At 68.8% G+C, this 57228-nt stretch carries 47 protein-coding genes and 2 pseudogenes (2 of these 49 cut by a window edge); 10 read left to right on the forward strand and 39 right to left on the reverse strand.

What is annotated here, in order from left to right; all coding sequences use genetic code 11:
- The 3 genes from BLV01_RS00800 to BLV01_RS00810 all read right to left on the reverse strand — a co-directional run.
- Positions 1-301, reverse strand: partial view of a hypothetical protein gene (locus tag BLV01_RS00800; RefSeq protein WP_139178359.1) — the 5' portion only. It extends 272 nt beyond the left edge of the window; only the first 301 of its 573 coding nucleotides appear in the window; its start codon is at positions 299-301; the stop codon falls past the left edge of the window.
- 32 nt (positions 302-333) lie between these two features.
- Positions 334-1827 carry a T6SS phospholipase effector Tle1-like catalytic domain-containing protein gene (locus tag BLV01_RS00805; RefSeq protein ID WP_175485720.1) on the reverse strand — a complete coding sequence of 498 codons (1494 nt, stop codon included), beginning with the start codon at positions 1825-1827 and terminating at the stop codon, positions 334-336.
- Between the two features lie 137 nt (positions 1828-1964).
- Positions 1965-2495 (reverse strand): hypothetical protein, encoded by a 531-nt coding sequence (locus BLV01_RS00810; RefSeq protein WP_091793200.1) that lies wholly within the window; start codon positions 2493-2495, stop codon positions 1965-1967.
- A 635-nt stretch (positions 2496-3130) separates the two neighbouring features.
- On the opposite strand from BLV01_RS00810, the gene BLV01_RS00815 reads away from it, so the two are divergent.
- On the forward strand, positions 3131-3919 hold the full coding sequence (locus tag BLV01_RS00815) for a TetR/AcrR family transcriptional regulator (RefSeq protein WP_091793201.1): 789 nt from the start codon (positions 3131-3133) through the stop codon (positions 3917-3919).
- 66 nt (positions 3920-3985) lie between these two features.
- On the opposite strand, the gene ugpC is transcribed toward BLV01_RS00815, so the two are convergent.
- Positions 3986-5080 carry an ABC transporter ATP-binding protein gene (ugpC, locus tag BLV01_RS00820; protein ID WP_091793203.1) on the reverse strand — a complete coding sequence of 365 codons (1095 nt, stop codon included), beginning with the start codon at positions 5078-5080 and terminating at the stop codon, positions 3986-3988.
- Between the two features lie 562 nt (positions 5081-5642).
- Between ugpC and zwf the strand changes: the two genes are divergently transcribed.
- The 3 genes from zwf to pgl all read left to right on the forward strand — a co-directional run bounded on the left by zwf (position 5643) and on the right by pgl (position 9196).
- Entirely contained in the window at positions 5643-7082 is a 1440-nt protein-coding gene (gene zwf, locus BLV01_RS00825) for a glucose-6-phosphate dehydrogenase (RefSeq protein WP_091793205.1), read from the forward strand.
- Positions 7079-8068 carry a glucokinase gene (gene glk / locus BLV01_RS00830; protein ID WP_091793207.1) on the forward strand — a complete coding sequence of 330 codons (990 nt, stop codon included), beginning with the start codon at positions 7079-7081 and terminating at the stop codon, positions 8066-8068. The genes zwf and glk overlap by 4 nt, the downstream gene beginning before the upstream one ends.
- A 381-nt stretch (positions 8069-8449) precedes the next feature.
- A complete protein-coding gene (gene pgl / locus BLV01_RS00835; protein WP_091793209.1) occupies positions 8450-9196 on the forward strand; it encodes a 6-phosphogluconolactonase in 747 nt (248 codons plus the stop codon).
- Between the two features lie 232 nt (positions 9197-9428).
- Here pgl and BLV01_RS00840 read toward each other — a convergent pair whose 3' ends face one another.
- From BLV01_RS00840 to BLV01_RS25080, 11 genes and pseudogenes are all read right to left on the reverse strand, one after another.
- Positions 9429-12584 carry a discoidin domain-containing protein gene (locus BLV01_RS00840; RefSeq protein ID WP_091794565.1) on the reverse strand — a complete coding sequence of 1052 codons (3156 nt, stop codon included), beginning with the start codon at positions 12582-12584 and terminating at the stop codon, positions 9429-9431.
- A 246-nt stretch (positions 12585-12830) separates the two neighbouring features.
- Positions 12831-13667: a carbohydrate ABC transporter permease gene (locus tag BLV01_RS00845; RefSeq protein ID WP_091793211.1), complete on the reverse strand. Its 837-nt coding sequence runs from the start codon at positions 13665-13667 to the stop codon at positions 12831-12833.
- A complete protein-coding gene (locus BLV01_RS00850) occupies positions 13664-14542 on the reverse strand; it encodes a carbohydrate ABC transporter permease (protein ID WP_091793213.1) in 879 nt (292 codons plus the stop codon). The genes BLV01_RS00845 and BLV01_RS00850 overlap by 4 nt, the downstream gene beginning before the upstream one ends.
- On the reverse strand, positions 14539-15975 hold the full coding sequence (locus tag BLV01_RS00855) for a sugar ABC transporter substrate-binding protein (protein ID WP_254782466.1): 1437 nt from the start codon (positions 15973-15975) through the stop codon (positions 14539-14541). Before BLV01_RS00855 ends, BLV01_RS00850 begins: the two co-directional genes overlap by 4 nt.
- A 4-nt stretch (positions 15976-15979) precedes the next feature.
- Positions 15980-17638 carry a glucoamylase family protein gene (locus BLV01_RS00860; protein ID WP_091793215.1) on the reverse strand — a complete coding sequence of 553 codons (1659 nt, stop codon included), beginning with the start codon at positions 17636-17638 and terminating at the stop codon, positions 15980-15982.
- A 97-nt stretch (positions 17639-17735) separates the two neighbouring features.
- Positions 17736-20738 (reverse strand): TonB-dependent receptor, encoded by a 3003-nt coding sequence (locus tag BLV01_RS00865; RefSeq protein ID WP_254782467.1) that lies wholly within the window; start codon positions 20736-20738, stop codon positions 17736-17738.
- Positions 20739-21083: 345 nt separating this feature from the next.
- Positions 21084-22025: pseudogene (locus BLV01_RS00870) on the reverse strand (LacI family DNA-binding transcriptional regulator); the annotation flags it as partial.
- Positions 22026-22254: 229 nt separating this feature from the next.
- Positions 22255-22530: a BolA family protein gene (locus BLV01_RS00875; RefSeq protein WP_091794569.1), complete on the reverse strand. Its 276-nt coding sequence runs from the start codon at positions 22528-22530 to the stop codon at positions 22255-22257.
- A gap of 2 nt (positions 22531-22532) precedes the next feature.
- Positions 22533-22832, reverse strand: a complete 300-nt coding sequence (locus tag BLV01_RS00880) for a YciI family protein (RefSeq protein ID WP_091793221.1) — start codon at positions 22830-22832, stop codon at positions 22533-22535.
- A 221-nt stretch (positions 22833-23053) separates the two neighbouring features.
- Positions 23054-24400 carry a peptidoglycan-binding domain-containing protein gene (locus tag BLV01_RS00885; RefSeq protein ID WP_091793223.1) on the reverse strand — a complete coding sequence of 449 codons (1347 nt, stop codon included), beginning with the start codon at positions 24398-24400 and terminating at the stop codon, positions 23054-23056.
- 83 nt (positions 24401-24483) lie between these two features.
- Positions 24484-25005 (reverse strand): hypothetical protein, encoded by a 522-nt coding sequence (locus BLV01_RS25080; protein WP_175485721.1) that lies wholly within the window; start codon positions 25003-25005, stop codon positions 24484-24486.
- A gap of 654 nt (positions 25006-25659) precedes the next feature.
- On the opposite strand from BLV01_RS25080, the gene BLV01_RS00895 reads away from it, so the two are divergent.
- From BLV01_RS00895 to BLV01_RS00910, 4 genes and pseudogenes are all read left to right on the forward strand, one after another.
- Complete coding sequence (locus BLV01_RS00895) at positions 25660-26613, forward strand: segregation and condensation protein A (protein WP_091793226.1); 954 nt, start codon at positions 25660-25662, stop codon at positions 26611-26613.
- A gap of 130 nt (positions 26614-26743) precedes the next feature.
- Positions 26744-27704: pseudogene (gene scpB / locus BLV01_RS00900) on the forward strand (SMC-Scp complex subunit ScpB).
- Positions 27697-29343: a pseudouridine synthase gene (locus BLV01_RS00905; RefSeq protein WP_091793228.1), complete on the forward strand. Its 1647-nt coding sequence runs from the start codon at positions 27697-27699 to the stop codon at positions 29341-29343. Before scpB ends, BLV01_RS00905 begins: the two are co-directional and overlap by 8 nt.
- A 247-nt stretch (positions 29344-29590) precedes the next feature.
- The gene (locus BLV01_RS00910) at positions 29591-30778 is read left to right on the forward strand and encodes a serine hydrolase domain-containing protein (RefSeq protein WP_091793230.1); all 1188 of its coding nucleotides are present in this window, start codon (positions 29591-29593) and stop codon (positions 30776-30778) included.
- Positions 30779-31017: 239 nt separating this feature from the next.
- Here the strand turns inward: BLV01_RS00910 and BLV01_RS00915 are convergent, their stop codons facing one another.
- Positions 31018-31485, reverse strand: coding sequence for a nuclear transport factor 2 family protein (locus BLV01_RS00915; RefSeq protein ID WP_091793232.1), 468 nt, complete (start codon positions 31483-31485; stop codon positions 31018-31020).
- Positions 31486-31594: 109 nt separating this feature from the next.
- Between BLV01_RS00915 and BLV01_RS00920 the strand changes: the two genes are divergently transcribed.
- Entirely contained in the window at positions 31595-32191 is a 597-nt protein-coding gene (locus tag BLV01_RS00920) for a TetR/AcrR family transcriptional regulator (protein WP_091793234.1), read from the forward strand.
- A gap of 247 nt (positions 32192-32438) precedes the next feature.
- A complete protein-coding gene (locus tag BLV01_RS00925) occupies positions 32439-33593 on the forward strand; it encodes an NAD(P)/FAD-dependent oxidoreductase (protein ID WP_091793236.1) in 1155 nt (384 codons plus the stop codon).
- Positions 33594-33728: 135 nt separating this feature from the next.
- Here BLV01_RS00925 and BLV01_RS00930 read toward each other — a convergent pair whose 3' ends face one another.
- From BLV01_RS00930 to virB11, 23 genes are all read right to left on the reverse strand, one after another.
- Entirely contained in the window at positions 33729-34526 is a 798-nt protein-coding gene (locus BLV01_RS00930) for an amidohydrolase (RefSeq protein WP_091793238.1), read from the reverse strand.
- 93 nt (positions 34527-34619) lie between these two features.
- The gene (locus BLV01_RS00935; protein WP_091793240.1) at positions 34620-35207 is read right to left on the reverse strand and encodes a hypothetical protein; all 588 of its coding nucleotides are present in this window, start codon (positions 35205-35207) and stop codon (positions 34620-34622) included.
- 124 nt (positions 35208-35331) lie between these two features.
- The gene (locus BLV01_RS00940; protein ID WP_091793242.1) at positions 35332-36567 is read right to left on the reverse strand and encodes a cytochrome P450; all 1236 of its coding nucleotides are present in this window, start codon (positions 36565-36567) and stop codon (positions 35332-35334) included.
- A 478-nt stretch (positions 36568-37045) separates the two neighbouring features.
- Positions 37046-38707 carry a type IV secretory system conjugative DNA transfer family protein gene (locus tag BLV01_RS00945; protein ID WP_254782502.1) on the reverse strand — a complete coding sequence of 554 codons (1662 nt, stop codon included), beginning with the start codon at positions 38705-38707 and terminating at the stop codon, positions 37046-37048.
- Between the two features lie 52 nt (positions 38708-38759).
- Positions 38760-39050, reverse strand: coding sequence for a hypothetical protein (locus BLV01_RS00950; RefSeq protein ID WP_057947822.1), 291 nt, complete (start codon positions 39048-39050; stop codon positions 38760-38762).
- A gap of 34 nt (positions 39051-39084) precedes the next feature.
- Positions 39085-39624, reverse strand: a complete 540-nt coding sequence (locus tag BLV01_RS00955) for an XVIPCD domain-containing protein (protein ID WP_091793244.1) — start codon at positions 39622-39624, stop codon at positions 39085-39087.
- 420 nt (positions 39625-40044) lie between these two features.
- Positions 40045-41181, reverse strand: coding sequence for an XVIPCD domain-containing protein (locus BLV01_RS00960; RefSeq protein ID WP_091793246.1), 1137 nt, complete (start codon positions 41179-41181; stop codon positions 40045-40047).
- 95 nt (positions 41182-41276) lie between these two features.
- Entirely contained in the window at positions 41277-41777 is a 501-nt protein-coding gene (locus tag BLV01_RS00965; RefSeq protein ID WP_091793248.1) for a hypothetical protein, read from the reverse strand.
- Between the two features lie 578 nt (positions 41778-42355).
- Positions 42356-43528, reverse strand: a complete 1173-nt coding sequence (locus tag BLV01_RS00970; protein ID WP_091793250.1) for a glucosaminidase domain-containing protein — start codon at positions 43526-43528, stop codon at positions 42356-42358.
- Between the two features lie 71 nt (positions 43529-43599).
- Positions 43600-44310 (reverse strand): hypothetical protein, encoded by a 711-nt coding sequence (locus tag BLV01_RS00975; RefSeq protein ID WP_091793252.1) that lies wholly within the window; start codon positions 44308-44310, stop codon positions 43600-43602.
- Positions 44311-44707: 397 nt separating this feature from the next.
- Complete coding sequence (locus BLV01_RS00980; RefSeq protein ID WP_254782468.1) at positions 44708-46018, reverse strand: peptidoglycan-binding domain-containing protein; 1311 nt, start codon at positions 46016-46018, stop codon at positions 44708-44710.
- Positions 46019-46105: 87 nt separating this feature from the next.
- Positions 46106-46852: a hypothetical protein gene (locus tag BLV01_RS00985; RefSeq protein WP_139178365.1), complete on the reverse strand. Its 747-nt coding sequence runs from the start codon at positions 46850-46852 to the stop codon at positions 46106-46108.
- A 338-nt stretch (positions 46853-47190) separates the two neighbouring features.
- Positions 47191-47718 (reverse strand): DUF4189 domain-containing protein, encoded by a 528-nt coding sequence (locus BLV01_RS00990; RefSeq protein WP_175485722.1) that lies wholly within the window; start codon positions 47716-47718, stop codon positions 47191-47193.
- A gap of 347 nt (positions 47719-48065) precedes the next feature.
- The gene (locus BLV01_RS00995; RefSeq protein WP_091793258.1) at positions 48066-48581 is read right to left on the reverse strand and encodes a DUF4189 domain-containing protein; all 516 of its coding nucleotides are present in this window, start codon (positions 48579-48581) and stop codon (positions 48066-48068) included.
- Between the two features lie 211 nt (positions 48582-48792).
- On the reverse strand, positions 48793-49314 hold the full coding sequence (locus BLV01_RS01000; protein WP_175485723.1) for a DUF4189 domain-containing protein: 522 nt from the start codon (positions 49312-49314) through the stop codon (positions 48793-48795).
- A 177-nt stretch (positions 49315-49491) separates the two neighbouring features.
- Entirely contained in the window at positions 49492-50577 is a 1086-nt protein-coding gene (locus BLV01_RS01005; RefSeq protein ID WP_091793262.1) for a TrbL/VirB6 family protein, read from the reverse strand.
- A gap of 105 nt (positions 50578-50682) precedes the next feature.
- Positions 50683-51453 carry a hypothetical protein gene (locus tag BLV01_RS01010; protein ID WP_091793264.1) on the reverse strand — a complete coding sequence of 257 codons (771 nt, stop codon included), beginning with the start codon at positions 51451-51453 and terminating at the stop codon, positions 50683-50685.
- Between the two features lie 38 nt (positions 51454-51491).
- On the reverse strand, positions 51492-52259 hold the full coding sequence (locus BLV01_RS01015; protein ID WP_139178367.1) for a hypothetical protein: 768 nt from the start codon (positions 52257-52259) through the stop codon (positions 51492-51494).
- Between the two features lie 88 nt (positions 52260-52347).
- Entirely contained in the window at positions 52348-54801 is a 2454-nt protein-coding gene (locus BLV01_RS01020; protein ID WP_091793268.1) for a VirB4 family type IV secretion/conjugal transfer ATPase, read from the reverse strand.
- A gap of 120 nt (positions 54802-54921) precedes the next feature.
- On the reverse strand, positions 54922-55230 hold the full coding sequence (locus BLV01_RS01025; protein ID WP_091793270.1) for a VirB3 family type IV secretion system protein: 309 nt from the start codon (positions 55228-55230) through the stop codon (positions 54922-54924).
- Positions 55223-55588: a TrbC/VirB2 family protein gene (locus BLV01_RS01030; protein WP_091793271.1), complete on the reverse strand. Its 366-nt coding sequence runs from the start codon at positions 55586-55588 to the stop codon at positions 55223-55225. The genes BLV01_RS01025 and BLV01_RS01030 overlap by 8 nt, the downstream gene beginning before the upstream one ends.
- Positions 55589-55768: 180 nt before the next feature.
- On the reverse strand, positions 55769-56560 hold the full coding sequence (locus tag BLV01_RS01035) for a lytic transglycosylase domain-containing protein (protein ID WP_175485774.1): 792 nt from the start codon (positions 56558-56560) through the stop codon (positions 55769-55771).
- Positions 56561-56716: 156 nt separating this feature from the next.
- Positions 56717-57228, reverse strand: the 3' end of a protein-coding gene (virB11, locus tag BLV01_RS01040; RefSeq protein WP_091793276.1) for a P-type DNA transfer ATPase VirB11. It continues 529 nt past the right edge of the window; the window shows 512 of its 1041 coding nt (coding positions 530-1041); the start codon falls outside the window, past its right edge; it ends in the stop codon at positions 56717-56719.

The following is a 57228-nucleotide window of genomic DNA, read 5'->3' on the forward strand; positions in this document are numbered from 1 at the left end:
GGTCTTCCAGCGCCTTGGCCGCGCGCTGGGTCAGCTCGACGCTCTCGCGCAGCTGCGCGCCGGCGCTGCCGAAGGCCTGCTCGACGCCGCGGCCGATGGCCTCGTGGGCCTGGTTCTGGACCACGCCGATCAACTGCTGGGCCAGCTCCTGCGCGCCGGCGCCCATGCCGATCGCGGCGCGGTGCAGTTCGTCGGCGCTGCGGTCCACGTGCTGGACCGCGCGTTCGCTTTGTTCCTGCAGGTGCTGGGCGAACACCGCGAGATCCGCGGCCAGTCGTTTCAGGTCTTGCGCGTCCTGCACGGGAGTCTCCGCGTAATAGCCCTGCCCGCTCATCACAGGCCCGGTGCGCGCGGCGGCTGGGCCGGAGCCTCGGGCTGCGGCGGCGGCAGCCGCTGCGCGTCCGCCGGCTCCGCCTGCCGCACCTGCGCCTGCTGCGGCGCTTGCTGGGCCTGCTCGGCGTTGAGCTGCTGGTAGCGCTCGCGCCCGGCCTGCAGCCAGTTCTGGGTTTCCGGCGCCTGGGCGTGGTCGCGGGTGGCGTCGCGGAACGCGGCGGCGTCGCCGTTGCGCGCGGCGTCGATCATGCGCGCGAAGTTGCGCTCCAAGTCGTTGCCCTGGGCCATGCCGCCCTGGCCCAGCGCGGCCGGTCCCTGCGCCCCGAGCCCGCCCTGGACCAAGGCCGGCTCCTGGCCGCCCGGAGCCGGGCCGATCGGCACCGCGCGGCGCGCAAAGCGCGCGCTCATGTCCTCGTCGATGGCTTCCTTGCGGTTCGGATCGGCGACACTGTGGTCCTTGACCTGCTGCTTGCTCGCGACCGTCTCGATCCGGTCGCGCTCGCCGTCGCGGAAGCCGAAGGTGGTGTAGAAGAACTGGTGCTGGTCGGAGCGGTGCACCACGTTGAGCTTGGGATCGGTCGGCTCGGCGCGCTTTTGCAGGTACGGCTGGTCGCTGAGGCTGTTGAGGTAGTCCACCATCAGGTTGCCGCTGCGGATCGACAGGCCGTTGAGCTCGTAGCTGCCGCCGATGTTGCTGTGCGCGCCGCCGACGGTGACGTTGAGGAAGCGCTGGTTCTCGGTGTGGCCTTCGCGCAGGATGCTGGTCGACTTGAACTGGTCGCGGCGCTCGTCTTCGGCGGTGACCTGGAAGCCGGACATCACCGACGGCGGCAGGCGCCGGTCGTGCTTGCGCGGCTCGCCGGTGCCGACCGGGTCGAACAGGCCGACCGCCTGCGCCACCTGTCCCGGCGGCTCCAGCGGCGCGTTGCGGTAGGTCGGGGGCGCGGTGATGTTGCCGTCCTTGTCCTTGACGTAGACCGCGCCGGCCGGGTCCTGGATGCCGCGCTCGTGGACCAGGCGCGAGAACGCGGCCTCCTGCTCGGCGCCGCGGCTGTAGCCGATCCCGGCCAGGCTGATCTTCGCCTGCGGGTCCTCGGCCTTCCATTCCTTGGCCTGTTCGATGAACTGCGCGTACATCTTCTCCAGGCGCGGATCGAAGCTGCGGCCGGTGGCGCCGTCGACCGTGCGCTCGTACCAGCCGCTCTGGGTGCCCGGCCCTTCCACGTAGCCCACGCCGATGTTGGCGTGCAGCCCGTTCTGCAGCTGCTTGGCGACATCGGCCACGTTGGTGTGGTTCTTCGGGTCGGTGCCGTACATGCTGTTGCCGGTGCCGTCGAAGCAGGCCACGAACATGCGCGAATGCGGATCGGCCGAGTCCAGCAGCACCGGCGCCTGCAGCTGCGACAGCGCCTGGCTGGCCTGGACGTAGCTGTCCAGCTGGTGCTGGTTGGCCGGATCGGTCCTCACTCCATCGGGATTCTTGCCACCGCCCATCGCGAACTCTCCTTGATCCTGCATGCGGTGCCGCGCGGCGCCCGGCGGGCGGCCTGTCGCGGCGTGGTCGCGGCGCCGGTGCGCGCCGCGTACGACTGGTTACGTCATGGCTGCGAGCGCTGCGGCGCGCGCGGCGCTCAGTAGGTCTGCGAGAACACCCGCACCAGGTCGGCGCGGAAGTCGCTGTTGGGGTTGGCCGGATCGCGCGGCCGCTTCAACGGGATCATGCTGCGCATGTAGACGTTGATGGTGCGGTCGTTGACTTCCAGGATGATTTCCGGGTCGTTGAGGCTCACGCCCTCGGCCACGTCCTCGCGCGCGACCTCGTGCCGCACCAGCCCGTCGGCGAAGATCGCGGCGACGTCGATGCTGGCGCGGTGCTCGCTCTTGTCCTTGGCGCGCCAGGTCACCTCGGCCGGGCCGGGGAAGTTGGCGATGTCCAGGTGCGCGGCCTTCATGCGCTGCGGGTAGGCGGCGCCGAACGAGGCCACCGACGCGCTCTGGCGCTCGCGGTCGTCCTGGCCGTGCGGGAAACCGTTGTAGACGATGCTGCAGCCCCAGGTATCGAAGCAGAAGCCGCCGAAGCGGTGGCGCTGGAAGCGCAGCGGCCACTGCGCGGCGGTGGCCTGCGCGCCTGCGGACGGATCGGGTGCGGCGGTGCTGGACATGGCGGTTTGGCATCCTGTTGCGGCGAATAGGGCAAGCAGCGCGGCCACGGCGCGGACGCGGCGCGCCGCGGCCCGCGAGGGCGGCGACGGCGCCGGACGACGGCCGGGCGCGGACGGTTTGTCCATCGGGGTCCCTCCAAGGTTCCGGCCACCGGCGAGGCCGGGACGATGCGGCGGCGGCGCGGACAATTCCCCATTGCCTGCCGCGCGTGCCGCGCTCGAGCGTCGCCGGAACGCTCGCCGCCAGTTTGCACGCAATCGGCGACAAGACTCAACCAGGGTGCGGCGATCCGGGCGCCAGCGGATGCGATCGTGCGCGCATGCAGCGTGCGTTGCCGACCCACCGGCAACACGCGCCGGGCGCGGTCCTGGCGCCGGTGGGCGTCGCCGGCCCCGCGCCGCCGCGCTCGCGCCGCGCGTGTTTTCGCCCGCTCGGGCAAAGCCGCCGCGCGTGCCCGCGCTCACAGCCGCAATGTGATTGCGCCCGAACTCATGCGATATTGCGACGCAGCGTGATTCGCTGTCGCGCGTGTGCCAGAAAGCGCCGTGACAATCGTCGCGATCGTTGGATCGACCTGCGCAGCGGCCTTCGCCGAAGCGCGACCGCACTCGGAGGAGCCGGCGCAAGCCGTTGAATGAGCAAGCAAATCCTCAACGCGGGCCACACCAAGGCGCGTCTGCTCGAAGCCGCCGAGGCGCTGTTCGTCGAGCACGGCTTCGAGGCCATGTCGCTGCGCCAGATCACCACCCTGGCCGGCACCAACCTGGCCGCGGTCAACTACCACTTCGGCGGCAAGGAAGGGCTGATGCAGGCGCTGCTGCACTCGCGCCTGGACCGGCTCAACCAGGAACGCCTGCGCCTGCTGGCCGCGTGCGAGCGGCGCTACGGCAGCGACGGCATGGACGCCTCGGCCGTGCTCAGCGCGCTGTTCGTGCCGGCGCTGCGCATGAGCCGCGCCAGCGAGGACGGCAGCGGCTTCGTGCGCCTGCTCGGCCGGGTCTACAGCGATCCCTCGCCGTTCGTGCGCAACTACCTGCGCGAGCACTACCAGCCGATCTTCGGGCGCTTCTTCGAGGCGTTCGCGCGGGCCCTGCCGCAGGTCTCGCGCAACGAACTGGGCATGCGCCTGCACCTGTGCCTGAAGGCGCTGTCGGGGCTGCTGGCCGGGGAGCGCCTGGACGAGCTGATCGCGTCGCTGTGCATGGGCGAGAAAGTCAGCGACGCGCTGATGCTGGCGCGGCTGATCAGCCTGATCTCGCCGACCCTGACCGCGCCGTTCGGCGACCGCGAGCAGATCGCCCAGGTCGAGCGCGTGGTGCTGCTGGCCGACGACGCCGCGGCCGCGGCCGACGCCCAGGCGCTGGGCGCGGGCAAGCCGCCGGGGGGGCTGCCGCCGTGGGCGGTGGAGACGGTCGAAGCCTGAGCGCGTCGCCGGCCAAGCGCTCCATCGGAGCGCTTTTGCCGGAGGGCCTTCAGGCCCTGCCACCAATCACAGCCGCAGTTCGCTGTCGCGGTCGAAGAAGTGCATCCGCTCGGCCGCATACGACAAATGCACGGTCTCGCCCGCCTGCGGCAGGTGGAACGGCGGCAGCCGCACGACCAGGTCGCAACCGCCGCAGCCGAGGTTGAGGAAGGCCTCGTTGCCGACCGGCTCGACCACTTCGACCTTGGCCGGCACGGTGTCCGGCCCGGCCTCGGCCAGGTGCATGTCCTCCGGCCGCAGCCCGACCATCAGCTCGCGGCCGAGGTAGCCGCGCACCGTCTCCAGCAGTTCGCCCTGCGGGCGCAGGCGCAGTTGCACGCCCTCGCCGATCTGCAGGTGCAGGCCGTCGTCGCGCTCGACCACCGGGCCCCACAGGATGTTCATCTTCGGGCTGCCGAGGAAGGTCGCCACGAACAGGTTGACCGGCCGGTTGTAGAGTTCCATCGGCGTGTCGATCTGCTGGATCTTGCCTTCCTTCATCACCACGATGCGGTGGCCCAGGGTCATCGCTTCGACCTGGTCGTGGGTGACGTAGACCATGGTCGTGCCGAGCTGGCGGTGCAGGCGCGCGATCTCGACCCGCATGGTCATGCGCAGCTTGGCGTCGAGGTTGGACAGCGGCTCGTCGAGCAGGAACACCTGGGCCTTGCGCACCAACGCGCGGCCGAGCGCGACGCGCTGGCGCTGGCCGCCCGACAACGCGGCCGGCTTGCGCTCCAGCAACGGCTCCAGCTCCAGCATCGCCGCCGCCTCGCCGACCTGGCGGGCGATCTCGGCCTTGCCCAGGCCGCGCAGCTTCAGGCCGAAGCCGAGGTTCTCGGCCACGGTCATGTGCGGGTACAGCGCATAGCTCTGGAACACCATGGCGATGTCGCGGTCCTTCGGCGGCACCTGGTTGACCACGCGCTCGCCGATACGCAGCTCGCCGCCGCTGATGGTTTCCAGCCCGGCGATCATCCGCAGCAGGGTCGACTTGCCGCAGCCCGAAGGCCCGACCAGCACCAGCAGCTCGCCGTCGGCGATGTCGAAGCTGGCGTCGGCGACGCCGACGTAGCCGTTGGGATAGACCTTGCGCAGATGCTGCAGACTGACCTTCGCCATGAATTCTCCCGACTGAGCGAACCGCGCGGTGTGCAATCGGCCGCGCCGTGGGCTATTCTGCCCATGTAAACGTTTTCATGCACGCCCTGTCGCAGATCGCGTGCGGGGCCGGACCGCTACGGAGACCCGCCCGCGATGAACGACCTGCCCGCCGTCGCCGCGATGTCCGCACTGCGCGGCGGCGCCGTGGCGCGCCCGGGCCACGGCCGCAAGCGCTGCCGACGCGGTCGGCCCGGACAGCGCCGCAGCCGATGCGATTCGCACCCGCGCGGCCGCGTCGCATGCCGCGGGTGCGGCCAGGATGGCACGCCGCCCAGGCCCTCGTCGCCGCATGCGCATCGCCGCACTCGCCCGCTTCGGCGCGGCGCGCCGCCGCGCGCACGCGGGCCATGGCGAATCCCGCGCCCGACGCGTACGCCGCCGCGGCCGCCGCCCTGATTGCATGGGCAAGGTTCGCCCGCCGCCCAGGCAGCGACTATGCTTGGACGCCGGCCGCGAACGCCACTCGCGCCGCCCCGCGCGGCGTCCGGCCTCCCCCCTTTCCTCTTGGTCCGTCCGCTCCATGCACGACACTCTGCTGCTGTTCGGCGCCACCGGCGATCTCTCCCAGCGTTACCTGTTCCCGTCGCTGGTCCACCTGTGGCGCGACCGCCTGCTGCCGGCGTCGCTGCGCATCGTCGCGGTCGGCCGCCAGGAACACAGCGACGAGGAGTTCCGCGCCTGGCTGCGCGAACGCATGGCCGCCGAGGTCGCCGACGATCCGGGCATCGTCGAGGAACTGCTCGCGCGCATCGCCTATGTCTCGGTCGACCTGCGCGACGAGGCGGCCATCGCCGCGGCGCTGTCGGCCTATGCCGACCGCCCCAGCGTGAGTTACCTGGCCACCCCGCCCGACCTGTTCGTGCCTTGCGCCAAGGGCCTGAAGGCCGCCGGCCTGCTCGAAGGCGAGTCGCGGCTGGTGCTGGAAAAACCCATCGGCCGCGACCTGGCCTCGGCGCGCGGGATCAACGCCGCGCTGCGCGCCTGCCTGGATGAGTCGCGGATCTTCCGCATCGACCATTACCTGGGCAAGGCCGCGGTGCAGAACCTGCTCGCGCTGCGCTTCGGCAACACCTTGCTGGAAGCGGTGTGGCAGCACCGATGGATCGAGTCGGTCGACATCTTCGTCGGCGAGACCGCTGGCGTGGACGGCCGCGAAGGCTATTACGCCGGCTACGGCGCGCTGCGCGACATGGTCCAGAACCACATGCTGCAACTGCTGGCGCTGATCGCGATGGAGCCGCCGGCGGCGCTGGACGCCGATTCGATCCGCGACGAGAAGCGCAAGGTGCTGCGCACGCTGCGCCCGGTGACGGCCGCGGACGCCGCCGAGCGCACGGTGCGCGGGCGCTACGGCGCCGGCGTGGTCGAGGGCCGCGCGGTGAAAGGCTTCGTCCACGAATCGCCGGTGGAGACCTTCGTCGCGGTCGAGACCTTCATCGACAACTGGCGCTGGGCGGGCGTGCCTTTCCGGTTGGTCACCGGCAAGCGCCTGGCCGAGCGCGCCACCGAAGTGGTGGTGTCGTTCCGGCCGACCTCGCACTGGCTGTTCGAACGCCCGCGCCGCGGCCGCGAGCGCCCCAACCGCCTGCGCATGCGCCTGCAGCCCGACGAAACCATCGAACTGGGCCTGATGGGCAGCCTGGCCGCGCCGGAATGGGGCGCGCTGGAGCTCAAGCCGATGTCGCTGGACCTGTCGATGTCGGCCTCGCCGCAGCGGCGCATCGCCTACGAGCGGCTGATCGTCGACGCGCTGCGCGGCAACCAGACCCTGTTCGTGCGCGACGACGAAGTCGAGGCGGCGTGGCAGTGGATCGACAGCATCGAGAACGCGTGGAGCGAAACCGCGCAGCCGGCGCTGGACTACCCCGCCGGCTCCTGGGGCCCGGCCGAGGCCGAACGCTTCCTGCCGCCGACCAACGGCGGCACGCATTCCAACCGCACGGGCGGGGGCCAGGCATGACCGGCGCGTTGTTGGCCGACATCGGCGGCACCAACGCCCGCTTCGCCCTGGCCGCTTCCGACCCGTCCGCGCCGGCGCTGCTGCCCGACAGCGTGCAGGTCTACGCGGTCGCCGACTTTCCCTCGCTGGCCGACGCCGCTCGGCATTACCTCGACAAGGTCGGTGCCGCGCCGAGCCACGGCGTGTTCGCGGTGGCCGGACGGGTCGACGGCGACGAGGCGCGGATCACCAACCATCCGTGGGTGATCTCGGCCGAGCGCACGCGCATCGCGCTGGGGCTGACCCGGATCGACTTGGTCAACGACTTCGCCGCGCAGGCGATGGCGGTGTCGCTGCTCGGCGTCGGCGACGTGGTGCCGATCGGCGGCGTGCGCTGGAACGGCTGGAACGACAGCGGCGACCGCACCTACGCGATCATCGGCCCCGGCACCGGCCTGGGCGTGGGCGCGCTGCTGCGCCGCGACGGGCGCTTCTATCCGTTGCAGACCGAAGGCGGCCACGTCAGCTTCGCGCCGAACAATCCCGAGGAGATCGACGTCCTCAAGCGCCTGTCGGGCGAGTTCGGGCGGGTGTCGAACGAACGCCTGATCAGCGGCAGCGGCCTGGTCAACCTGCACCGCGCGCTGAGCCAGATCGCCGGCGAAGACCCCGGCCCGCTGCAACCGCAGGACATCACCGCGATGGCGCGCGAAGGCGACGTGCGCTGCCTGCGCGCGATCGACGTGTTCTGCGCGGTGTTCGGCGCCGCCGCCGGCGACCTGGTGCTGACCCTGGGCGCATGGGACGGGGTGTTCCTGCCCGGCGGCCTGGTGCCCAAGCTGATGCCGTGGCTGGCGCACTCGGGCTTTCGCCAGCGCTTCGAACACAAGGGCCGGTTCTCGCCGACCATGGCGCGGGTGCCGACCCTGGCGGTGACCCATCCGCAGCCCGGCCTGCTCGGCGCCGCCGCGCTGGCCGCGCAGTGCGCGCTCAAGGCTGCTGCGTAGTTCCGACGCCGCGGCTGCGACGACGGCTCAGGCCGCGAGGCGGCCGTCGCGCCTTCGCCGATCCGGGCCGCGCGCGCGCTCCCTTCGTTGCTGCGAAAGCCGCAATTCGTTTTGACGTTGCGTTGAATGTGTAGCGGCAACGGCAAAATCAAAATGGATTCCGGCTTTCGCCGGAATGACGGCGGCAGTTCCGGCCTCTTTCATCCAGCGGCCCGCCGCGCGGCTTCGCCAGGACGCCCGCGTTCGACGCAACCACGCTGCAGCCGCCCGGCGCTGCTCGCGCTGCCGAGCCTTAGTGCGTAATCCAACCGCCCGCGCATGAGGCATCAGTCACATTCACTCAGCACACCGGCTTAAACCCGTGCATGCGAAGATCGCCGCATGCTCGACGACCCCACTCCCGTCCCGCACGATCCCGCCCAGCCGCAGGCCGCGCCGTATCGCTGGCACGAGCACCGCAACGCCGATGCCTGGGTCTGGGCCTGCGCGGTGGCCATCGCCGCGGAGCTGCGCCGCGACCTCGCCCGCCGCCCGCGCTCGCGCCTGCTGCTGTCCGGCGGCACCACGCCGGCGCCGGTGTACCGCGCCCTGGCACGCGCGCCGCTGGAGTGGGCGCGGGTCGATGTGGCCCTGGTCGACGAACGCTGGCTGCAGCCCAGCGACTCGGACAGCAACGCCTGGCTGGTGAAGCAGAACCTGCTGCGCGACAACGCCGCGATGGCGCGCTTGGAATCGCTGACCCGCCCCGGCCACGGCATGGAGGAAGCGGTCGCCTTCGCCAACGCCCACGCCCGCCAGAGCGCCGCCGCGGCGGTGCTGGGCATGGGCGAGGACGGCCACACCGCCTCGCTGTTCCCGAACATGGCCGCATTCGACCGGGTGCTGGCGTCGAAGCAGCCCTACGTCGCCATCGACGCCGGCGGCCAGCCCGGCGCGAAGCAATGGCGCAAGCGCATCAGCCTGACCCCGAACGGATTGGCGTATGCGCAATCGCGGTTCCTGCTGATCCAGGGCAAGGCCAAGCGCGAGGTGTTCGCGCAGGCGCTGGCCGACGGCGACCCCAAGCGCTGGCCGGTGTTGCTGGCGATGCAGGGCGAGGTGCCGCTAGACGTGCATTGGTGCCCGTAACGGCGCGGGCATCGCGAAACCCATCTGTCGTCATGCCCGCGAAGGCGGGCATCCGGGGCTTCGCCGCGACAACGCTCTGAAGTCTCTGGATAGCCGCCTTCGCGGGAACGACGGCATCGAGGATTGCGCGCTGCCTTGTGGGAGGGGCTTCAGCCCCGGCGCTTTTGTCTAAGACGTGGCGATCCGGCCGGAAAGTGTCGGGCCTGAAGGCCCTCCCACGGATCCTCGCGACTCACTCCACCTCGACCGTCACCCGCGCCGGCGTCCGCTCGATCCTGAGCTCGCCGTCCTTCCATTCGCGCGTCTTGCCGCCCACCACCGTGCGTCCGGGCTTCGCCGCCAGCGGCCACTTCAGCGCCAACCCGCCGGGCGGCATACGCAGGCCCGAATCCAGTTCGAACACGACCTGCGAACCCGCGCGGCGCAGGCGATAGCCCAACGCCCCGTACGGCGTGCGCAGCCCCGCGACCGTCACGCCCTCGCCTTGCAGCCAGTCCGCCGGCACGCCCGCGGCCAGCACCAGCGATTGGTCGAGGTCGCGGGTGTAGGCGAACATCTCCAGCACCGAGCGCACATAGTCCGATTCGACCCAGGCGTGCGGCAGGTCGCCGACGAAGAACGGCTTGCGCGGCGTGCGCGAGACCACCTCGGCCCACTGGTTCCAGCCGCGCGGCTGCTGGTCCTTGAAGAAGAAATCCAGCGCCTCGTGCGCGCGCTCGCGCCAGCCCAGGCGCACGAAGCTGCCGACGGTGCGCAGTTCGTACGGGGTGTAGTCCTTCCATTCGCGGCGGCCGTCGCGGCGATCGACGAACTCCTTCCAGTAGCGCTGGAAGGTGTTGTCCAGCAGCGGTTGCGGCAGCCGGCCCTGCTCGCCGCCGGGCGCCAGCGCGATGGTGGTCGAGGTGGCGTCGAAATCGCCGAGTTCGGCGGCGCCGGGAATGTAGTCGATGCCGTGGCGGCGCGCGGCGTGGCCGATGGAGGCGTACAGGTCGGCGCGGAACTGGTCGCGCGCGGCCGCGAACGCGCGCGCGTCCTCGTCCTTGCCGAGCCAGTTCGCGATCTCGACCGCGTCCTTGTAGCCGCGCAGCGCCCAGAAATTGTCCCAGTACGAATGCATCGGCTTGGCCGAATAGCCTTCGTGGCTGATCGAGGCCGGCATCATCCCGTAGAACGCCGGATCGCGCGCGCGGTTGGCCTCGGTGCGCTCGCTCGCGCGCAACTGGTCCATGTAGCGCACCGCACCGACCACGTGCGGCCACATCTGCGCGAGCAAGGCGCGGTTGCGGTCGTAGCGGTACTGCTCGGCGATGGCGAAGATCAGCTCGCCGTGGCTGTCGTTCTCCGGCACCGGGTCGCTGCCGCGGTCGTCGACGCAGCACGGCACCTTGCCGTTGGCGAACTGGTACGGCGCGTACCAGCGCAGGAATTGTTCGGCCACGTCCTCGCGGCCCAGCCGCAACAAACCTTCGTTGATCATCGCGCCGTCGCGGATCCAGGCGCGCGCGTAGGAGCGCGTGCCCGGCTGCAGGCGCGGGCCGGTGCGGCTGATCAGCATGTGCGCGAGCGCGGTGCGCAGGGTGTCGACCAGATGCTGGCCGGACGCGGGCACCCGCAGCCGGACCCGGTCGAGCTTGTCGCGCCACTGCTGCGCCACGATCTTCTGGCGCTCGCCGGCTTCGGCCAGGTCGACGAAGCGGCCGTCGTCCTCGCCGATCAGCGCGCTGCTCCAGGCGAACTCGCGCGACTGCCCCGGCCCCAACGTCACTCGATAGACCAGCGCGCCGGAGGCCATCGCGTTGCGGTCGTTTTCGATACCGGTCGAGACCGAACCGCCGAAGCGGCCCAGGAACTCGGCCTGCGCGCTGCAGTCGCCGCAGCGCCGGCGCCAGTCGGCCCGGGCCAGCGACTCGACCACGCCGCCCTGGTCGAAGCTCGCCGCCAGCGTGGCGTCGGCCGCGCTGGCCTGGATCCGCCGCGCCGACACCCGCCCCTCGCCGCCTTCGACGCTGAAGCCGTGCGTGTCGGTCGTCAGGCTGCCGATGCGGCTGACGCCGCCGACCTGGCTGAGGAACTGGGTCGGCGGATTGACCTGCAGCGGCCGCAACGCGAGCACGAACTGGTAGCTGCGCTCGCGATCGGTGTCGTTGCTGAGCCGGTAGCGCGCGATCAGGCGCGCGCCGCCGCCGCTGTGGCGGCGGTCGTCGGCGAAGGCGGTGATGTCGAGCTTGAACTGCGGATGCCGCCAGTGCGCCGACGGGATCGGCAGGTAGCCGTCCTGCAGCGTCTGCGAGGTCTGCACGTCGGCCCAGGTGACCAGCTCGTCGTCGCTGACCACGAACGGCTCCAGGCTGAAGCCGCCCTTGCCCACTTCGACCGCGCCGTCCTCGCCGATCAGCGCCTGGTCGGTGCCGCCGTCGACGCCGATCAAGGTCCAGTACGGCTGCTCGCCGCTGAAACCGCGCGGGAAGCGCCCGCGCGGCGCCTCGGCGGCGATGGCGCGGACGAAATCGTTGGGGGTGGCGGCGAATTGGAGCGGCTTGACCTCGAACTCGGCCAGGGCGATGTCGGCGCCAGGGCCGCCGTGCGCGGTCAGGCGCAGGTAGCGCGCCTGCGCTTCGGGCAACGCGAGGTAGTCCGCACCGCCGTCGCCATCGCCGAGCGCGGCGGCGTCGCGCCACTGCCGGCCGTCGTCGGACAAGGCCAGCCGATAGCTCGACGCGTAGGCCTGGCCGAGCCAGCGCAGCACCACGCCGCCGAGCTCGCGCGAGCGGCCGAGGTCGAAGGTGAACTGCGGCGGCTTGGCTGGATCGAGCCGCGCCCGCCAGGCGGTGTCGCGCTTGCCGTCGACCGCGTCGCCGGCCGCGCCGCCGGGCAGCGCGGCATTGGCGCTGGCGCGGCCCGCGTAGGGCCCGCCCGGATCGACCGGCAGCGGCTGCAGGCTCAGCGAGTCGAAACACACCGAGCCCTTGCCGCCGGCGCTGTTGTAGACGGTGAACTCGAGCTTGGCGCTGCGGCGCAGGCTCGGGTCGGGATCCGGGCCCCAGGCGCGGGCGATATGCCGCTTCTTGTAGACCACCGGCGTCCATTGCCGGGGGTAGTCGTAGCGCGGCTTGTTGACCCACCACACGTTGTCGCCGCTGGCGTCGACCAGCTTGAACTGCAGGTCGTTGGCCGGCGAGTCGCCACGCAACTGGAACGCGAACTGATAGTTGTCGGGGTAGTCCAGCGGCAGTTCGCGCTGCAGGCCGGCGTAGCCGGAGACGCCGTTGAAGTCGTAGTCCAGGCACAGCGCGCCGCCGTCGGCGCCTTCGGTCTTGCGCAGCGTGGCGGCGACCTGGTCGGACACCACGACCGTCCACGGCGCGGCGGACTCGAAGTCGTCGAGCATGTGCGCAGCGCCGGCGGAGGCCGCCGGCGATGCCGCTTCGGCCGCGCAGGCCAGCAGCAGCAAGCCCGCCGCCGAAGCCGCGACCGCCCTCGCCTTCCCGCGCCCATTCGCCGCAACGCCGGCCCGGGAAAACCGCAACGTCGGGGACAACCACTTCGCCATCGCTCGCACTCCTTCCGCCGCCACTCGCGGCCCATCCATCGCGACTATCGCAGCCCCGGGCACCGGCAAGCGCCCGACGCGGTCTCAGCCCTTGACGCTGCCGACCAAGAGCCCTTGCAGGTAATAGCGCTGCAGCACCAGGAACAGCAACAGCACCGGCACCACGGTCACCACCGAGCCGGCCATCATCATCTCGTTGTCCTGCACGTGCTCGCGCGAAAGCGAGGCCAGCGCCACCGGCAGGGTCTGCAGGTGTTCGTCGCTGAGCACGATCAGCGGCCACATGAAATCGTTCCAGGCGCCGAGGAAGCTGAAGATCGCCAGGGTCACCAGGATCGGCCGCAACGCCGGCAGCACGATCTGGAAGAAGATCCGCAGTTCGCCGGCGCCGTCGATGCGCGGGGCTTCCAGCAGTTCGTCGGGGATCGAGCGCGCGTACTGGCGCACCAGGAAGATGCCGAAGATGCCGGCCATGCCCGGCACCACCGCGCCGGCGTAGGTGTTGATCAGGCCCATCTGCTTGAGCATCAGGAACAGCGGCATCATCGACACCTGCGCCGGGATCACCAGCGCCGCCAGCAGCAGCCGGAACACGGTCTCGCGCCCGGCGAAGTCGAGCTTGGCGAAGGCGTAGCCGGCCAGGGTGTTGAGCAACACCGCGATCACCGTCACCAGGGTCGAGACCAGGAAGCTGTTGAGCAGGTAGCGGCCCATGCCCATGCGCGAGAACAGCTCGCTGTAGTTGTGCAGGGTCGGCGAGGCCGGCCACAGCGGCGGCGGGAACGCCGCGGCCTCGCCGGGCTGCATCAGCGACACCGCCAGCATCCACAGCAGCGGCGCCAGGCTCAGCGCCGCCAGGCCGAGCAGCAGGCCGTTGACGATCGCGCGCGCCAGCCAGGCCGGCATGCCGTCGCGGTTCATTCGACCCCCTTGCGCCGCGCCAGCCACATCAACGCGCTGGTGCTGGCGGTCATCAGCACGAACAGCAGGAACGCCACCGCCGAGGCGTTGCCCAGGTTCCACCACTTGAAGCCTTCCTCGTACATCAGGTACAGCACGCTGACCGTGCTCTGCAGCGGGCCGCCCTGGGTCATGACATAGGGTTCGGCGAACAGCTGGAAATAGCCGGCCAGGGTCAGGATGCTCACCATCAGCAGCACCGGCCCCAGGATCGGCAGGGTGATGTGGCGGAACTGGCGCGTGGCGCTGGCGCCGTCGATGCGCGCGGCTTCGTACAGGTCCTCGGGGATCGCCTGCAGCCCGGCCAGGAAAATGATCATGTTGTAGCCGAAGTTCTTCCACACCGCGAACACGATGATGCTCGGCATCGCCCAGCGCGGATCGCCGAGCCAGTCGACCGGATCGATGCCGACCGCCGACAGGCCCCAGTTGATCAGCCCGTAGCGCGTGTGCAGCAGGTAGCGCCAGATCACCGCCACCGCCACCACCGTGGTCACCACCGGGGCGAAGAAGGCGGTGCGGAAGAACGGCTTGAACACGCCGAGCTTGGAGTTCAGCAGCAGCGCCGCGCCCAGCGACACCGCGATCGACAGCGGCACGCCGACGGCGACGAAGTACAAGGTGTTGCCCAGCGCCTTCCAGAACAGCGGATTGCGCAGCAGGCCCAGGTAGTTGTCGAGGGCGACGAAGCGCAGGTTCTCGATGTGCGCCAGCGAGTAGATGTCGAAGTCGGTCAGGCTCAGCGCCAGCGCCGCCAGCACCGGCAGGCCGAAGAACAGGCCGATCACGCCCAGCGCGGGCGCGGCGAACACCCAGCCGGCGGTGGACGGTCTCATGCGCCCTCCCCGGCCGCGGCCGCCGGTGCGGGCTTGGCGGCGCGCTTGTCGGCCTGGTCGAGCATCCAGCGCCGCTTCTCCAAGATGCGGTCGGCGCGGCGGTCGAGTTCCTCGGCGGCCTGGTCCACCGTCAACCGGCCGTTGGCGAGTTGTTCGCCGACCAGCTTGATCTCCATCGCGATGCGCTCCCACTCCGGCACCTTCGGCGCTGGCCGCGCGCGTTCGAGCTGGTCGCGGAAGGCGCGCGCATACCGGTCGCCGACCAGCGCCGGCGCGTTCCACGATTCGCGCCGCGGCGGCAGGTTGCCGGTCAGGCCGTGGAAGCGCATCTGGGTGCCGGGTTCGGACAGGTAGGCGATCAGCTTCCAGGCCGCGTCCTGGCGCCGGGAGCCGCGGAACAGCACGAAGCTGGCGCCGCCGGCCACCGACGCGCCGGGCCCGCGCTCGCCCGGCAGCGGCATGGTCATCCACTTGTCCTGCAGGTCCGCCGGCAGCCGCCGCTTGAACTCGGCGATGTTCCAGGGGCCGTTGACGTAGAAGCTGAAATAGCCGCGGCCGAACTCGTTCCAGACGTTGGCGATCTGGGTGTTGCTGGCCAGCGGCGCCCACTTGCGCTCGAACACTTCGCGATAGAACGCCAGCGCGCGCTTGAACCCCGGGCTGCGGAAATTGCCGTAGCGGCCGCCGTCGCGCAGCAGCGGCTCGTCGGCCTGGATGCCCAGGTTCAGCAGCGGCTCGGGCTCGTTGAGCGGGAACAGCGCGGCATAGCGGTCGGGGCCGACCTCGCGCTTGATCGCCGCCATCGCCGTCTTCCATTCGTCCCAGGTCTGCGGCGGCCGGGCGATGCCGGCGTTTTCCAGCAGGTCGCGGCGGTAGTACGGCAGCCGCGTCTCCACGTACCACGGCACCGCATAGGCCCGCCCGTCGATGACGCCGGTGTCCCAGGCGCCGGCGAAATAGTCCTGCGCGCGCAGTCCCGGCGTCGCCGCGATGCGCCGGTCCAGCGGTTCCAGCGCGTCGAGCAGGGCGAACTCGGAGACCCAGGTATTGCCGATCGCGCACACGTCCGGCAGCGAGTCGCCGGCGAACGCGGTCAGCAGCTTCTCGTGCGCGGAGGTGATCGGCAGTTGCTGCACCTGCACGCGGATGTCGGGGTGGCGGCGTTCGAACTCGGGGATCAGGCGCGCGACCATCTCGCCCTCGAAGCCCATCGCCCAGAACTTCACCACGGTGCGGCCGTCGCCGCCGCCCGAGCAACTGCCCAGCGCCGCGACGAGCGGGGCCAGCAGCAGCCAGGAGACGACGCGTCGAAACCATCGGGTGCCCCATCGGGCGCCGGCGAACGCCGCCGCCCGCGCGCGACCGTCGCCACGGGCCGCATCCGCCGCCCGCTCCGCTGCGCTGGCTCGCTGCGCGCGCGCGCTCAGGCCCACGCCGTCAATCCGGCTGCTTCGACGCCGGCTTCGGCGGCGTACGTCCCGCGCGCGACTCCGCTTCGCCGAGCGCGCGCGCGGTGGCCGGGTCCATCGGGCCGTCCGGCTTGGCCGCCGGCCGGGCCGGCTCGGCCGGCTTGTCCTTGCCCGCGTCCTGGCCCTTGTCCTTGGCTTGCGCCGGCGCCAGCCAGCCGCCCTTGAAGCCCGCGCGTTCCAGGCCGGTGCGGATGTAGGCGTTGCGCTTCATCACGTTCCAGACGAACTCGTTGCGGTAGTTGCCGATCATCGCCAGGATCGGCCCCTGGTCGATGCCGATGTAGTCGCTCGACACCCAGCCCTGGTTCGGCACCAGCCGCCCGGTCTTGAGCGGGATGTCGTAGTTGAAGCTGGGGTTGAACGAATCCAGGAAGCCGTAGCTGGAATAGATGTACTCGCCATAGCGCTCGTGCATCGACAGCGTGGTCGGGATCACGATCTCCGGCGCGAACGGCAGCGAGGCGATCGCCGCGGTCGGGGCGATGGTGCCGTCGTCGAAGTTCTCGCGCAGGCCGGCGCCGCGCGCCGAGTAATGGCGGAACTGGCGCTGTTCGCCGCGGTATTCCTGCAAGGTCTGCTGCGGCCCGTCGCTGGCGGTCAGGCCCCACAGCTCGGGGCCGTAGTCCTTCCACTTCATCGGGTTGGCGATGGCGTAGGCGCGCTGGGCGTAGGCGGCGCGGCGGCTGTTCTCGAAGTAATCGATGCCGCGCTCGCGCATGTAGTCGTCCTGGATGCCGCGGAAGTCGATCCAGACATGGCTGTACTGGTGGCCGAACAGCGGGCCGAAGGCCAGGAACTCCTCGCCCTGGTACACGCCCCAGACGTCGTTGTAGGTGCGCGTCCACACCGTCCAGGCTTCCGGCTCGACCGGATGGGTCGGCGAACCCAGCGCCAGCACGTACAGCAGCATGGCCTCGTTGTAGCCCATCCAGTCGTGCTTGATGAAACCCGACTCGGGGAACCAGCCCATCGAGATCAGCGGCTTGTTCTGCTGCAGCCACTGCCAGTCGACCCGCTTGTACAGGGTGTCGGCGATGTCGCGAATTTCCTTCTCGCGCGCGTCGTCGCGGTCGTAGTACGACTGCGCGAACAGCACGCCCATCATCAACAGGCCGGTGTCCACGCTCGACAGCTCGACCCAGCTGTCGTAGCGCTCGCCCTTCTGCATGTCGAGGAAGTGGTAGTAGAACCCCTTGTAGCTGCCCTTGCCGCTGGCCTGCGGCCCGGCCGGCAGGTCGCGCAGGAACTTCAGCGTGGTCAGGGTGCGGTCGACCGCCTGGGTGCGGCTGACCCAGCCGCGCTCGATCCCGATCGGATAGGCGGTCAGGGCGAAGCCGACCGAGGCGATCGAGGCGAACGGGCGCGAAGGATAGCGGTCGGGCGTCAGGCCGTTGCGCTCGTTGCTGGTGTCCCAGAAGAACTGGAACGTGCGCTTCTCGATATCGCGGAACAGCGGCGGCAGCTCCAGCCGCTCCTGCTTGAGCGGTTCGACCACGACCGGCCCGGGGCTGACGATGGGCTGGGTCTGCGATTCCGTCTCGGGCTTCTTGCAAGCGGACAATGCGAGCAGCAACGTGCCCAGGAGCGTGAAGGAAACGGCGCGCGTTGTCGTTTTCGCCAGTTGCATGAAACCGAAGACCCCTGTGTCTTGGTGGAAACGTCGTCGCGAACCTCGTCGCGTCCTGCGCGGCCGGCCGCCCGGGTCCGGGCGGCCGGCGCGGCGCTTACCAGTTGAAGCCCATCGACAGCTTGAACATGCGGGTCGGCAACGAGATATTGTCGCGCCGCTCGCCCAGCGTGGGATTGGGCGCACCGACCACGCCGCGATAGGTGTCGTAGTCGATGTAGTTGCGCCAGTTGAACACGTTGAGCACATCGCCGCGCGCCCACAGCTTGAAGCCCGCGCCGGTGTCCCACTCCTTCTGCAGCGCCAGGTCGAACTGCTTGAAGCCGATCGTATCGTCCGGCGTGTACGGATCGAAGAAGCAGGCGTTCGAGCCGTACACGACGCAGTTCGTCGATTCCTCCGCTTCCGGGCTGGCCAAAGTCAGCTTGCCCGACAGGGTCATGCCGTAGAAGTCCATGATGCCGGTAGCCACGAAACGGTGCCTGGAGATGCCCAGCGCGCGGGTGAAGCCGACGCGGTCCAGGTTCGGATAGTCGAACGTGAAGATGTCGGAGTTGTTGCGGTTCTCCTTGGCGTCGGTGAAGGTGTAAGCGAAGCTCACGCCCCAGCCCGACTCCTGGGTGAAGGGTTTCTCCAGCGACAGCAGCAACTGCTTGGTCTTGGTCTCCACCGCGTTGTTGCCGAGGAAGAACTTGCCGAAGCCCGGCAGGGTTTCGCCGAACGGCGCGCTGCCGAAGCTCACCCCCGGCGGGAAGAACGTGCCGTCGGGGCGGCGGTTGCCGAGCGAGAACAAGATGCCGTCCTTGCTGTGCACGTAGACCGCCGTCGCCGAGGAGTTCCACTCCTGGCCGAACAGCTCGAACGCGTTGCGCATGCCCAGGCTGAACTGGTCCGAATACGGCGTCTTGAGGTCGTTGTTGAGCAAGAACACCTCCGAGCCCGCGTTCGGCCGCTGCCGCGCCAGCGCGGCCAGAGTTTCGGGATCGTAGAAGCTCGGATCGAAATTGAAGCAGTTGCCGTTCGGGGTGATCGTGCAGGTGTGGTTGGGCGAGTTGAACTGGTAGGTGACCTGCTGGAACGCCAGGCGATAGCGTTCGTAGGACAGGTAGTCGAACTGGTTGCGGTTGTAGGAGCGCCCGGCGCCGCCGAAGATCACGTGGCGCTCGTCGCCGTTCAAATCGTAGGAGAAGCCCAGCCGCGGCTGCCAGCCGTCCTTGAACGCCTTGCGGTTGCTGCCGGTGCCGATGTAGTCGTTGTAGTCGTAATCGACGTTGGCGTTGTTGATGTTCGCCCAGCCGCGCAGCGCCGCGACCAGGTTGGCCGGGGTGCGGTAGTCCTCGTAGCTCGGGGTCTGTTCGTAGTCCCAGCGCAGGCCCAGGTTCAAGGTCAGGTGCTCGTTGACCTCCCAGTCGTCCTGCAGGTAGATGCCGAACTGCTTGTTGCGCGACTTCACTTCCGGCGGGAAATCGCCGGCGGTGCCGGAGAACACCACCTCGTAGGGCGTGGCGAAGTCGCGGATGTCGTAGCGGAACTGCGGCGAGTACGGCTGCTTCTCCATCGCGTTGATGTCGACGACCTTGTACTTGAAGCCGGCCTTGACCGTATGCCCGGCCCAACCGCTCCAGGTGAAGTCGTTCTGCAGCCCGTAGCCCTTCTGGCCCTTGTCCTGGAAGTCGCCGCCGCCGCCGAAGAACAGCACCTCTTCCATGTCGGGGTGGTCGCGCCCCTCCTGGCCCTGCTTGGGCACGCGCAGCTGGAAGCCGTTGGCCACGTTGGCCGGGCGCGGGCCGAAGCTGACGTCCTCGTAGGTGAGGTGGGCGTCGTTGAGCCAGTTCTCCGCGCTGTACTGGTAGCGCAGGTCCAGGCGGGTCTCCTCGCCGGCCTTGAGCGTGCCGTACTCGGGCAGGCGCGCGCCGCCGATGCCGGTCAGCTCGTCTTCCTTGCGGTACTTGGCGGTGAACTCGATCAGGTGGTTGTCGCCCGGAGTCCAGTCGATCTTGCCGAAGTACAGGTCTTCCTTGAACGGCGCGCTCGGCGACTGCCGGGTCATCTCCTGGAACTGCGCCGGCAACTGGTCGATGCGGAAGTTGCGGCCGGGGATGATGGTGCGCGGCGAGCTGTACTCCTTGGCCTCGTAGGTCACGAAGAAATGCATCTTGTCCTGGATCAGCGGGCCGCTGAAGGACGCGCCGTACTGCTCTTCCTTCTGCTGCGCCTTGGGCACCTCGCCCTTTTCCTCGCGCGGGGTCTTCGACGCCCACTGGTCGGAGGTGTAGTCCCAGAAGAAGCTGCCGTGGAAATCGTTGCCGCCGGACTTGGTCACCGCGGTGATCGCGGCGCTGCTGAGCTGGTCGTACTCGGCCTTGTAGTTGGAGGTGATCACCTTGTACTCGGCGATGCCCAACTGCGGGAACGGATTGCCGCGGCTGGAATCCTGCCCGGTGATGCCGCCCTTGAGCACGTAGTCCTTCTGGCCGACGCCGTCGACGTAGACGTTGATGCCGTTGCTGAGCTGGGCGCCGCTGCGCAGCTTGGTCGAGCCTTCGGTGCCGGTGGTGAACTGCACGCCCGGCACGATGTCGGCGAAGGCGAGGAAGTTGCGCGAGCCCTGCGGCAGCGCGGCGATCTGCTTGCTGCTGACGTAGGTGGCGATTTCCGAGGTCTTGTTCTCGACCAGCGCGGTCGAGGTCACCGTGACCTTGTCCAGGTCGGTCGCCTCGCCCGCCGGCGCGGTCTCGGCGACGCCGCCGGTGGACAGGTTCAAGGTCGCCGACTGGCCGACGGCGACGGTGACGTTGCGGGTGTTGGTCTGGCCGTCGGCGTTGACGTCGATGCGGTAGTTGCCCGGCGGCAGGCCGGCCAGGGCGTAGTTGCCGTCGCTGCCGGTCTGGACCTTGCGCACCAGGCCGCTGGCCAGGTTGGTCGCGGTCACGCTGGCGTTGGCCGACGGGCCGGCGTTGCCGCTGATCACGCCGCGGATGGTCGCGGCGGTGCTTTGCGCCAACGCCGCCGGCGCGGCCATCGCCAGGCACGTGGCGAGCGCGCAGGCGAGCAGGCTGCGGCCGGGGACGAATCGGGATGGAGCAAGCGCGGTCCGCACGCGTCGGGGCCGGTCGGATCTCGACCGTGGATGTCGGCCTTGCTTGTCGTTGTCGTGGTTCATCTGCGTTCCTCCCTCCAAGGAGCACGTGACTGCTGTGCAGCGTTGACGAAACGGCATTCGTTGTAATCGCTTACACGCGCGGCCAAATTTTTTTCGCCCGAATCAGGCGCCGCCCCCCCGGCGAAGTCCCGATTCGCGCACGATCAATTCAGGCCGCAGCGGCTCGCTTTGCCGCGGTTTTTCCGGGTTGGAATCGTTGTCGTTCGGCGGGTTCCTGTCCGCTGCCTGGTCGTCTGCCCGAGCCGCTGCGGCCGGGTGGGAATGGACGCCGGACGCCTCCGCGGCGGCCGGTTCGGGATTGAGCCGGGCCAGCAGCATCCGCGCCGCGCGCGCGCCCAACTCGGCGATATTGACCCGCATGGTCGTTAGCGCCGGGTGCACGTAGCGCGCCAGCGGGATGTCGTCGAAGCCGGTCACGGCGATGTCGCCGGGCACCCGCAGGCCGCCGTGGACCAGCCCGAACAGGCAGCCCAGCGCCATCATGTCGTTGGCGGCGAACACCGCGTCGGGACGTTCGTGCGCGGCCAGCAGCGCGCTGCCGGCGGCGTGGCCGGAGGCTTCGTCGAAGCGGCCCGGCAGCACCCACTCGCGCGCGTCCGGCAGCAGCCGCGCCAGCGCTTCGCGGTAGCCGCGCAGGCGCTCGTTGGCGTCGAAGTTGTCCTCGGGCCCGGCGATGAAGGCGATGCGGCGATGGCCCGCGCCGACCAGGTACTCGACCATCGCCTGGGCGCCGCCGTAGTTGTCGACGTTGAGCGAAGGCGTGTCGGCGCTGACGTCCTTGGCGTTGATCAGCACCGTCGGCAGGGTCGCGGCGAGCTCCTCGGCGATCGACGCCTGCGCGGCGGCATACGGCGACATCACCAGCAGGCCGTCGACGCGGCCGCGCATCGCCCGCAGCGCCGAGACCTGTTCCTCGGGCTGGCCGTGGTAGCTGGACACCAGCAGGTGCAGGCGATGCTCGCGCGCGACCTGGTCGACGCCGCGCACCAGTTCGGAGAAGAACTCGCCGTGCAGGTCCGGCAGGACCACGCCCAGGGTCTGGGTGCGGCGGCTGCTGAGGCTGCGCGCCGCCGCATGCGGCGTGTAGCGCAGGTCGTTGGCCACGGCCAACACGCGCCGGCGTACGTCCTCGGCGACGTTGCCATGGCCGTTCAAGGTCCGCGATACTGTCGCCACCGACACTTGGGCCGCGCGGGCGACATCTTTGATCGTCACGCTCACCACAGTCCTCGACCGCTCCTCGCGGTTGGAAACTGCGACGACTGTAAACGTTTTCAGGAACGAGTGTAAAGCGCTTGTTATGAAAACCGGCTAGCGGCCCGAAAACGGCCGAATCCGCGGCGAATCGATGCTGCAGCGCAGCGCGATCGAAGGCATCAACCAACGCACCGGAGTGAGCGGCGAGCCAGAACCGTCCGCTGCATCGCGCTGCTTGCTGGTCTTCGCCGTAGCCTCAGGCTTCTTCCGGCGTCCTGGCGCTGATCGCCAGCGCATGGATGTCGGTGGTCATCAACTCGCCCACCGCCGCATACACCGCGCGATGGCGCGCGATCGGCGCCAGGCCGGCGAACGCGGCGCTGACCACGGCGACGCGGAAATGGCCGCGCCCGTCCTTCGCACCGGCGTGGCCGGCGTGGCGGTGGCTCTCGTCTTCGATCTCCAGCGCGGTCGGCGCCAGCGCCGCCTCGATCGCGGCGCGGATCGCCGCGGCCCGCTGCTCGCGCGGCAGGCTCACGGCAGCACCTTGCGGAACGGGCGCACCTCGACCCGCGCATACACGCCGGCCTCGACATAGGGATCCGCGTCGGCCCACGCGCGCGCGGCCTCCAGTGACTCGAACTCGGCCACGATCACGCTGCCGCTGAAACCGGCCGGACCCGGGTCCTCGGCGTCGATCGCCGGGCACGGCCCCGCCAGCAGCAGGCGGCCCTGGTCGCGCAGCTCGTGCAGGCGCTGCAGGTGCGCGGGCCGCGCCGGACCGCGCTTGGGCAGCGCATCGGCGACGTCGTAACCTTCGATCAGATACCACATGGCGAACCTCGGCACAGCGGCGTGGGAGAGCGCGCATTGTAGCCGCCGCCCGCGCCGCGGCGGCGTTGCGCGACGCGGCGGCATGGGCCGCGCCACGCACGACGGGGCTTCATCGCGAGACGCCGCAAATCCAAAGGACAGTCCGCACCACCGTAAAACGAAACAGCCCGCATCCGAAGATGCGGGCTGTCGTGGCGCGAACCGCCGCGGCGATCAGGCGATCAGGCGACCTTGGCCGGAGCCTGCTGGTTGCGCTGCTGCTCCTGCTGCTGGCTCTGCTCCTGCTGCTTGGCCGACTGCGGCACGTCCTGCTGCAGGCGCTGGGTCGACTGCTCCACGCTCTGGTTGACCGCCTGGTTGGCGTCGACGTAGGCGCGCTTGTGGCTGGGATCGTTGAGCTCGCCCTGCACCGCGAACAGGCCGGTGCCGTTGGCATTGCGGGTGACGTGGTTGATCTCGGTCAGGCCGCTGATGCGCGCGTCGTAGGTCAGCGTGGCCGCGGCGCGCTCGATCTCTTGGTGGTTCTTGAAGCCGCCGAGCTTCTCCAGCCCGGTCACCGCCTGCTGGTACATGGCGTTGTCGCGGTGGGCCGGGTCCGACAGCAGCGGGCCGGCGTTGGCGTCGTGGCGCGGCTGCGCGGTCTTGAGCTCGCGCAGGGTGTTGGGGCCGGCGATGCCGTCCACGGTCAGGCCCGGGTGCTCTTTCTGGAACTGCTCCACCGCGTGCTTGGTGCGGTCGCCGAACTTGCCGTCGGCGACCAGCGCCTTGCCCTCGGCGTCGCGGTAGCCCAGCGCGTTGAGCCGCTCCTGCATCGCCTTCACTTCCGGGCCATGCTCGTCCTTGCGCAGCACGCCGTCGGCCATCGCCGGCGCGTCGTGCTTGTCGCCGGGCTTGTGCGCGTGGTTGTGGGCGGTGCCCGCGCTGGTGCCGGGGTTGTGGACGAGGCTGCCCTTGCCGGACACGTCGCTGACCTGGGCCTTGCCGGTCAGGTTCTCCGAGTGCGGCGGGTGCTTGTCGGTGGTGATGGCGCCGCGGTCCATGTCGCGGATGTAGCGGTCCATCTGCGGCAGGTAGCCGGTGTTGATGTCGATGTGGACGTGCTTGCCGAAGGCGCTGGGATTGCCCTTGTTGAAGCCGCCCTGGATGCCGACCGACTCGCCGTACTCGATCTTCTGGCCTTCGCGCAGGTTGGTGTTGCGCAGGTCCAGGTGGCGGTACTGGGCGATCATCTCGCGGCTGGGGTCGTTGCCCGGCTTGTCGTAGATCTGGACGATGCCGTTGGCCGGGTCGATCTTGCCGATGTAGCCGTTGGCCACCGCCGGCACCTTGACCGAGGCCGAGCCGCCGGCCTGCAGGACGAAGTCCTTGGACACGAAGTGGTCGCCGTCGCGGGTGACGGTGGCGCGTCCGTTGTAGTTGCCGAGCAGCTCCTCGCGCTCGCCGTTGACCGTGCCGTAGACGCGGCCCTTCTCATTGCCGCGGCTGGGGTGGTGACGGTCGAGGTCTTCGAAGTCGTGGACGTTCTGGACCTTGCTGCCGACCGATTCGACGATCTTGTAATTGGGCATCGCACTTCTCCATGTCGATGTTTCGTTGCGCTCGCGCGCAGGGTGATGGGGCCGGACCCGCGTCGGTGTCGCGGGCGCGCTGGTCAGCGCAGCTGCAGGGTCAGCTGCCAGCACCCTTGTTGGTGTTGGAACACGTACGCCTCGGGCGGACCCAAGGTCTTGACCACTTCATCGTCGGGCGAGAACTCGGCCTTGACGAAATCCAGGCGCATGCGGTCGCCTTCGAGCTTGCGGTCGAGCTTGATCCGGGCCAGCTCGCCGTCGGGCTTGCCGGGCTCGAAATAGGACCACTGGTAGTCGACCAGGGCGATCCGGAACGGCTCGGTCGGCCCGGTCTGGTGCGTGATCGGCTGGTCCGGGGCCTTGATGTCGCGTAGCGCGAAGCCCGGCGAGGTGTACGCGGCGCGCTTGTCCGGCTCGCCGATGAAGGCCTCCAGGAAGCTGGCGAAGCCGTCCTCGGTCTTGGCGCAGGCGCCTTCGGGCAGGGCCGGACGCGCGGCGACGGGGCTGGCGGCGGGCGCAGGCGCGGCAACGGCCGCAGCCGCGGGCGCGGACGGTTCCGGCGCGGGCGCCGGCTTGCTGCATGCGGCCAATGCCACGGCCAAGGCGAGGGCCGCGATCCTTGCTGAGTTCATCCTGTGATTCCCCAAAACTGCGCGATACGCGCGCGATGGCGCCAGTCTAGCCGCGGGCCGTCCCCCAACGGCTGGCGCATGCGAAGCATAAACCACCTGCCCGCCGCGCACCTTTACCGGATCAGCTTGGCGCGGTCGCGTCGATCATTTGCACTAGAACGCGCGCCGCGGCCGCCGCCGGCCGGGCCGCCGCCGCCCGCGCCCGGCGGCGCGCCGTTCATGCCGGCGCTGGACACCATCGCCCCCAGCCCTTACCCTAAACCCCGATTGCCGTCAGGCCGGATGCAGCAAACCCCGTCGCGACCGGAACCCCACGCCCGTCGCCACGTTCGCCCTCGTACTCCCCCGCACCTCCGGTGCGCCGGTACGCGTGCATCGCCGCAGTCCTCCGGCCCGCGCCCGCAAGCCTCCTCAGCCCCCGCCCGCCTGGTTCCGACCGGCGCGCAGGCCGGACTTGTTCGGGCCAGCAGCGCACACCTTTTTGAGTGGTCCGTAGCACCCGTAGGGACGTTTCGTCCGGCCGCAGGGGTCTTCCCCGCAGCCCGGCGTCGGTCCCGGCGCAGCCCCGTGCCGCGCGCATCGTCGCAACAAGCTGTGCCCACGGCCCGGAGGGGCCGGTTTCCGATGACCAACCAAGCCGCGTCCGCCGACGAATCCGCTGCGGACTCCACCGCCGAATCCGTCGCCGGGCCCAAACCAGGCCAGGTGCCAGGCCCGAGCGCGCCGCAGCAGCAGGAGATGCCGCTGGCGGTGGTGCACGGCCAGCCGGTGCTGCAGATCCCGCAGGACCTGTACATCCCGCCGGACGCGCTGGAAGTCATCCTGGAAGCGTTCGAAGGCCCGCTGGACCTGCTGCTGTACCTGATCCGCCGGCAGAACCTGGACATCCTCGACATCCCGGTGGCGGACATCACCCGCCAGTACGTCGAGTACATCCAGGCCATGCACGAGATGCGCTTCGAGCTGGCCGCCGACTACCTGGTCATGGCCGCGATGCTGGCCGAGATCAAGTCGCGCATGCTGCTGCCGCGCGCGGTCAACGAGGAAGGCGAGGAAGAGGACCCGCGCGCCGAGCTGGTCCGCCGGCTGCAGGAGTACGAGCGTTACAAGAAGGCGGCCGAGGACATCGACGCCCTGCCCCGCCAGGACCGCGACACCGCGCCGGTGCAGGCCTTCGTCCCCGACCGCGCCGCGGTGCGGCTGCCGCCGCCGGTGGAGCTGAAGGAGTTGCTGCTGGCCCTGCACGACGTGTTCAAGCGCGCCGAGCTGTACACCCAGCACGCGATCAAGCGCGACGCGCTGAGCGTGCGCCAGCGCATGGGCGAACTGCTCGCGCGCATGTCCGACGGCGCGTTCTACCGTTTCGAATCGCTGTTCACGGTCGAGGAAGGCCGGCTCGGCGCGGTGGTGACCTTCCTCGGCCTGCTGACCCTGGCCAAGGAGCAGCTGGTCGAGATCGTCCAGGACGCCCCGCTGGCGCCGATCTACGCCAAGTCGCTGGCGCTGATGAAGGACCCGGACGAGATCGAGCTCAGCAGCGAGTTCGACTCGGCCGCCAACGACGAAGACCGGGCGTGAACCGGCGCGCCGGCCCGTCCGCGCCGCGGACCCGCAACCCGGCGCGCCCGCCCCGACCGCTGCACCCGCCCCACCCGGCCGCCCGCGGCCCCGTCCCTTCCCCGTTCCCGACTTCCGAATCCCGGCTGTAATGGACCAACCGCTGATCACCCGCATCGTCGAAGCCGCCCTGCTCGCGGCCAACCAGCCGCTGTCGCTGGCGCAGTTGCACGCGCTGTTCCCCGAGGACCAGCCGCCGCCGCCGGACAGCGTGGAGAGCGCGCTGCAGGCGCTGCGCGAAGGCTGCGCCGAGCGCGGCGTGGAACTGGTCGAGGTCGCCTCCGGCTTCCGCTTCCAGGTCAAGGCCGACGTCCACGCCTGGGTCGCGCGGCTGTGGACCGAGCGCCAGACCCGCTACACCCGCGCCACCCTGGAAACCCTGGCGCTGATCGCCTACCGCCAGCCGATCACCCGCGGCGAGATCGAGCAGGTCCGCGGCGTGGCGGTCAGCAGCAACATCATCAAGGCGCTGGAAGAGCGCGAGTGGATCCGCGTGGTCGGCCACCGCGACGTACCCGGCAAGCCGGCCCTGTTCGGCACCACCAAGGCCTTCCTCGACTACTTCGGCCTCAAGCGCCTGGACGACCTGCCGCCGCTGTCGGAGCTCAAGGAGATCGGCGAGCTGGAGCCGCAGCTGCCGCTGGACGGCGCGCCGATCCCGGCCGGCATCGCCGCCGAGGGCGAGCAAGCCCCCGGCGAAGGCGCGGACGCGCCGGCCGACGCCGGACGCGCCGCCAACGACGAGGCGCCGGCCGAGGGCGAGGACCCCGACGCCGCCGGCGACGACGCCGAAGCGCAGGCCGACGCGGCGCCGCAGCAAATCCCCGAATCCCAGTCCGCCGATGCGCCCGCCGCGGCGACGGACGAAGACACCGAACACACCGTCCTGTCGGACGACCCCGAAGCCGCGCCGGGCGAGCGCGCGGCGGACGCGAACGAACACGAACAAAGCGAACACGCCGTCGAGACGACGACCGACGCTCTTAGCGAGCACGTTCCGCAACCAGAGGCCGAGTCCGAAGACGACCGGCCGGAGCAAGACAAATGACTGAAGAAACCCGTCGCAAGCTTTCCCTGAAGCGCGCCAGCGACGCCGCGGCCGAAGCGCCGCGCCTGGAAGAACGCCTGCACAAAGTGCTCGCGCAAGCGGGCCTGGGCTCGCGCCGCGCCCTGGAGCAGCGCATCGCCGACGGCCTGGTCAAGGTCAACGGCGAGACCGCCCAGGTCGGGGTGAGCATCAAGGGCGGCGACAAGATCGAACTGGACGGCCGCAGCTTCGTCGCCAGCGCGCTGACCGAACCCTCGCGCGTGCTGATGTACAACAAGCCCGAAGGCGAAGTCACCACCCGCGAAGACCCCGAAGGCCGCCCGACCATCTTCGATTCGCTGCCCGCGCTCAAGGGCGCGCGCTGGATCGCGATCGGCCGCCTCGACATCAACACCACCGGCCTGCTCCTGCTCACCACCGACGGCGAGCTGGCCAACGCGCTGATGCACCCCTCCTTCGAAGTCGAGCGCGAATACGTCTGCCGCGTGCGCGCTCCCGAGGGCGAGGAGACCGTGCCGGACAATCTGGTCGACCGCCTCGCCCGCGGCGTGTCGCTCGAGGACGGCCCGGCCAAGTTCGACGAGATCGAACGCATCGGCGGCACCGACTCGCACGACTGGTTCCGGGTCGTGGTCAAGGAAGGCCGCAACCGCGAAGTGCGCCGCCTGTGGGAATCGCAGGGCTGCCAGGTCAGCCGGCTCAAGCGCATCCGCTACGGCGGCGTGGCGCTGCCGCGCGAGCTGCTGCGCGGGCATTCGCAGGAACTGGCCGGCGACAAGGTCGAGACGCTGCGCAAGGAGCTGGGCCTGGAAGAAGGCCAGCCCTCGGCGCTGACCCTGCAGCCGGTGATCGGCCAGCGCAAGGCGGCCAAGTCGACCGTGCACCTGTCCGGCGAACGCGCGCACGGCTACGTCGGCGGCCACAACACCGCCGACGAGGGCCGCGAGCTGCGCCGCTTCGACCATGTCCGCGAAGACCGCGGCGGCCGCGGCCGCGGCGGCCCGCGCAAGCACGGCGGGCTCACGGTCAGCGGCGAAGCCGCGGCCAAGCAGTCCAACAAGCCGTTCAAGACCCGCAAGGAAAAGGGCGTCAAGCCGCTGCCCGAGGGCAATCCGGCAGCGTTCCGCACCTGGTACGTGCCCGAGGGCGTCGAGACCGGCCCCAGCGGCCACCGCAATCCCGACGGCCGCGGCAAGAAGGGCGGCGGCGGCGGCGGTAAGCCGGCCGGCGCCGGTGCCGGTGCGCGCGCCGGCGGCCGCGGCCGCTCCCAAGGCGGCGCCGGTTTCGGCGGCGCGGGCGGCGGCAACAGCCCCTACGGCGGTGGCGGCGGTGCCGGCAACGGCGGCCGCAGCCAGGGTCAGGGCCAGCGCGCGGCGCGGCCCTACGGCCACCCGGGCAACGCCCCGAGCTTCCCCTCCGACCACGCCAATCCGGGCGGCTTCAACCCCTACGGCGGCGAGCGCCCCGCGCGCGGCAACGCCCGCCCGGCCGGCGGCAAGCCGGGCGCCGGTCGCGCCGGCGCTCGTCCGGGCGGCGGCGGCAACGCCCGTCCGGGCGGCAATGCCCGTCCCGGCGGCGCGCCGCGTCCGGGCGGCCCGCGCGGCGGCGGACGCCCCGGTGGCGGTCGCGGCCCTCGCGGCTAAACGCCAGCGGGCCGTACCGAGGTGACCGACGAAGGGCGCGCGAGCGCCCTTCGTCGTCTCCGAAGCCGGCGCATATCGGACAACGCCGGCAAACCAGCCGGCAACATCGGCAAACAACAGCGAATCCCTGCGCCCACGACCGCCCGCGCGCAATCCGTCGGGCGACACCGCAGTGTTTCGCCACGGTCACTTGTGCAATGCACAATTCCTGCCATTTTCGTAGCGTCCCTGCGCAGGAGTGCCTGTCATGAACCTTCCCGCCTCCGCCGTGCCCGTCGCGGCCCTGTCCTTGCGCGACCGCGTCGACGACGCCCTGGACCGCGCCCTGGCCGAACGCCGCCTGGTCGGCGCGGTGGTCCTGGTCGCGCGCGACGGCGAACCGGTCTACCGCCGCGCCGCCGGCCAGGCCGACCGCGAGTCCGACCGGCTGATGCGCGAGGACACGATCTTCCTGTTGGCCTCGGTGACCAAGCCCATCGTCGCCGCCGCGGCGCTCAAGCTGGCAGAGCAGGGCCGGATCGACCTGGACGCGCCGGCGACCCGCTGGCTGCCGCAGTTCCGCCCGCAGCTCGCCGACGGCAGCGCGCCGGAGATTTCGCTGCGCCAGTTGCTCGCCCACCGCTCCGGCCTGAGCTACCGCTTCGGCGAGCCGGCCGGCAGCGACTACGACATCCACGAGGTGTCCGACGGCTTCGACCAGCCCGGCCTGGACATCGACGAGAACCTGCGCCGCCTCGGCGCCACCCGGCTGCGCTTCGCGCCCGATACCGGCTTCAAGTATTCGCTGGGCCTGGACGTGCTCGGCGCAGCGCTGGCGCGCGCCACCGACACGCCGCTGCCGCAGCTGGTGCAGGAGCTGATCGCCGCGCCGCTGGCGATGGCCGACACCGGCTTCCAGGTCGCCGACTACAAGCGCCTGGCCGCGCACTACAGCGACGGCCTCGCCGCCGACGGCTCGCGCCGGCCGCTGCGCATGCACGACGGCAGCGAAGTGGCGTTCTTCGACGGCGTCCTGCGCTACGCCCCGGGCCGGATCGAAAAGGCCGCCTCCTACCCCTCCGGCGGCGCCGGCATGGCCGGCACCGCCGGCGACGTGCTCAAGCTGCTGGAAGCGCTGCGCCGCGATGGCGGCGAGGCATTGGCGCCCGAATCGGCGGCCGCGATGATGCGCGCGCACACCCCGGCCCCGATCGAAGGCCTGGACCCGGGCTGGGGCTACGGCTACGGCGCCGCGGTGCTGCTCGACCCCGTCGCCGCGGCCACCCCGCAATCGCGCGGCACCTTCGCCTGGGGCGGCGTGTACGGGCATTCCTGGTTCATCGACCCGCAGCGCGGGTTGAGCGTGGTGGCGCTGACCAACACCGCGCTGGAGGGGATGAGCGGGCAGTTCACCCTCGACCTGCGCGATGCGGTGTACGCCGGGCTGGACGTCTGAGGCCAGGCCGACCGGCCTACGGACGCGGCCCGCGCCGCGCCTGAAGGGGAGCGTTTGCGCCCCGATCGTTCGAATACAACGGCCGCTCCGTGCAGGAGCGGCGCAAGCCGCGACCGCGCCAACGCAACTGCGACGACAGCCGCCCGCGAGCGGCCCGGCGGCGAACGCTTGCCCACGGTTGCGGCGCGATCGGCCGCCCTGCGGTCGCGGCTCGCGCCGCTCCTACAGGGGCCAGCCGACTACAGGCCCAGCTCGCCCAGGCCCGGGTGATCGTCCGGACGCCGCCCTTGCGGCCAGTGGAACTTGCGCTCGCCGGCGGCGATGGGACGGTCGTTGATGCTGGCGATGCGCAGCGCCATGCGGCCGTCGTCGGCGAATTCCCAGTTCTCGTTGCCGTAGCTGCGGTACCACTGCCCCGAATCGTCGCGCCATTCGTAGGCGAAGCGCACCGCGATGCGGTGGCCGTCGTGCGCCCACAGTTCCTTGATCAGCCGGTACTCCAGTTCGCGGCTCCACTTGCGCTGCAGGAACGCGGCGACCGCCTCGCGGCCCTCGACGAACTCGGCGCGATTGCGCCAGCGGGTGTCGGCGGTATAGGCCTGGGCGACGCGCTCGGGATCGCGCGAGTTCCAGGCGTCCTCGGCCAGGCGCACCTTGTGCGCGGCGGTGTCGCGGGTGAACGGGGGCAGCGGCGGACGCGGTTCCATGGGGGCTCCTGGTCGATGTAGACAGATTTGTCTACCTGCACGCTACGCCTTGTAGACGAAGCTGTCTACATCGATGGCGCACGTAGACGAACCGGTCTACCATCGGGCCATGCCTGCCCGCACCGCCGACCGCCGTACCGCCCAATCCGGCGCCGCCGCGCCCGCAAGCGCGCGCGAGCGCATCCTGCAGACCGCGCACGACCTGTTCTATCTCGAAGGCGTCCGCGCCACCGGCATCGACCGGGTCATCGCCGAGTCGGGCGTGACCAAGGTGACGCTGTACCGGCACTACCCGAGCAAGAACGAGTTGATCCTGGCGTTCCTGGACTACCGCCACGAGCGCTGGATGGCCTGGTTCGACGCCGCCCTGCGCCGCTTCGGCGACGACCCGGCGGCCTTGGCGCCGACGCTGGCCGAATGGTTCGCGCATCCGCAGTTCCGCGGCTGCGCCTTCATCAATACCGTGGCCGAACTCGGGCCGGCGCTGCCGCAGGCGCTCGAGCGCGCGCGCGCGCACAAGCGCGCGATGCAGGCGCGCATCGCCGCGCTGCTGCCGGCGGGAGCGGCGCGCGAGACCCGCGCGCGCACGCTCGCGGTGGCGGTCGATGGCGCGATCGTGCGCGCGGCCTGCGATGGCGACGCCGCCGATGCGCTGGACGCCCTGCGCAGCGTGGTGGCGACGACGCTGGCGAAAAAGCCGCGCTGAGCGGCGCGTTCACTACGTTTCCCGCAAGCGCCGGCCGGCGCCGTCCGCGCCGGAATCCACGCGGGACTGCGCACGCACCCTTGCCGCAGGCGCCGACGCGCTTCCCGAAAAACGCCCTCGCGCGCATTCATCCGACCGCGTAGGCGCTTTTCGCGTGACCCTCGTTGCCACTTCACACAGGCTCCATACGCGCTTCGCCTTCGGCGGACACACTGCGGCGCAACACCCCCCAGCCGAGGTCCGCGCCATGCTCACCGATACCGCCCGTTTCGATTGCGACCTGGTCGTGGTCGGCGCCAGTTTCGCCGGCGCCGCCTGCGCGCTGGCGGCGGCGCGCGCCGGCCTGCGCGTGGTCGTGCTGGAACGCAAGCGCGATCCGGGCGACAAGCTGCGCACCACCGGCATCGTGGTCAAGGAAGCGGCCGAACAGACCTGGCTCAGCCGCGCCCCGGCCAGTTGCGTGCACCGGGTCGAGCGCGTGCGCCTGTATTCGCCGAACCTGCGCAGCATGGCGCTGAGCGCGCCGGGCTATTACTTCCTCACCACCGACACGCCGCGGCTGATGCGCTGGCTCGCGCAGGAGCTGCAACGCCACGGCGTCGACCTGCGCCTGGGCGCCTCGTTCACCCAGGCCGAACGCGACGAGGAAGGCTGGCGCGTCGAGGGCGTCGGCCGCGCGCGCTTCCTGGTCGGCGCCGACGGCGCCAAGTCGCGCGTGGCCGAACGCACCGGCCTGGGCCGCACCCACGAGTTCCTGTACGGAATCGAATACGAATTCCCCGGCGCATCGCTGCCCGAGTCCGGCGCCCTGCACTGCTTCGTCAGCAAGCGCTACGCGCCGGGCTACATCGGCTGGGTCGCGCAGAACCCGACCGGCGTGCAGGCCGGCCTGGCGCTGCGCCACGATCCCGAGCGCGCGCGCGTGCCCGACATCGACGGCTTCCTGGCGCGGGTGCGCGACGCGGTCGGCCTCGCCCCGGACCTGCAACCGGCCGCCACCCGCGCCGGGCTGATCCCCTGCGGCGGCCCGGTGTTCCCGCTGGCGCGCAACGGCGCGATGCTGACCGGCGACGCCGCCGGCATCGTCTCGCCGGTCACCGCCGGCGGCATCCATTCGGCCTGGGCGCACGGCGAAACCCTCGGCCAGGCCATCGCGCTGCACGCGCGCGGCGTCGGCCCCGCGCCGGAGTCCATCGCCGAAGACGCGGCCCCGCGCTTCCGCCGCAAGCGCGCGCTGCGCTGGGCCTTCGACCGGTTCCAGTTCGACTGGCCGTTCGACCTGCTGCTGAATTCCACGCCGCTGCGCTGGGCGGCCGAGCAGGTGTACTTCCACAAGCGCGGGATGAGCGAAGAAGAAATCCAGGCCGATGCGGCGCGCTCGCGGGCGTCGGAGCATTACTGAGCCACGGCGCGCCGTCGTCGTTCCTGTTCACCGTCGTTCCGGCGAAAGCCGGAATGACGGTGTATAGGCATTGCGGGCGCGCGGTTGCGCGTACGCGCAGGCCTAGACAGCCTGCGCGGCACCGCCGGCACAAGCTCAGGCCAGCTCGAACCGGTCGCCGTCCAGCATCGCCGGGAACCGCTGCCGGTGCGCGGCCAGTTCCGCCGCCTGCAGGGTCGTGGTGACCACCACTTCCTCGTCGGTGCATTCGCTGATCGGCTGGCCGAGGAAATCGATCACGGCGCTGTCGCCGGAATAATGCAGGCCGTTGCCGTCGGTGCCGACGCGGTTGAGGCCGGCGACGTAGCACAGGTTCTCGATCGCGCGCGCGCGCAACAGGGTCTTCCACGGATAGGCGCGCGCCGACGGCCAGTTGGCGACGTACAGCAGCAGGTCGTAGTCGAGCGCGCCGGCGCGCTCGACGTCGTAACGGTTGCGCGAGAACACCGGGAAGCGCAGGTCGTAGCAGACCAGCGGGCAGATCCGCCAGCCCTTCCATTCCACGCTGAGCCGGTCGCGGCCGGCGGCGTAGCGCTCGTGCTCCTTGGCGTAGCGGAACAGGTGGCGCTTGTCGTAAGTCTGCAGCGCGCCGTCGGGCGTGGCGAACAGCAGCCGGTTGAACACGCCTTCGTCGCTGCGCAGTTGCACGCTGCCGCAGACCGCGGCGCCCAGGCGCGCGGCCTGCTCGCGGATCCAGGCCACGGTCGGGCCGTCCATGGTCTCGGCGTTGCCGATGGCCTCGTTGCTGAAGCCGCTGGTGAAGGTCTCCGGCAGCAGCACCAGGTCGGTGATGCCCTGGGCCTGGCCGATCAACTCGCCGTAGTATTCGCGGTTGCCGGCGGGGTCGTGCCAGCGGGTGGCGCCTTGGATCAGGGTGATGCGCAGATCGTTCATGAGGGTCGGCCGGGCATACGTGCTGCCGGCATTATGACCCGCCACCGCGTCGTTGGCGCGCGACCCGCGCCGCGAATGGCGTACGCCGGCGCCCTATTCCCAGAACCGGTAGTCATAAGCGAATGCCCGGCGCCAGGCGTCCGCCGCCGGATCAGCCATGATCCGGCGCGCGTCGCCGAAGCGGCGCTCGCGCTCGCGCAAGGCCGCGGCGATGTCCGAGCGGTCGACCGCTTCGATCAGGTGGCCGTCGATGAACACCAACTCGCGCAGGCGCATATAGTTCCAGGCCGGTGGCGAGCCGCGGCCGGGCCGCTCGCAGGCGTCGCCGTCGCCGATCAACAGCCCGCCGCCGAAATCCAAGAGCAGGCCGAGCCCCGAGTAGCAGCTGCTGAAGCCCCGCTCGCGGTCGCAGCGCGGCGCCACGCCGTTGATCGCCGGCCCGGCGCCCAGACGCGGTTTTTTCGCCGACGGCGCGGACACGGCATGGTCCAGCATCAGCTCGTCGAGCCACAGCCGCGCGTCGACGCGGTAATGCACCAGCCAGCCGCGATCGAGCGCGGTGTAGTTGCGGACCGGCTCCAGGCCGTGTGCGAACGGATCGAACAGCGCGCCGCCGGCCCAGCAGACCAAGTCGCAGGCGGCGCCCTCGAACAGGACTTGGTCGCTCAGCTGCTGGGTCATGGCCGACGGCCACGCGCGGGAAGCGCGCGCTGCCGCAGGCCGCGCGGCGCGGACGCCTTCACGGCGGCGCACCACGGCAACGCGGTTGCCCGCCCATCGCGCTTCGGCGCCGTCGCCGCGCGCGTCAAGCCGCAGCCGCGCCGCGAGGCGTCACGATGCCGGTGAAATCGACCGGAATGGCGAACCCTTCCAGTTGCATCCGCGGCGTCGGTTGCTCCTCCACCTGGATGTCGAAATCGCGGGTCAGCAGCGCGCAGAACAGCACCAGTTGCGCATGCCCGACGGAACTGCCGATGCAGGCGCGCGAGGAGAAACCGAACGGCACGAACGCGCCCTTGTTGGACTGCCGGCGCGAGGCCAGCCAGCGGTCCGGATCGAACACATCCGGCGCGTCCCAGTAATGCGGGCAATGGTGCTGGTAGTACGAGGAAATCTCGTACGCGCCGCCTTTCTTGACCCGGATGCCGTCCACTTCGATGTCGTGGAACGCCGGGCGGCGCAGCGCGAACAACCCGGGCCACACGCGGATGGTTTCCTTGATGAAGCGCGCCGTGCACGGCAGCTCCTTCATCGGCAGCGCGCACAGCGCGTCCACGCTCAGCGCGGTGGTCTCCGCGCGGATGCGTTCGCGCCACTCGGGAAAGCGGTACATCGCGTACGCCAGACTGGCCGCGGTGATCCCGGGCAGGCCCGACATGCCCGCCAGCACCACCGACACCAGGTAGGCGACCCGGTCGGTGCCGATACGCTCGGCCAACGGCAACAGCGACTGCAGGAAATCCTCGCGGCTGCCGCCGTCGCGCAGCCGCTGCCGGATCTGCCGGCTCACTGCGCGCGCGGCCCTGCGCGAGCGGCCGAAGTCCACGATCCGCTGCCAGGGCGAGAAGTCCTGCAGGACGATGCCGTTGTAGCGGGCCTTCTGCTCGCCGATCAGCGCGGCGGTGTCGGCCTCGCCCAGGCCGTCGATCAGCATCGGCAGCAGCGATTGCGAGATGGTCCACCAGCTCAGTTCGCTGAGGTTGCGCACCGAGCCGGCGCGCTGCGCCAGGAATGCCTGCATGCGCGAGTAGAGGCCGCGCAGGTGCTCGGGTTCCGAGAGCCGCCCGGACTGTTCGATCAGCACGGTGCGCACCACGCTCCAGGCGAGCGGATCCTTGGATTTGCGCAGCCCCAGGAAATCGATCAGCGAGTCCGGCACGCTGAGCCGGTCGGTATTGGCCTTGTCGACCTTGACCGCCAACACCGGGTCGAAGATGCCGACCACATCGTCCTGGAACTCGAGCACCGGTCCTTCCTGGCCGACGCGCCCGAGCAGATGGTCGATGGAAATCGTTTCCGCGTTCGTCGTGCGTTGCGTCATCGAGCCTCCAAAGACCAGGGATGGTCTGCGACCATCCCTGGCGCTACTACGAAGTACGCGGAGCTTTGTCGCTTAGAACAAGATCCAGTAGATGTACTTGGAGCGGATGCTCTGGGTCGAATTGTTGGCACGCATGTTCAGCGACACCTGCACGGCACGGATCAGATTGCTCACGTTACGACTCCTTTTCGTTTCGTGGTTGTTCCGATGAAGCCAAGCCTCAAGGCCTGGCGCTTGAGTTCTAGCATGCGGCCTTTCCGGCGATTGCTAATAAATCGTTAATGCCGCCAGACGCCAAACAAGATCAAGTCCGCGGCCGCGTCTGCGTGTTTCGCCGTCCGCGGCGCCGACGAAAACCGGACCGACGGCCGCAATGCTCCGCGGCCGATCGCCGCCACCCTCGCCCGCTTCGCCACCCCACAAACGAAAACGCCGCCGGAGTCCGGCGGCGTTCGCGCATGCGCTGCAGGGCGGCCGGTCAGCCGACCCGGATGTCCAGCATCGGCACGTTGACCTTCGGCAGCAGCCGCTGGGTGAACAGCTTGTCCTGGTAGTACTTGATCTTGTCGCACTTCACCGGGTGCGGGATGCCTTCGTACAGGAACACCTCGGCGTCGAAGCCCATCGCCTTGAGTTCCTGCGGCAGCATCAGCGCGCGGCGCTCTTCGGACTCGCTGCGCGAGACCTCCTTGCCGCGGGTGACGTTGGTCTTGCGCACCGTGGTGTAGCCGAGCATCTCGGAGTAGTCGTTGGCGTCCTGCTGCTCGCGCGGGGCGTAGATGATCTGCAGCGCGTGGTTGGTGATGATGGTGCGCGAGACGTCCTTGCCGTAGGTCGCATCGAGCTGCGACATGCTCTGGATGATCGGCAGCAGGCGGATGTTGTAGCCGGCCATGTACGACACCGCCGCGGCGATGATGTCGACCTTGCCGATGGAGGTGAACTCGTCCATCAGCAACAGGCACTGGTGCTTCAGTTCCTTGTTGTTCTGCGGCAGCTCGCGGGTGTTGAGGTTGATGATCTGGCTGAAGAACAGGTTCACGATCAGCCGGCTCTCGGCCAGCTTGTTCGGCTGGATGCCGACGTAGATCGTCATCTTCTTCTTGCGCACGTCGGTCAGCAGGAAGTCGTCGGCCGAGGTGGCCGCGTCCAGCACCGGGTTGATCCAGGGGTTCAGCGGTTCCTTGAACGTGCCCAGGATCGAGGCGAAGGTCTCGTCGGCCTGCGACAGCATGTTGGCGAACGCGGACTTGGCGTTGGCGCTCAGGAACGGACGCTCCGACAGGCCCTTGAGGAACGGCTTGAGCTCGCTCTTGCCGTCGCCGGAGGACAGCCGGTAGACCGCGCCGATGGTCGGCTGGGTCGCGAACGGGAAGCCGACCTTCTGCGCGTCGTCGTAGGCCTCGAACAGGTACAGGGTGAAGGCCATGAACGCGTTGCGCGCCTGGCTGATCCAGAACTTCTGGTCGTCGGAACCGTCCGGATAGAGCATCGCGGCGATGCTCATGAGGTCGGAGACGCGGAACGCCGGGTCGCTGGACACGTAGGTCAGCGGGTTCCAGCGATGGGTGCGGCGGTCTTCGGCGAAGGGGTTGAACAGGAAGATCTCCTGGCCCTGCTGCGCGCGCCAGCCGCTGGTCAGGTCGAAGTTCTCCTGCTTGATGTCCAGCACCACCATCGAACCCTGGTAGTTGAGCAGGTTCGGGATGACGATGCCCACGCCCTTGCCCGAACGGGTCGGCGCGGCCAGGATCACGAACTGCTGGCCGCTGAGCTGGACCAGCTTGCCGTTGTACTTGCCGACCACGACCGAGGTCGGAGTCGACTTGAACATGTCCTTCTTGTCGAGGTCGCCGGCGGTGGCGAAGCGCGCGTCGCCGTGCATGGACTGCTTCTTGGGCATGAACAGCAGGTACAGCAGGCCCAGGTACAACAGCACGGGGAAGCCGAAGCCGAGCAGGCCGCCGGCCTTGATCTTGCCGGCGTAGGGCTTGACCTGCGGCAGGTCGAGCGCCTTGAGGTACTGCAGATAGGTGTCCCAGGCCAGCGGCGCCTGCAGCTTGAGCAGCATCAGCGTCAGATAGCCCGACAGGTACAGTCCCGCGACTGCGGTCGCCAGCAGCGCCACGATGGCGCCAATCGCCTTCCCTTTCACGTTTTACTTCCTGCTTGATCCCCGAACCCGCTGTCGGTCAGCGTCGCTTCCGGCCTGTCCGGAGCCCGGAACGCTCCGCCGGGCGCGATTGCGCCATCATATCCGGCGAAAGGCTGCCGTTGGACAACAATTCCTTGAGGATCTCGTCGTCCATCCACTTCTGGGCGTCGCCCAGGGTCAGTTCCTGGCGCAGCTTGACCCCGGCCGAGGACATCACCGCATAGGCGTAGACGTCCTGCTGGTCGAACTCGGACTCGCGGGTCAGGGCGACGATCTGGAACTTGCCCTTGGTCTGGACGGTGTGGCGGTATTCGCTGGTGTTGCTCATCGGTCCTCCTGGGCCTGCGCGCCGGGCGGCGCGCTCAGTCGCGCTCGCGCGTCAATGCGCGCGCGGCCGCGGACTGCTGCGGTTGCTGCTCGTCGTTGTTGCGTTCCGGGTTCTGGCGCTGGCGCTCGTTGTCGCGCTCGCGCTCGGTCTGGCGCTGCTGGTCGCGCACGTCCTGCTCGCGCGCCAGTTGCGCGAACTGCTCGCTGCTGCGCTGCAGCGACTGCTGCGCGGCCTGCTCGGTGTCGACATAGCTGATCCGCCGGGTCGGCGAATCGGCGTCGCCCTCGATCGCGAACGCGCGCTTGCCGTCCTGGCTGAAGGCGACGCCGTCCACGCGCTGGCGCTCGCGGGTGGCCTCCAGCAGCAGCGCGCCGGCGAGGTTGTCGCGTTCGCCGGGGCTGAACTGGCGCGCCGCGTCCTGGCGGTCCAGGCACACGCGCACCTGCGAGAACAGGTCGTGCTGGGGGTGGCTGGGGCTGCTGAGCAGATTGCGCTGCTGCGCCCGGCGCACCTCGTCGAGGGTCTGCGAGGAGGCATCGATGCCGACCCGCAATTGTTGGTCCTGCGAATTCATCGTCGTCTCCCTGCCGGAGCGGCTCCGGTCGCGATACACGGCCGCCGCGGGCCCATCGAAGGCCCGCCTGCAGCCTACCCCTTTGCCGTGGCCATGGTCGAACCGGGGCGTCCGGCCATGCGCTTGGCGCTGTCGAGTCCGGGCAAGCGGCAGCGGCAGGCTCGATCTCCCTAGCGATCGAGCCTGCCGTGCCTACCCCGCCCTCGCGGACGAAGCCGGGACGTCCTTGTCGCGAACCCCGCAGAGACTTCGATGCCGTCCCTGGCCTGCGGGATCCTCTCGACCGATGCCGGCGCTCCACCTCCACCGAAGACGCGGTGCCGGTACCGGTCGAACTGCTGCGCCGCCGCGACGTCCGTGCCGGGCGATGCCTGCTTGCTGTCGCCGCGGCGGCGCATCCGCCGCCGCGGCCGAGCCGCCTCAGCCCAGCGTCATGCGCGGCGGCTGGTGCTGCTGGGTCTGCTGTTTTTCCTGTGCCGGCTGGTCGGCCTGGCGCGCCGGCGCGTCCTGGGCCAGGCGCTGGCTGGTCTGCTCCACGCTCTGGCTCATGGCCTGCTGCTTGTCGGCGTACACGCGGTGGTGGGCCGGGTCGTTCAAGCCGCCCTCCACCGCGAACACGCCGTTGCCGTTGACGTTCTGCACGACGTGGTTGATGTCCTTGAGCCCGCTCATGCGCGCCTCGTAGGTCAGCGTCGCGGCGGCGCGCTCGCGGTCCTGCGGCGTGCGGAAACCGGCGTCCGGGCCGAGCCGCTCCAGGCCTTCCAGCGCCTGCCGGTACATGCGGTTGTCGGGGTGGTTCGGATTGGAGATCAGCGAAGCCTCGTCGCCGCCGCGGCGCGGGCCGGCCTCGCGCAGCGCGTCCAGGGTGCGCGGGCCGGCGACGCCGTCCTCGCGCAGGCCGTTCTCGCGCTGGAAGCGCGCCACCGCCTGGCGGCTGCGTTCGCCGAAATCGCCGTCCGCCGCCAGCGGCCGGCCCTGGTCGTCGCGATAGCCCAGGCGGTTGAGGGTTTCCTGCATCGCGCGCACTTCGGCGCCGCGCTCGCCCTGGCGCAGCACGCCGTCGGCGCCGGCCGCGGCCGGCGGCGCGGCGCTGTGCCCGCCGTTGTTCTGCCCGCCGACGTGCTGGCGGCGGTTCCAGAAGTCTTCCGGATTGAGGTTGTTCCCCTGCGCGTCCTTCATCTGGTAATGGACGTGCTGGGCGTACTGCGCCTCGCCGTTCGGCCCGCGCCCGCCCATGGTGCCGATCGCGGTGCCCGGCTCGACCCGCTGGCCGACCACCACCGACTGGCTCTGGGTGTGCAGCAACTGGTGGCGGTTGCCTTCGCCGTCGACGATGGTGACGGTGCCGTAACGGCCGCCGACGAACTCCACCGTGCCCGCCACCGGCGAATGGATGGTCGGATGGGTCAGGTTGACCCCGGCCTGGCCGCCGACGTAGTTGAAGTCCGAGCCGCCGTGCGGCCCGTTGCCGCGATGCTCGCCGTAGTGGCCGGTGATGTGCGGCGCGCGTCCCTGCTGCGGCGGCAGGATGGTGTTCATGACGTCTTGGTAGGACATGTCGGCTCCTGGATTGCTGGAATGAGTGGCCGGTCGCGCCGGACGGGCTGTTCGAAGCGTTGCTGACCGAAGCGGGGTTCGTCAGCGCCGCCCGGTCACAGCGAGTCGTCGCGCATGCGGTACAAGGTCCAGCACTCGCCCTTGCGGAAGAAGAACGAGAGTTGGTAATCGGTATCGGGCTTGGCCAGCATCACTTGCTTGTCGCCGTTGAGCTCGGTCTGGCTCAGCACCAGCCCGTCGGCCTGCTGCTTCTCGCGGCTGGGCATCAACGGGAACGACAACGCGTCGCCGTCGAGCATCGCCACCACCGGCTTGGGCTCGGGATCGGCGTTGGCGTCGACGCTCTCGCTGCGCAGCGGCCGCTGGGTGAACGCGCGCTGCACATCGGCGCTGTCGGCGAACGCGGCCAGGAACGCGGCGAAGTCTTGCGACGGGCACGCCGTCGTCGCCGCGGCGGGCGCGGGCGCAGCGGACGCGGACGGTTTTTCCTGCGCGGCCGCCGCCGGCGGGCTGTTGGAGGCCATGTCGCAGCCGGCCAGCGCCAGCAACGCGGCCAGCGCCAGGATCCGGGACGAACGCGTAGTGGTGAATGTCATGCCTTGCTTCCTCGTTGGAACACTTCGATCACTGTCGCAGCCGAGCCGTCGACGTTCTGCGCACGACGGCACGTCGCCCGCATCGGCCGCCTGCCGCCCCGATCGCCGGGCCCTCCATGGCCACGACGTCCGGATCGCGCCATTGCCCGGCGCCCGCTGCTGCCTGTGCGGCGATCCCTCGCCCGGCCGTCCCTGGCCTGCCTTGCTTTGTTGGCCATCCATCGCCGGTCCCGATCCTGCCCGCCGTCCATGGCGGTCCTGCCTCGCCCAGCGTCCTTGTCGCGCGTGCTTGCCGCCTTCGTCCTTGTGGCGCCGTCCTGGCTGCCGTCTTCCTTAGTGGCGTCGTCCGTGTCGCCTCGTCCTTGTTGCCTCATCCATGTCGCGTCGTCCTTGATGCGTCGTCCCTGAGCGGTCGTCCTCGACCTGGCGTCCTGGCCCGCGATCCCTCGCCACGTCCTGCCTGGCGGCGCATCCTGCGCCGGCGCCGCGGCCTGGCCGGTCGGCGCCTTCGTCCTTGTTCCGGCCTGCGCCGCGTCCTCGCAGCGCAGGCCTCAACGCGAATCCGCGTTGTCCGCGAATCAGGCGGTCATCGTCTTGGTCGCGCGTTCCTGCGTCTGCTCCGGCGCGACCTTCGGCTGCTCCGGCACGTCCTGCTTGAGCTGCTGGCTGGAACGCTCCAGCGGCGTGTTCACCGCCTGCTCCTTGTCGGCGTGGACGCGGCGCGCGGCCGGGTCGTTCAACTCGCCCTGCACCGCGAACAAGCCGGTGCCGTTGGCGTTGGCGACGACGGCGTTGATGTTGGTCAGGCCGCTCACGCGCGCTTCGTAGGTCAAGGTGCCGGCGGCGCGCTCGAGTTCGGCGCGATCCTTGAACGCACCGGGGCCGAGCTTCTCCAGCCCTTCCACCGCCTGCTTGTACATGCCGTTGTCGCGGTTGGCCGGATCCGACAGCAGCGCGCCCTTCTCCGGCGGCGCCTTCTTCAGCGCGTCCAGGGTCTTGGGGCCGGCGACGCCGTCGTCGTCCAGGCCGTAGGCGCGCTGCGCCTGCTGCAGGGCGTGCTTGGTCGCGGCGCCGAAATCGCCGTCGGGCTTGAGCGGCTGGCCCTTGGCGTCGCGGAAGCCGAGTTCGTTCAAGCGCTCCTGCATCGCCTTGACCGCCGGGCCTTCCTCGCCCTGGCGCAGACGGCCGTCGGCCATCGCGTCGGCCGGCTTGGCCGGCGTCGCGGGCTTGTGCTCGCCGGGCTTGTGCTCGGGCAGCTCCGGCGCGCCGCGGCCTTCGGCCAGGGCGATGCCGCGACGCATGGTCGGGCCGTTGAACACCTTCGCCAGCTGCTCGGCGTAGTGCGGATCGGTGGCGTAGCCGGCCTTCTGCAGGGCCTTGGCTTCCTTCTCCAGGTTGCCCAGGGTGCCTTCCTCGAACAGGCCCGCGCGGGTGTAGCGGCCGTTCTCCTTGAGGAACTTCACCCGGTCGGTCAGGGCTTCGTCCATCGAGCCGTAGACGCGGAAGTCCTGGTCCTTCCAGACCTTCTTGCCGCCCTCGATCTCCCACACGTTGAAGGACTTGGTCGGGCCGTCCCAACCCTTGCTGTCCTTGATGTTGAAGATGTTGTTGGTGCCCGGCAGGACCTTCTCGCCCCAGCCGGTTTCCAACGCGGCCTGCGCCAGGATCAGTTCGGCCGACATGCCGGTCTGCTTGGATACGCGCACCGCGGCCGGGTACAGGTCGGCGATGAATTCTTCCTTATTGCCCATGGTCTAGCTCCTTGTCTGAAAGTGCGGGCGCGGCCTGCGGCCGGCGCCGTCGGAAATCGAAGGGAATGCGCTCAGCGGCTCAGGTCGGGCTTGAGCGTGGCGGTGAAATCGCTGCGCTGGTCGGGCGCGTCGAGTTGGAAATACTGGCCGGACACCACGAGGTTGCCGTTGTCCCAGCGCAGGTGCTTGCCGCCCTCGTCCACCCGCGCCGAATACGCGCCCTTGGCGCCCGGCACGACGACGTCGGCGCCGGCCTGCACCGCTCCGTCGGCGAGGTTGAGCTTGACCACGCGCAGCAGCGTCTGCGAAAGCGACTGCTCGGGCTGGGTGTCGGACTGCAGCAGTACGTACAGCGCATCGCCCTGGCGCAGGCAGTGGGTGGCGCGGCTCTGATAGGTGTCGCTGGGCAGGTCCAGCACGCGGGTCCAGATCGGCTTGCCCGAGGCCTGCGCCAGGTAGGCGACCGGACGCTGGTTCATGCCGTCCTCGTCGGTGGCGGTGCCGGCCACGCATTGCTTGTTGTCGCCGATCGACTCGGAGGCGTAGGAGGAAAAGCCTTGCGGAATTTCGGTGCTCATCGGTGCAGTGCTCGCAGGGGCGGTCGCGGTGGGCGCCGGGGGCGCGGGGGTCGACGCGGCGGGGGCCGCGGGTTCGGAACCGGCCGCGCCGTCGGCCTGCGCCATCGGCGAGGCGGGCGCGCCCGCCGGTTGGCGATCGCAGGCGGACAACCCCAGCGACAGCACGGTGGCGACGATCAGCGGGAAGGTGCGGTGGGTATTCATCGGCCGGTTCCAGACTTCGGTTGAAAGGCGAAACGACTTCGGTGTCGCGGTGGATCGGGGCGGGATGGTGCGCCCGCCGGGCAAGCCGGCGGACGCACCATCCCCTACGCGGGCACGACGCGCCGCAGCGGCGCGACATGCGGGGAAACCGTCGCGCGGCGCGTGCCGCGGCGGCCGGTTCGCGGTGCCTGCGCCGACAGGCGCCGCACCGATGTGTTCGAAGAGTTCATGGAATTCGCGATCGACAAGTGGGACCCAAACGCCAGCGAAGAAAGCGCGACCGCCGCGAGCTGCGCACGCGCGGACCGAAGCCGCGCGCGCCGTCGGGCAGCCGAGTCCGTCGCGACGCGCCGGCGTGCGGATCCGCGGATCCGCGACGCACGCGCGCCGCAGCGGCTCAGAGGCCCTGGCTTCGGTTTCTTTGCGGGTCCTGGGTGGGTTCGGCCGACTGCGGAGCGTCCAGCTTCACCTGGTACGTCGACTGCTCGAGCGGCTGGTTCGCCGCCTGTTGCCTGTCGACGTGGATGCGCTGGTGGCCCGGATCGTTCAGGCCGCCCTGCACTGCGAACAGGCCGGAGCCGTCGCCGGTGGCCACGATGTGATCGATGCGGTTGATGCCGCTGATCTTGGCTTCGTAGGTCAGCGTACCGGCCGCGCGTTCGAGATCCTCGCGGTTCTTGAACGCATTCGGGCCGAGCTTTTCCAGCCCCTCGACTGCGCTCTTGTACAGGGCGTTGTCGGGATTGGCCGGATTGGACAGCAGCGGCGATTGCGCCGCCTGCTTGAGCGCGTCCAGGGTCTTGGGGCCGGCGACGCCGTCCTCCTTGAGCCCATGCGCGCGCTGGAACGTGCGCAGCGATTCGCCGGTGCGATCGCCGTAGTCGCCGTCGGCGCGCAGCGCATTGCCCTGCGCGTCGCGATAGCCGAGCTTGTTGAGCGTCTCCTGCATCGCGCGCACTTCCGCGCCGCGCTCGCCGTGCTTGAGCAGGCCGTCGGCCATCGCCGGCGCGTTCGCCGCAGCGCGTGCCGGATGCGCCGGCTGCGCATCGTCGCCGCGCGACAGCGTCTTCGGATCGCGCGCCATGTAGGCGTTCAAGCCGTCGCGGTTGCGGGTGATGTCGTGCAGGTAGTCGTAGTTGCTGGTGCCGTTGGCGTCGCGGATCGCGCGGCCGCCGGTGACCGCGGCCTTGGCCCCGCCGTAGCCGGCGATGTGGCGCGCCTTGAGGAAGCCGGCGATCAGTTCGGGCTTGGAATCCTCGTCGAGCACGCCGTCTTTCACGGCTTGCCGATAGGCCTTGTCGCTGTTGATCTTGAAGGCCTTGTCCTGCAACTCGGCCGAGCCCTTGTACTGGTCCAGGCTCATGCCCTGGTTCCAGTTGGACTTGTCGTCGAGGAAGCGGGTCATGCCGCCGGCGCTCGCCCACTTCCATTCCGCGCCGCGCACGGTGGCAGGGTCGTAGCCGTCGCGTTTCATCGCGGCGTCGAGCTTGTCTTTATTGAGATAGCCGGCATCGGCGAGCCAACCGGCTCCCGCCTGGTAGCGACCGACATAGCCTTGCTTGTTGGTGATGGCCAGATCACCGCCGTTGCTCTCGGTCATGACCGTAGAAGCAACCAATCGCCGGGTCATCGCGTCGTCCAAGCTCGCGATAGTACCCTGGTGGTACTCGTGGGCAGTGGCCGCTGCCTTCTCACGTCTATCAGCCATGATGCTGTTCCTATATGGATAGACTGGATCAATAAGTTGTGTGTGGTCCTTTCCGGGACCGGGTGCCGCAAGCCTCCGTCAGAGGCTTCAGAACTCCTTGCAACGCATCGACGCGATCTTCTGCGCCGGCTTGGTTAGGGTGAACTGATAAGTCGTGGTGCCGGGACCTTGATTGCCGCCGTCGTCCACGTAGCCCTCAGCATACACGATTTTCGTGTCTGTCAAGCGCACTTCGAAAAATTGATTGGCCTGGGTGTTCTCGGCCGTGGTGCCGAAGTCGAGCTGACACTGCCCAGCGATCGGCTTCACCGTCGCGCCGGCGCCGAACTGACGCTGCAGCACCTGCAGGTAGTCCTCGCTGGCTTCGAACTTGACCAGCACCAGCGAATGCACCCGCTGCGCGTCGCCGTTGAGCGTCGCCCCGACCTCGCCCTCGTTGGCCTGGCGCGTACCCGCCTCGGCGCCGATCTTGCCGTCGGGTACCTCGATCGTGCCGCTGTACCCGCCCAGCAGCAGAGTGCCGGCGCGGTAGCGCGCGTTGTCGGGGGCATCGGAATCGGGATTGTCCTGCGGCGCCGGATCGCGCCACTGCACGCCGGGAACGCGCTCGAACGCCGACCACGCAGCCCCGCCCTCGGCGAGCAACACATCCAGCAGACCTTGCAGCGGACTCATTTCCTGCTTTCCTTGCTCAGCTTGCGCGTTCGCGGCGGCCGCCGGAGCCGCCGGCGCGGCGGCCGGCGAGGTCTGGGCGGACGACGGGGCCGAAGCAGGCTTACAGCCTACCATCAAGGCCACGGCGACCATCAATGCGCAATGGGGCGAATACTTCATGCGGACCTCGCCGGCGAGCGGCGCGTGAGGTGGGGGTGTTGTATCACACTTGCGTGCAACGGCTGCGGCGAATGCGACGTGCCGATATGCGGACATGGAGCGCCCGATGGACGCGCGCCTTCGCTGTCAGGCGGTCCATCGCCAACGGCATGAATGCGGCGAATGCCGCACGCCGCCCCATGGACGCAGGGCGCCCGAAGCAAGCGCTTCCACCCTGCCCGGCCGCTATCGCCAACGACAACAACGATCGGCCTCGACACACGGGTTGCGGCGCAAGCGGCAACGCCGTGGCGCTCATCGCGAGCGCCGCCAACGCACTCCCTACCCGCGCTCCCGATTCACAGGCGCCCGGAAAAAGGCACCGGCTCGCTGCAGCCCGAGTAGAACACCTCGCACTCGCCCGAGGCCGAGTTCGGCGCGCAAGCCTGCTTGGCCGCGGCGACGGCCGCGCCCACGGTCGCCTGGCTGCGCACCTCCATCGTGAAGCCCTGCCCAGCCTTGCCAGGACCCCACGCCACCGCCGCGCACCCGTTCGAGTACCACAGCACTTCCTTGCAGTCCGTGCCGCCCTTGGACCGGCAATGCTGCAATGCCTGCTTGCGCGCGCCGCGCCGGTTCTTCTGCGCCTCGCCGATACCGACCAGCCCCTTGCCGGAGTCGAAGTAAATCGCGCCGTAGCTGTTGTTCCAACCGGAGTAGTCCAGGCTTCCGCCGAAGCTGCCGACAGGAATGCACTGGTTCGTGCCCGGCGTACCGGTCGGCGCCGGATTCGGAGTGAAGCCGTCCGGGCAGCCCTGCTCGGCCCTGGCCTGGGTCCACACACCGGCCAGGAGGATGCCGGCAAGCGCCAAATGTCGAAACTGCATGATCGAAACCTCGTTCCTTGATGAGAATCGGAGAAGGCGAGCGTTATCCATGCCTGCCCAGCGTCTTGCGCCGCACCAATCAGTCGCAACGCGCCGGGGTATCGCCGCAGAGGCCGCGCCTGAAGAACCACGACCCGAGCCGGCGGCTCCGCAGCGCACTCTACGTCAGCGAGACGAAGATCTGCGGCAGTTTACGTCGCTCGGCCCAAGGACCGGCAGTTCAGCGACGAGCGCACCCACCAGGCGCAGTGCCTCAGGCAGATCAAAAGTCCACGGCTTCTACGCAAACGCCCAAAACACAATCGGCGCCCTAAGGCGCCGATTGCGGCAGAACATTCCGACCGAGCTTATTGAACCTGCTCGGCATAGCTGCATTCCGACAGGAATATCTCGCAAGCACCGGCCTTCTGCCCGCACCGCTCCAACGCCGAACTCTTCGCTGCGGCCGCATTCACACCGCCGGCGGCAGAAATCTCAAAGCCGCCATTGACGTCCTTGCCCGAAGCGATGGCACCGCATTGGTTGGTGAAGGCGAGCATCACCTTGCAGCCCGAACCGCCGCGCGCCTGGCAATCCCGCAGCGCTTCTTTCTCGGCCTTGGGTTTGCTGCCCATCGCCGTCGCCACGCCGATCTTCCCGGTGGGCTGGTCGAGCGCGAACGCTCCCCAGCGGCGCTCCCATTTGACTGCCGACTCCGACGAGCCGCTGTATCCCAGGCCGCCCGCAGGGATGCACTGGGCGTTGGGCGTACCCGCGGCGTTGGGGACGAAGCCGGTTGGGCAACCGTCTTCCGCCCCGGCCAGGCGAGGAAGCGCCAAAGCCGAAACCAACATCAGAAAGCCAGCGAAATTCTTCATTTCCATCGACCTCGACCGAACCCTGACGCAGCCAGACACCCAAGACAGGAGCCGAACGCGTACGCCCCAAAGACTACTGCACTCGCTGCGCGGTGCTACATCCGGAATAAGAGATCCCGCAGGCGGCACCAGAGTCTTTGGAACACTGACCTACTGACATCATTGCCACAAAAAAGCGCCCCGAAGGGCGCTGATTTGTAAGGGATATCCGGCTGAATCAGTCGCCCCGAACCGGGTAACTGCATCCGGTATAGAACGTCGTGCACTTCGCCTGAGTATCCTTCACGCAGGTCTCGGTCGAGAGCTTCTCCGCCTCTTGCTTGGTCACAGCACTCGCGGAATTCATCAACACCCCGCTTCCTGCAGGCGAAGGACCGGAAACTACAGCAACGCATTGATTGTAGTAGGCGATGTTCAGCGCACACGCAACGCCACCCTTGGACTTGCAGTGCGCCAGCGCTCCCTTCACCGCTTTGCGCCTGCTGGTCTGCTCGCTGGAAATACCAACCGAGCCATGCTCAGGGTCGTAAGCGATCGCTCCCCACCTCGTCTCCCAATTGGGTTCGGCTTGCGCGCCGACATCCATACCGGGACGAGTTTGACCAGGAATCTGGATGCACTGAAGCCCGGGAGTACCTGCGGCATTCGGCATGAAACCGTCCGGGCAACCCTGCTCGGCAAAAGCGAAGGCGCTGTTGAAGAGCAGTCCAATTCCGATCGTGGCAATCGTGAGCTTCATAAGGTACCTGTTGGCAGCAGAAGATCCTGAGTGGAACATCCGGGCAATTCGCCAGACGCGCCCTAGAGTGATGCAGGGCACAAGCTAAGGGATGAACATCCGATCAGGCGAAAAGCTAGGCGCTAGCTAAGCCTGGATCGTCTGAACCATCCCCGAAGGGAATTGCCCAGACGTTCCTCAGTTCATTCCCGCACCCTGCCTCGACGGATTGCGATTGGCATTGGTGTTGGTCGGACCGCCGGAGTAGTTGCTGCCGACATTGCCGGCATGCCCGGGCGGATACGCGCCGCCGCCACCGCCGCTGCTCTGCGGCCTGAAGGCTTCGCCGCCGAACGAGTTGGCGCCGTAGAACGAACCCATCACACCGTTGAAGAACGCACCCGCCATCGGCGGTGCGGCGAGGATCAGGGCCGACAGGATCGTGCCCAGACCGCCCTGCTGCAACGCCATGCTCATCAAGCTTTCTTTGTTCGTACCCAGGCCCGGAATCATGCTCGGGACCCAGAACGCCGCGCCTACTGCCAGGATCAGGTCGATCGCGATGGTGGTCATGGTGATCAGCACCGCCATCGACATCATCGTGGCTATGCCATAGAACAACCATTTCTGGAACAACGCCTTCGTCTGGTCGAACAGCAAACACAGGATGAAGAATGGTCCAAGTCCTATGAACAGGGCCATAGCGATCTTGTTGAGCATCATCGCGATCATGGCCATGATCACCGGGCCGCCGAGGCCGACGCCGATCATGGTCATGGATTTCTGCTTGGTGTCGTTGGTCATCACGTCGCCGCCGACGTCGATGGAGTTCACCAACTCGATACCGACCTGCAGCACGCCCAGCACCTTGTCCATGTCGGCGTACGGGCCGTCGTCGGTGCGGCCGGTCATGACCTCGCGGACCACCTTCGACAGGCCGTCGGTCAACGCTTCGTAGCTCTTGTCCGCGGTGACCGCGGCCGACAGGGCGATGCCGACGATCAACACCGACTTCAGCGAGTTGACCACCAGCGCCATCATCGGCTCGCGCGACTGGCCGGTGGCGATGCGGAAGCCCTGGACCAGGATCCACAGCGTGACCACGGTCGCAGCGAACGCGCCGATGATCTTGCCGACCCGGTTCAACAACCTGCCCTGGAACTGCAGGATCATGGTGTCCAGATGATCCTTGATGAGGGCGAAGAAGGCCATGTTCGGCAGATCCGCCGCCTGCATCCAGTCCATCAAGGAACTGGCCCCGAACGACACCATGTGGCTGTCCATACGTGTGTTTCCGTCTCCGTCGGCGGGCGCTGCGCCCGGCCGGTCCTATGCGATTGCTTCGTTAGCCGGACGCCGCGCCCCCTAGGCAGCGGCGCCCGGAGCGGATCAGAGGTCGCGGCTCTCGGCCGCCTTCAGGCCCGCCTTGAGCGCAATGCCCTGCACCGCGGCGCCGGCCATGCTGCTCAGCCAGCCCTTGCCGCCGGGCTTGTTGGTCAGCGCGCGCTGGGCCAGCGCGACCATGTCGTCGTCGAGGGTCTGCAGGATGGTGGTGTACGTATCCAGGGTGGTCTTGCCGTTCTGGATGTCGTTCTCCATCTGCGCCTGCAACTGCATGACCTGGTTGGTGTTGGCGTCCAGCTTGCCCTTGTTCTCCGGGCCGGTCAGGGTCTTGCGGTCGTTCATGAGCTTTTCGATCTGCTCGTCGCGCTTCTTCACTTCCTTGAGCATCTTGACCATCGCGTTGAAGCGCAGGTTGCTGATCTCGACGCGCTTGGCGCAGACCTTGTACTGGTCGTCGGCGACGCTGCTCTTGCCCTTCTGGCAGGATTCGTCCAGGCCGTAGCTCGCGGCCGGCAGGCGCTCGCTGAGCTCCTGGCTTTCCTTGTCGCGGAAGCCGGTCAGGCTGCCGAGCTGGAAGTTGCCCGGGTTGAGCTGGTCGAACTGGGCCTTGAGCTGGGTGACCTGGTTGCGCAGCTCGGTCAGCTGCTGCACCAGCTTCATGTTCTGCGCCTGCAGCTGGACCTTGTTGAGGACCTGGGTGATTTCCGAGGCGTAGAACGCCTGCGCCGGAACCGGCGCCAGCGCGGCCGCGCCGGCCACCACAACGGCCAGGGCCAGGGGCAGGATCGAAAGACGCTGAGTGGTCGTCTGGTTCATGATCGGATGTCCTTAATCGTCGATATGGAAGGGGGGCGTCACAGGTCGCGGCTTTCGGCCGCCGCGAGGCCCGCCTTCAGCGCGGCCCCCTGCACCACCCCGCCCAGAACACTGCCCTTGTTGGCCAAGGCCTTGTTGGCGAGCAAGGCCATTTGATCGTCCAAGGTCTTCAGCATCGTCGTGTACAGCTCCATCGTCGCGACGTAGCTCTGCATGTCGTTCATCATGGCCGCGTCGATGGTCTTGCTGGCGTTGTCGTTGCCGGCCAGCCTGCCGTTGTCCTTGGGACCGGAGATGCCGGCGCGATCGCTGCGGATCTTCTGGATCTTGCGGTCGCGCTCGTCGATGTCCTTGAACATCTGCACCATCACGTTGAAACGCTTGTTGCGCAGCTGCACCGCGTTCACGCACACCTTGTACTGCTCTTCGGCGACGCTGCTTTTGCCTTTATGGCAGGTCTCGTCGCGCCCCTCGTTGACGTCGCGCGGCTTGAGGTCGCCGAACTCGCGGTTGCCGGCGATGGAGCCGATGTTCAGGCTGCCGGGGTTGAGCTGCTCGAAGCGGGCCTTTTCCTGCTCCAGCTGCTGCTTCATCCGGTTGATCTTGTTCAACTCGGAGCCGACGTTCTTGATCATCTGCGCCTTGTTGAAAATCTGGCTGCCCTCGGTGTTGCAGATGCCGACCAGCTTTCCGTAGTACATGTAGCAGGTGAACGCCTGCGCCTGGGCCGGACGCGGCGCGAACACCGCGAGCAGGCCGAGCAACAACGGCGCCAACGTCGACCAAACATACGATTTGATTTTCATCGGTCGATTCTCCTCCCGGTATCCCTATCCCAAAGGCTGAACAACGCCAGAACGCTCGTACTATTGTAGAACGGAACAGCCGCGGCGCTCAGGCCCTGGCCTTCCGCTCCTCCGCCACTGCCTTGCCCTTGCCCGAGCCCTTGCGGTTGGCGTAGAAATCGGCCAGCCACTGCTCGGGGGTCAGATCGTCCGGGCTGACGCCGGCCTTGTCGGCGGCGTTCTGCAGGACGCGGTGCATGATTTCGATGTTGTCGGTCGAGGCCGAGATGACCGCCAGGGCGTCGTCCATGCCGCGCAGGTTGAGCTGGCACACGGTCGCCGCATGACCCTGCTTGACCAGGAAGCAGCGCGAGCGCTCGTCCAGGTTCTTCACCACTTCGTACTCCGCGTCGGTCAGCTTGAGGCCTTCCATGTAGTCCTCGCGGCTGGCGTTCGGGTTCGGCAGCAGGATCAGCGTCGCGGTCTGTTCGATCAGCGAGGCGGAGATGTCGCTGGCCAGCGCATCTTCCGGGCTCTGCGTGGCGAAAATGCCCAGGCCGTTCTGCTTACGGATGGTCTTTTGCTTGTTCTTGGCGAAATCCTTGAGGGCGCCGCCGCCGTCGAGGATCTTCCAGAACTCGTCCATGACGTAGATTAGCGGGCGTCCGTCGATCAATTGCTCCAGACGGTGCAGCAAATAGTTGATGACCGGGACGCGGACCTCGACGTTGTCGATGACATCGGTGTAGTCGAAGCCGATGATGTTCGCCTTCTCCAGGTTGATCGTGTCCACCGGGTTGTCGAACACCCACCCCAGCGAGTTGCCGGCGGTCCACTTGCGCAGGCGCGCATACAGGCCGTCGTCGCCCATGTTGGGCAGGCTCTTCTGGAAGTTGGTCATGCTGCGCAGGTGCATCGGCGTGTCGAGGATGTTCTCGACCGCGCGGAAGATGTCCTCGTCCTCGCGCGCCGAATACTGCGACTTGTTGGCCAGCACCTTGATCAGATCGGCGAGGAACTGGACGTTGGTCTCGTTGTTCTCGCACTGGAACGGGTTGAAGCCGGTCGGCTGGCCGTTGTCCAGCGCCAGGTAGTTGCCGCCGCAGGCGCGCACGAAGATCTCCGCGCCGCGGTCCTTGTCGAAGAAGAAGATCGTCGGCGTCGGCTTGAGCTTCTGCACCTGGCTGAGCAGGAAGTTGATCAGCGCGGTCTTGCCGGTACCGGACTTGCCGATCACCATGGTGTTGGCGATCGCCTTCTCGCCCAGCGAATTCTCGGCCGGATGGGTGGCGTGGAAGTTGAAGTAGTACGGCTGGCCGTTGGTGGTCTGCAGCGTGGTCACGCTGTCGCCCCACGGGTTGTTGTGCTGCTTGCCGGTGGCGAAGTTGTGCAGCGGCGACAGGCCGAGGAAGTTCAGCGAGCTGACGTTGGCCACCCGCGTGCGGTACTTCCAGTTGGCCGGGAACTGCGAATAGAAGGACGCGGCGATCGCCATGTCCTCCTTGGCCGAGACGAAGCCGGCGTTGGACAGCTCGGCGCGCGCGGCGGCGACCTGGGCCGCCAGCTTTTCCTGGCTTTCGGCGTAGATGGCGAAGGTGAAGTGATACTCGCCGAGCACGAAGTTGCCCGAGGCGAGCTGGTCCATCGCGTAGTCGAGCTCGACGATCTGGCTGACCGCCTTGTCGCCGGAGGACACCATCATGCCCTTGGTGCGGTCGAGCACCTTGAGCGCGTCCTGGCGCCCCATCGGGCTGAACGAATGGGTGATGACGTACTCGAAGTCGAGGTACTTCAAGCCGTTGAGGATGCCGGGATAGGTGCCCTCGGCGTACTCCTTGACGTTGAGGATCGCGCCGAAGTTGTTGACGCCGGTCGGCGTGGTGACGACGAAGTCGCCGGTCTTGGCCGACAGGGTCAGGCGGCTCACCGGCAGGTAGTTGTAGACCGGCGCGTTGAGCACCGGCACCGGCTCGTCCAGGCGGTTGAGCAGGTAGCCGAAGAACTCCAGCGCCTCGGAGAACACGACGCCGTTCTTGGCCTCGTACATGCCCAGGCGGTACGGCGCGTAGTCCTTGATCACCGCCTCGACGTTGCCGGCCAGCTCCAGCACCTTGGCCACCGACTGATCCTGCTGTTCCTGCAGCATCTGCACGCTGGTGGACTTCTCCACGAAGCGTTTGCTGCCGACGATCGGCCGGTACAGCATGGTCATGTACAGCTCGTTCTGCATCAGCTTCTGCGCCGACAGCGAGGCGTAGTAGCCGTCGGACATGTTCTGGTTGAACAGCTGGTCGAACTTGTTCTCGGTGCTGATGCGGCGGCGGCGGCGCACGTCGTGCACCCAGAACGCCACGTTGGTGAAGTCCGGCGCGCGCAGGGTCTGCAGCAGCCGGTTGAAGGTGTTGTGGCGGTGCTCGAGCTCCCATTCCTCGCGGCCCACGAACGGCAAGCCGCCCAGGCGCCATACCAACATGAAGTCGCCTCCCGTGGTCTTGATCACGGTGGGCGCCACATGCGTGGACAGCGGAATGAATTCGCTGATGGGAGTATCGGGCGTGAACATGAAGGGCGGGTGCTTTCCGTGATTGGGTAACAGGGACGACACAACCGATCCGGGGCTAGGGTTCCCGAACCGGTGCAGCCGCCATGCGCGATGCGCACGGCGGCTGCGGTACGGTCATTTTCAGTGTTTCTTGTCGCCCGGACCGCGATAGTAATTGGGCGTGAACACCCACATGCCCTGATGCTGCTGCAGGTTCCGCATCCGCATGCGGAACTGCATGCGCAGCCCCAGCAAGCGGAAGATCATTTCATCGCGGCGCGCCATCTGGCGCATGATGAAGATGACGATCGGCAACAGCAGGATGCAGAACATGTCGACGTAGAACGTCAGGAGCAGGCAGGCGCCCGCTCCGAACGTAAAGGGGATGTACGGCACGCCCAGGAACATGGCCGGACGCGTACAACCCCTGAACAGCACGTTCTTATGCATAGTTCTGCAGAACGGCCATCACCATCGTGGTGGTGTCGGAGCCGACGTTTTCCGGGATGACCATCTTGGCCAGCTGGGCGGCGGCGCCGATCAGGAAGCCGCCGATCAGGACCGGGGCGACGTCCGACAGACGCTTGTGGGCGAAGGCGATGCCGTAGCCGGCGAAGATCACCGCGATCGTCACGATCGCCACCGAAGCGATGTTCAGCAGCGAGTTCAGGTTGTTCATGAAGTTGGACACGCGCGCCTTCGCGTCGGTCTGGGCGAAGCTGACTTCCGGCAGCATCAGCAGAGCGACGAACACGGTGGCCATCAGGAACGCGGACAGGAAGTTCTTGAGGTAGAGGTTGGAGTTCATGAGATATCCCTTCTGTTCGTTGTGGGCGAAATCGAGATCGAGCTTGGAACGTAGGTGACGCGGTCGGTGGAGGAAAAACGGTACTGGCAGTGCGGTTTCGGTTCGATGCGGGTTACGGATTCAACGATGGAATCGACTGCAAGCGGATCGAAATAAGGCAGGCGTGCTGAAAGCTTACGACTAGAAAACGAAGGCCTGGTCGCCTTGCGAAGGCGGCTGGGCGGGAGGACGGGCCGGCGCGGCGGCGCCCGGGCGCGCCATCGACACGGTCACCGGCTGCTGCAGTTGCGGCAGCGCGGCCGCCGGCATCGGCTGGGCGACGGCCATCGGCGCGACGCGGGCCACGCCCATCGCCGCGGCGGAAGCGGCGGCCTGGGTCGCGGCGGTATCGGGCTCGCGCACCTGCGCGGGGGCGACCGAATCCAGGCGCGAATTGCCGCTGCGGCGGGCCGGCGCGTAAGCGCTCGCGGCCGGCGCGGCCGCGGCGCGGGCGGCGCCCGGCGCGGGATTGTCGACCACCGCGATGGCGCCGGCGTCGGCCGCAGCGACCTGGCCCTTGCGCATCGAGGCGTAGATCTTCTGTACGTAGCCGTGGCGGAACCCGGTAACGAAGTTGCCCGAGTAGTAGCAGCTGAACGACTTGCCCCAGTCCTGCGAGCGCGTGTAGCACTCGGCCAGGATGCGCGAGCCGGCCTGCAGGTTCGGGCAGACGTCGAAGGCTTTCTCGTAGGAATCCAGGCCGTACTTGCCGAGGTTGTAGCGATTGACCTGGGCGACGCCGAGAGAAAAGTTGTAACCGCGACGCTCGAGCATGCGCACGGTCGCGACCGCCTCGGACAGGGTCTTGGGCTGGCGCACCAAGCGCCCGCCGACCACGCCGATGGCGTAGGGGTTGAAAGACGATTCCACGCGCACGACGTGGTGCATCACCTCGTGCGGAACCGCCAAGCCCGTGCAATTTGTAAGTTCTATCCCGGGCAACATTCCCTAGCTCCCCCCGTCCGCCAACCCTGGCGTCACTCCCCGTCCATTATTGAGATGGATAGCGACAGGGCTGCGAACCCAAATCGCCAACGCTATCATTCACGTTTCAGCCAGCTTTGTCAACGCCGCCCTGCCCCATCGCCGTCAGTTCGCGGCGAGCTGGCGCTCCGGGTTGAAGTCGATGCCGGTGATGTGGCGCTGCCCCGCATGGGCCTTGATGTGGACGACGATGTCGATCGTCAGCATCAACAGGCGCTTGATCACCGCGAACTCCAGACCCGACCCCTCGTTCGACGCCTTCACCATCAGTGCCAGCTGGTCCCAGGTTTGCGCCGTACTGCCAGCATGGCAGCTGGTGATGGAACCTGGATGACCGGATGCGCAGTTTCGGATGAAGTAGAACGATTCGTCGCCGCGCAACTCGGCCAGGATGATGCGGTCTGGCTTCATGCGCAGGCAGGCTTCCATGCAACTCTTCGCCGTCACGTTGCTCGTACTTTGTCCACCTTTCGAGTAGAGCAAGTGCACGACATTGGGCTGGGTGATGAAAAGCTCGCGGGCGTCCTCGATGGTGACCAGGCGCTCGTAGTCCGGAATGTGACCAACCAGCGATTTCATGAAGGTCGTCTTGCCGCTGCCGGTGGCGCCGGCGACGA

Source organism: Lysobacter sp. yr284 (genome assembly GCF_900107375.1).
Classification (GTDB): domain Bacteria; phylum Pseudomonadota; class Gammaproteobacteria; order Xanthomonadales; family Xanthomonadaceae; genus Lysobacter.

Excerpts from the sequence above, each read along its gene's own strand:
- BLV01_RS00805 (WP_175485720.1), bottom strand. The coding sequence starts at position 1,827 with ATGGGCGGTGGCAAGAATCCCGATGGAGTGAGGACCGATCCGGCCAAC.
- BLV01_RS00810 (WP_091793200.1), bottom strand. The coding sequence starts at position 2,495 with ATGTCCAGCACCGCCGCACCCGATCCGTCCGCAGGCGCGCAGGCCACC.
- BLV01_RS00815 (WP_091793201.1), top strand. The coding sequence starts at position 3,131 with ATGAGCAAGCAAATCCTCAACGCGGGCCACACCAAGGCGCGTCTGCTC.
- ugpC (WP_091793203.1), bottom strand. The coding sequence starts at position 5,080 with ATGGCGAAGGTCAGTCTGCAGCATCTGCGCAAGGTCTATCCCAACGGC.
- zwf (WP_091793205.1), top strand. The coding sequence starts at position 5,643 with ATGCACGACACTCTGCTGCTGTTCGGCGCCACCGGCGATCTCTCCCAG.
- glk (WP_091793207.1), top strand. The coding sequence starts at position 7,079 with ATGACCGGCGCGTTGTTGGCCGACATCGGCGGCACCAACGCCCGCTTC.
- pgl (WP_091793209.1), top strand. The coding sequence starts at position 8,450 with ATGCTCGACGACCCCACTCCCGTCCCGCACGATCCCGCCCAGCCGCAG.
- BLV01_RS00840 (WP_091794565.1), bottom strand. The coding sequence starts at position 12,584 with ATGCTCGACGACTTCGAGTCCGCCGCGCCGTGGACGGTCGTGGTGTCC.
- BLV01_RS00845 (WP_091793211.1), bottom strand. The coding sequence starts at position 13,667 with ATGAACCGCGACGGCATGCCGGCCTGGCTGGCGCGCGCGATCGTCAAC.
- BLV01_RS00850 (WP_091793213.1), bottom strand. The coding sequence starts at position 14,542 with ATGAGACCGTCCACCGCCGGCTGGGTGTTCGCCGCGCCCGCGCTGGGC.
- BLV01_RS00860 (WP_091793215.1), bottom strand. The coding sequence starts at position 17,638 with ATGCAACTGGCGAAAACGACAACGCGCGCCGTTTCCTTCACGCTCCTG.
- BLV01_RS00880 (WP_091793221.1), bottom strand. The coding sequence starts at position 22,832 with ATGTGGTATCTGATCGAAGGTTACGACGTCGCCGATGCGCTGCCCAAG.
- BLV01_RS00885 (WP_091793223.1), bottom strand. The coding sequence starts at position 24,400 with ATGCCCAATTACAAGATCGTCGAATCGGTCGGCAGCAAGGTCCAGAAC.
- BLV01_RS00895 (WP_091793226.1), top strand. The coding sequence starts at position 25,660 with ATGACCAACCAAGCCGCGTCCGCCGACGAATCCGCTGCGGACTCCACC.
- BLV01_RS00905 (WP_091793228.1), top strand. The coding sequence starts at position 27,697 with ATGACTGAAGAAACCCGTCGCAAGCTTTCCCTGAAGCGCGCCAGCGAC.
- BLV01_RS00910 (WP_091793230.1), top strand. The coding sequence starts at position 29,591 with ATGAACCTTCCCGCCTCCGCCGTGCCCGTCGCGGCCCTGTCCTTGCGC.
- BLV01_RS00915 (WP_091793232.1), bottom strand. The coding sequence starts at position 31,485 with ATGGAACCGCGTCCGCCGCTGCCCCCGTTCACCCGCGACACCGCCGCG.
- BLV01_RS00920 (WP_091793234.1), top strand. The coding sequence starts at position 31,595 with ATGCCTGCCCGCACCGCCGACCGCCGTACCGCCCAATCCGGCGCCGCC.
- BLV01_RS00925 (WP_091793236.1), top strand. The coding sequence starts at position 32,439 with ATGCTCACCGATACCGCCCGTTTCGATTGCGACCTGGTCGTGGTCGGC.
- BLV01_RS00930 (WP_091793238.1), bottom strand. The coding sequence starts at position 34,526 with ATGAACGATCTGCGCATCACCCTGATCCAAGGCGCCACCCGCTGGCAC.
- BLV01_RS00935 (WP_091793240.1), bottom strand. The coding sequence starts at position 35,207 with ATGACCCAGCAGCTGAGCGACCAAGTCCTGTTCGAGGGCGCCGCCTGC.
- BLV01_RS00940 (WP_091793242.1), bottom strand. The coding sequence starts at position 36,567 with ATGACGCAACGCACGACGAACGCGGAAACGATTTCCATCGACCATCTG.
- BLV01_RS00950 (WP_057947822.1), bottom strand. The coding sequence starts at position 39,050 with ATGAGCAACACCAGCGAATACCGCCACACCGTCCAGACCAAGGGCAAG.
- BLV01_RS00955 (WP_091793244.1), bottom strand. The coding sequence starts at position 39,624 with ATGAATTCGCAGGACCAACAATTGCGGGTCGGCATCGATGCCTCCTCG.
- BLV01_RS00960 (WP_091793246.1), bottom strand. The coding sequence starts at position 41,181 with ATGTCCTACCAAGACGTCATGAACACCATCCTGCCGCCGCAGCAGGGA.
- BLV01_RS00965 (WP_091793248.1), bottom strand. The coding sequence starts at position 41,777 with ATGACATTCACCACTACGCGTTCGTCCCGGATCCTGGCGCTGGCCGCG.
- BLV01_RS00970 (WP_091793250.1), bottom strand. The coding sequence starts at position 43,528 with ATGGGCAATAAGGAAGAATTCATCGCCGACCTGTACCCGGCCGCGGTG.
- BLV01_RS00975 (WP_091793252.1), bottom strand. The coding sequence starts at position 44,310 with ATGAATACCCACCGCACCTTCCCGCTGATCGTCGCCACCGTGCTGTCG.
- BLV01_RS00980 (WP_254782468.1), bottom strand. The coding sequence starts at position 46,018 with ATGGCTGATAGACGTGAGAAGGCAGCGGCCACTGCCCACGAGTACCAC.
- BLV01_RS00985 (WP_139178365.1), bottom strand. The coding sequence starts at position 46,852 with ATGAAGTATTCGCCCCATTGCGCATTGATGGTCGCCGTGGCCTTGATG.
- BLV01_RS00990 (WP_175485722.1), bottom strand. The coding sequence starts at position 47,718 with ATGCAGTTTCGACATTTGGCGCTTGCCGGCATCCTCCTGGCCGGTGTG.
- BLV01_RS00995 (WP_091793258.1), bottom strand. The coding sequence starts at position 48,581 with ATGGAAATGAAGAATTTCGCTGGCTTTCTGATGTTGGTTTCGGCTTTG.
- BLV01_RS01000 (WP_175485723.1), bottom strand. The coding sequence starts at position 49,314 with ATGAAGCTCACGATTGCCACGATCGGAATTGGACTGCTCTTCAACAGC.
- BLV01_RS01005 (WP_091793262.1), bottom strand. The coding sequence starts at position 50,577 with ATGGACAGCCACATGGTGTCGTTCGGGGCCAGTTCCTTGATGGACTGG.
- BLV01_RS01010 (WP_091793264.1), bottom strand. The coding sequence starts at position 51,453 with ATGAACCAGACGACCACTCAGCGTCTTTCGATCCTGCCCCTGGCCCTG.
- BLV01_RS01015 (WP_139178367.1), bottom strand. The coding sequence starts at position 52,259 with ATGAAAATCAAATCGTATGTTTGGTCGACGTTGGCGCCGTTGTTGCTC.
- BLV01_RS01020 (WP_091793268.1), bottom strand. The coding sequence starts at position 54,801 with ATGTTCACGCCCGATACTCCCATCAGCGAATTCATTCCGCTGTCCACG.
- BLV01_RS01025 (WP_091793270.1), bottom strand. The coding sequence starts at position 55,230 with ATGCATAAGAACGTGCTGTTCAGGGGTTGTACGCGTCCGGCCATGTTC.
- BLV01_RS01030 (WP_091793271.1), bottom strand. The coding sequence starts at position 55,588 with ATGAACTCCAACCTCTACCTCAAGAACTTCCTGTCCGCGTTCCTGATG.